Here is a 57671-nt window from a genome sequence, read left to right on the forward strand (position 1 = left end):
GCATGAGATGAGCATGATTTAACATAGTCAAAATATAAGGTGTACCATCCAACCATTTTAAAAAGGATCTTTATGACGGATCCATTATAAGTTATGTTCTGGGACACTCTAATCATAATCACCTTGTATTCTCAAGCCACAGTACTATTGAATGGCGAACCCCGTCGGCAGCCTTTGCCGACGGGGTTTTTATGTTTGAGGATCGAAATAAATGAAGAATGGTTTGCCAATTTAAAAGCGTTTTAAAAACAAAGACAACCTCGTAATCTAATAGACCCTCATTCTCGTTATATTCCCCTCCTTAAAGCTGGTCGCGATCTGCATACCTGACCACTTTTATATCGTTTGACATGATCACAAACTTGAAACACCCAGACTTTTATCTCAACTTGTATGAACGCTATTCAAATCTGTCCGTACAACCGTTATACTCTTTGTGACTTCACAAAAAAGGAGGGCTGATCAAAGACCTTATCTAACATATCATCGTCATGTTGCAAGACCTTCAATCTTATTTCTACTAATGAGGAGGAACACAAATGAAGAAAATCATTGGTATCATTTTGATCACGATCCTTAGTTTTAGCGCATCTTTAACAGCGACTATATCTTCCAAAGCTGCAGCACTCGCTGATTTTCGCCTAGCCGGTTTTGCATCTTTAAATGGCGGCACTACCGGAGGTGAAGGCGGAAAGACCATAACTGTAAGTACAGGAGATCAACTAATTAAAGCATTAAAGAACAAAAATTCAAACCACCCTTTAAAAATTTATGTTGCTGGGACAATTACAACTTCTAACACATCAGATTCTAAAATTAATTTAAAAGACGTTGAAAATGTATCAATTGTTGGTGTAGGAACAAGAGGTGAACTAAAAGGCATTGGTATTAAAGTTTGGCGCTCCAACAATATTGTCATTCGCAATTTGAAAATTCATGAAGTCGCTTCAGGTGATAAAGACGCAATCAGCATTGAAGGTCCTGCTAAAAACATCTGGGTGGATCATAATGAACTGTATCACAGCCTAAAAGTTGATAAAGACCATTATGATGGATTATTCGATGTCAAAAAAAATGCCAAGAACATTACATTCTCTTGGAACTATGTTCATGATGCATGGAAATCAATGTTGATGGGATTCTCAGACCGTGATCATCAAAATCGGACCATTACATTCCATCATAATTATTTTGAAAACTTGAACTCCCGTGTTCCTGCATTCAGGTTTGGTGAAGGACACCTTTACAATAATTACTTTAAAAACATTCACTCAACTGGCATCAACTCAAGAATGGGTGCTCGTCTTCTAATTGAAAACAACTGGTTTGAACATGTAAACAATCCAATTGTCACTTGGTATAGCAAATCACCAGGCTACCTGAATATATCCAATAATAAATTTGTTCATTCTACAGGCAGTATACCGACTACTTCAACAACAACATATCAACCGCCTTACAAATACTCACTTGACAACGTAAATCACGTCAAATCGATCGTTGTCCAAAACGCTGGAGTCGGTAAGATCAATCCTTAAAACAAGTATCCACCGGATCTACCGGTGGATACTTACTAGACTTCTCAATGAGCATTGGAATCTCATCACTTTCAAATATAGTTCAAGACCTCGGACGCCGTCTGAATCGATCTGGGAAATCAGCATGCCCATAGGGTGCTAATATTTAGGACACAAACATAAGAAAGATCCATTAGAGATTCGCTACTTTTTTTCCTTTATCATGATAGCTATGATGATAATTAACATTAAACCTATCAATGGAAGTGTGATATAACCAATGGAACGAGATGGATCAATAAATATTGTATAGGGAGACTAGTTAACATAACTAACAAAGAAATGAATAATAGAGAAATTTTTAACAGTTTCATCAATATTCCTCCGCTTTAAAAATTTCTTGTGTTGTTATCTAATAAGAGTACATTTTACAGTTTATCAGCATTATATCTCCGTTCCCTTGTCATTTCGCCTATCCATATACTGGCTACCGATTTCTGCAGCTCCCCTGGGCAATAGTGAACAAGACTTGATACAAGGATGCCAATAAGCTCTGATCTCAAACGCATTGTTCGCCACTCATCTTCCTCGATTCTCACCAGATCGTCGTCCCTGCGTCCCCAAGGTTCAGTTCTTTATCTTGCAAATACCTACAAGCCATTTGGGACTGTTTATTTCCTTCTCCTTGACACAGTTCCACAATGCAGAAACCACAAGGATAAGATATAACACAATAAAAGGGGTAATGAGTGCCCAAGGTATTTCAGATCCCACCATTATTTCGTCCTCCTTTTCTTGAGAAAGGGCCTAACGACAAATACATAGTAAAATAATAGCGGGGTTGGTGTTTGAATAAGGCCCCAAATTCCCCAAAACCAAGCGTTGCTCCCCTTTTTCTTGGCATCAAGAAAGAGCAAAATACTTTGTGTAAATAAAAGTGGTGAAAGCAACAACAGGGCCAACAACGCATCTTGATTGAAGTCAAGATTCATCTAATCACCCTCCATCTCTATCTTCTTGTACCATTTCTTTTTAAGCAGGAGCAGTACCGGAAGAAGGATAAATGCTACCCCTTGCACCGTCAAAAATATGACGGGTACACGAATCGAAATTGCGATGTAAACGGACAAAATCACGAATGCCGACATAATAAAGCAAAGCAACTCCTTTTGCACTGCCCGTTTACGCTCCTTTTTAAATAGAGCTAAACGGTGGTCCAGCTCAAATTGAGGGGGACTTACAGGTTCAAAGATGTCATCTATTTTTTTTAGTTCCTGTTTCAAATAAGAGATTGTCTCTTTTTCATCGCGTTCCTTCACTAATCCCACTCCTTTCGAATTTTCTTTAAACCATTGTGAACACGGGATTTGACAGTACCTTCTTTTATTTTTAAGATTTTAGCTACTTCAGAATATGTGTACCCATAATAATGCCTTAGTAAGATTGGCATTTTAAACTCCGGTTCAAGTGTGGCGAACAGCTCCAAATATTCGCTCCATTCATGTCCATGAAGCGACACTTCCCATTTCATTTTCCGCAAAGCTTCCTCTCCAGCTTCCTGTATCTTGCGGTTTTCTCGTATTTTCTGTCGCTGATAATCGATAAACAGTCGGGAAGCAATCGAAATCAACCATGTCGAAAATTTGGCATTTCCCTGAAACTGCTGAAGGTTGATATAGGCTTTCAACATCGTTTCTTGAACTAAGTCCTCTGTCAAATCAGCATTGAAAGTTAACTTCAATAAATATTGGTATAAAAAGGAGTGGTTTAGCTGAAACAGTTTTGTAAAGGCAATATCCTTTCCGTTTTTTGCTTGTATGATAAGTTCTTTTTCATCTAGCTGATCCACAAAAACGCCAAACCTCCTTCCTTTTGTCTCTAATGATTAGACGATAGCCACTTACAAACCGTTCAATCCTTATTTCAATAAAATCATTAAAAGGAGGTTAAAAAAGGGGCAATAAAAAGATTCACTGTTCTCGTTTATGCCAATTTCTTTCTCTGCCGACATAACAAACAAAATAAAGATCACCTTAACATTAAAAAACGTCCGGACAGAAAACCGGACGTTTTTGATGTTACACTTCATACGTTTTCCATACGAAAGGTAGCAAACTCGAAATCTCATGAGCAAGCAATGTATGCGGTGAACGGGTTTCACTCCATTGATCAGCACAGGCACCATGAAGGTGAACAGCATTCAAAACAGCCTCTTTCCAATTTTCGTGACAACACAGCATTCCCAAAAGTATCCCAGTCAATGTATCACCAGTGCCTCCCTTTGCTAAAGCACTATTGCCTGTTTGATTGATCCAACACTCTCCATCAGGAAAAGCAATCACGGTTTGTTTTCCTTTTAAAACGATTGTCACTCCGAGTGTTCTCGCTTGTTCTTTCGCAACAAAACCACGTTTTTTCTGCACCTCTGGAATCGAAGTATTTGTCATTCGCGAAATTTCACCAGGATGAGGTGTCAAAATAATAGGTGCTTCCCGAGCAGGGTATGTTCTGATTGATAAAGCACCAGCATCAAATACAGCAGGGATTTGTTTGTCTAATATTTGCTCAACAGCACATTCTACTGTTTGTGAAGGAGGAATGCCGGGTCCAATTGCAACTGCTCGGTAATCTTCTTCAATCCCTTCTTCGGCTAGCTTTTCCAAGCCATTTCGCAGATAGGTAGCTTCAGGCAGACTGGGTACGATCATCGGTATAACACTCTCAGATGTAGCGATCACAAGTTTACCGATTCCACTTCGCATTGCACCAAGTCCAGCAAGCAGTGCAGCTCCAGGCATCTCAGGACTTCCGGCAAATAAAAGCCCAGTACCGTACGTCCCTTTATGGCTGGCAAAGCCTCGTTTTGGTAAGGTTGATTGTACATGTTTCTTCGTCCAAATCGGTATATCTTCAGCAAACATCTCTGCTAACCCCCTTTTAAACAAACGTTTATTTAACTACTTTGACAGATTGGACTTCCTCATAATAGAGGGTACTTTAAGATACGTACCCAACCGCCACAGCCATTCAAACGGTCCCATTTGAAACCGTTTCGTCCACCAAAAGCTAGCAACGATCTGACAGAGGAAAAACAAGAAAGCAAGACCGATGCCAACCCACACACCGAGCTTTCCGTACAACCCTAAACCATAACCGTAAAAGATCGTCGTCATCATAATGCTTTGAAATAAGTAGTTCGTTAGCGATAACTTTCCAACTATACCAAACGGTTTTAAAACTTGCTGTCCCCGTCTCGTTTCCATCAACAGGATGATTCCCGATATATAACAAAATGTTAAAGCCAGCGGTCCTACACCATCACTGAGAATAAAAATAAATGGATTGTCCCAGAAAATAGGTAATGCTTTTAACGGAATACTAAGGACCAAGCTGACCAAGAAAACTTTCCGGATTCCCCGAATATGATGCTGAGGTTCATGAAGCCACCTCTTTTTTGCTACATACATACCAAATAGAAATGGTGAAAGAACAAAAACAGGGATGATCACTACAACAAGAAGGAGGATGGATAACCCTAATGACGCCCAACTTGGCAATAAATCATCCCAATGAAATAAAGCAGCTCCATTTATCCGATAAGACACATTTTCCCAATAGCTACCATTTTGCATGACCTCAGCTGTCTGACGATGAGACTCAACCAATTGATCAGGCGCTGCCAATCTCAGTCCAAAAATCACAAAGATATGCGTCACAAACAATATGATCGCCCAAATAAGAATGGTTTTCGGTTTCCGGTTGATAAACAGAAACACTAATCCTATCCCGATGATTCCGTAAATGCGGAGAATGTCTCCATCCCAAACGAAAAAACAATGCAATAAACCTAGACCTATCAAAATCAAAAAACGTCGAACAAAGACAAGCCGGTATGCACCAAGACCTTTTTGATCAAACCTGTCTTTCATCAGAACTATGCCATAGCTAAATAAAAAAGCAAATAACGGCATAAAGCTATCAACAACAAAAATCCGAATCAACTCGTAGGCCCAATAATCATATGTTTCTAATGTTTTAACAGATAAATTTCCCCACATCCCATACTGAAACAACAGCATATTCGCAAGTAAAATCCCAAGTAGCGCAATCCCTCGTGCTTGATCGATCCAAATAATTCTTTTTCCCTGTGATGGATACTGATCCATTCTTTTCACTCCCCACCCCTGTGATGAATCCATTTTATCAGCTTTCGTTTAATCCCAGTTTATAACAGTCTTAAATCTTGCTAAATTTAGACCTGAGACTTAGTCCATCTCTGTCTTTGGTTCATCGTTTAACAATGGTATCTCTCATATAATAAAGATCGGAATCACCATTATTGTTAGGGGGCGTTCTGATTGGGTAAAAACAAAAGGCGATTACGCCTGTTTTGGTTGTTTTTGTTCGCCTGTCTCATTATTTTTACCATCACCGCTTATCACATAAATTTCGCAAACCATGATAAACTGATCAACATAATGTTCATTTTCATCAAACCGCTCATTTGGCTATTGTCTACTGTTTAACAAAAAACAGCTCCAGATTAACATCTGAAGCTGCTGTATGTCTGTCTCTAGACCCGCAAAATTGGCGCATCCAATTGATAAAGTCGCTGGTAACGAGGATTTTCTTCCAGCAGTTTTTGATGGCTTCCTTCCATTTTGATACTCCCATGATCAAGGAAAAGAATGCGATCAGCTGCTTCTACCCCAACTAAATGATGGGTAATCCAAAGAACAGTCTTCCCATCAAGTACTTCAAACATCGTCATTAACAGTTCCCTTTCCGTTTTCGGATCAAGTCCAACGGTCGGTTCGTCTAAAACAACGATTGGTGCACCCTGCAACAGAATCCGTGCTAATGCAATCCGCTGCCGCTCACCACCGGAAAAACGGCTACCTGTTTCCTGTACAGATGTGTGATAACCATTAGGCAATGATTCTATATAGTCATGAAGCTTCACCTGGCGTGCTGCCCAGTATACCTCTTCATCACTTGCTTCAGGATGACCAAGCCGAATATTATTTAAGATTGTTGTATCAAATAAATGCGGCTTTTGATTCAAAACAGCGACAACATGAGAAATATCTCCACGAAGCGATTCCGCCTTCATTCCATTAAACGTAACCTGCCCTGAAGTCGGTGACAACGCACCTTCTATCAATGTTAAAATCGTTGACTTTCCTGCACCACTCGGTCCAAGCAAGGCGATTTTTTCACCCTGTTTCAATGTAAAAGAAACGCCATCTAAGACAGGCTGTTGTTTTTCATAAAAAAACGAAACATGATGAAAACAAAGGGTCACATCACTTAAACGAACTTCTTCAGCATTTACAGGCGGTACAACTTGATCTTCTGCTTCTTCTTTTGACTGCAATCTTTCAATCCGAAGCAAGGAATCCTGATACTCAGGAATGGACCCGATTGAATCAGAAAGCGGAAAAAATGCTTCTGTCAACGGGAAAACAACCAACACAAACGCAGCAATAAAAGTATGGTGTAGTGAGCCTGCGGCACTCTGTCCCCCGGCCCAGACAAGCATGATCAAGACCAGACCGGCCACAAGACATTGCACAGCAAAATCTCTCCAGCGAGTAAAGCGCTGACGCTTCTGTTCAATCTCATACCACTTCTTCTCTGCATCTTCATAAGCGCTAATAAAATCTGCTTGTCGACCGCTAAATACCCAATCACTCACACCCATCACAGCATCTGTTAATTGGCGGTACAATTTACTACGCCCTTGTTTTAACATTGTATTTTTCGCTCTTGTCACAAGCAATGAAACGAGTGGAACAAGAAATACTAGGACAGCCGCATAAATTGCAACAAGACCAGCAAAAATCCAAGAGAAGAAGCCGAGAGCAATGATGAACACGACATACAAAAGCAAAGCCGCTATACCGGGAATGACGGTTTTTAAATACATGTTCTGCAAATGTTCAATATCATCCGCCAAAATCCCAAGCATATCACCTGTACGAAAACGTGATCGCAATTTCAGTGCCTGCGGCTCAAGAATTTTATATAAACGCACTCGCATATCAGATAGGATATTTAAAATCATATGGTGGCTTGTCAGCCGTTCTACATATCGTGATACAGCACGTAAAATTCCAAAAGTCCGAACTGCCACAATCGGTACATAAATCATTAAAACATTTTCCGGTCGGGTCGCTGCTTTAGAGATCAAATAACCTGATGTATACATCAAACTAGCAGCGGAACAAACGGTCAGTCCACCTAACAAAATGACGATCATAAACAATTTGATATTTTTTTTCACGTATGGCAAAATCCACTGGTCTTTCTTCATGATGCTCCCCCAAACAACTGCGCCTGAACGAGATCGTAATACACACCACGTTTTTCGATTAATTCTTGATGTGTTCCGGTTTCCGCCACTTTCCCGTCTTGCAGCACGATGATTTCATCCATATCTAGCATCCAATGCAACCGGTGTGTCGCCATAAAGACAAGCTTATCTTCAAATAATTTGAGCATCGTTTCTTTGATTGCATATTCTGTTTCAATATCCAAATGGGCTGTCGGTTCATCTAAAAGAAGAAGCGGACGATTTCCGAGAAAAGCCCGTGCAACAGCTATCCGCTGTGCCTGACCACCACTCAATGCCCTCCCGCCTTCACCAATTTGTTCCTCAAGCCCTGCTGGAAGCTGGTTGATTAGTTCTGTAAGTCCAGCGGCCTTTGCGGCCTGTGCAACTTCTTCATTTGAAGCTTCTGGGTAATAGAAACGAATGTTGGCAGAAAGCGTATCTGGAAATATATATGGATGCTGTGGGATATATAGAAGCTGACGCTGCCAGCTTTCAGTCTGTAAATGTGTTCTCTCTTGATCGCCAACCTCAATGACACCGCTATTTGTTGCTAAAAAACCACCTAGAACATCAATGAGTGTTGATTTTCCAGCACCGCTTTCTCCAATAATCCCAATTTTTTTCTTTCCTTTTAAACATAGGGATATATCACTTAACGAGCTGCTTTCTTCTTCGCCATGCTGCACTGAGATATTTTTTAAGACAAGTTGAGATTCATCAGCCCATTCAGCAAGTTCAATAGGTTCCTCCTCTTTAAAAGCAGGCATATCTAAAATTTTCTTGATGGATTTCCCTGCTTCCTGGCCATTTAATGTAGCGTGATAGTCATTACCGACTTCACGAACTGGCAGAAAAAATTCTGGCGCCAAAATTAGAATGGTCAGCGCAGGACCGAGATGAATATGCCCTTCTACAAGACCGAGCCCTAGAAAAACAGCCACAGTTGCCACAGATAGCATTGTAAAAAAATCAAGAGCAAACGATGATAGAAAAGCGATTCTAAGTGTGCTCATCGTGGCTTTTCGATAACGTTCACTCACCTTAAAGATATTTTTCGTGTGTGAGCGGCTCAAACCTAGAAACTTTAATGTCTCTAGTCCTCGGAGCGAGTCTGTAAAATGGTTTGAAAGTGTCTCATAGGTTTTCCACTGGCTGTCAGCTTTCCTTTTTGCGGCGTACCCCAGCAATATCATAAACGCAATTAAAATAGGCATTGTCACAATTAAAATCAATGCAGATGACCTGTCTTTAAAAAAGCAATAAACAACGATTACAACTGGAATAACCGCCATACTGATCATCTTTGGGAGAAACAATTCCAAGTAGCGGCGAAACTGGGTGATCCCTTCAAGGGCAAGTGTCACCACCTGCCCTGTTCCTGCTTTTTTTGTGAGCCGCGGTCCTGACTGAAAAAGTTTTTCGAGAAAAGCCTTTCTCATCTGGGCCCCGGTCTCAGCGGCATAATGATAAACGATCCGCTGTTTGACAAGTGTCACAGCATGTCGAAGCAGAAAAGCCACAATAAAGAGAATCATCAGTAGATTGATCGCCCTGACTTGTTCTCCATTAAAAAGGCGAGTAACTGCCTCTGCCAACCATTCAGCCTGCATAATGATTGTGACACTTTGAATCAAAGTTAGTCCGGTCAGAACCGCGAGGATACGTTTTATTCCTTTATATTGAAAGAGATCTTTTCCCATTAATAGATCATAGGCTCCTTATGACTAACGCGTTTCCGGAATACATAATAACTCCAAATTTGATAGCCCAGTACAAATGGAAGTAATGTCAATGCCACAATCGTCATGACTTTTAACGAATAATCGCCTGAAGAAGCATTATAGACAGTTAAATCATACGCACTTTTTATTGAACTAATCATCACGCGTGGAAAGAGCGCCGTAAAAATTGTCCCCACTGTAAGTGCGATTCCTGCACCAGTCATGACAAATGACCAACCATCACGTTTTTGTTTCATAAACATAATCGCCATGACGTAGCAGGCAACAATCAAAGCTGCAAGCGGAATCGTGATATGGCCCCGGCCTGTGAATAGATCGGTTTGAAAGATTGACAAAGCAACAAAAACAACAAGTGCTGCCAAGACAGCGAAAACAATTTTTTGAGCTAATTGTCTTGCACGGTCTCGTAAATCAGCTTCTGTTCTAAGCGTAATAAAGATCAAACCGTGCAGAAGACAAAGCAGTGTGACAGTGACTCCGCCAGTGACGGAATAAACATTCACATAATCAGTAAAACCAGCATGTAAATTCATATTAGCGTCTATTGGCATTCCCCGTAAAATACTGGTGAATAAAACACCGAACAAAAACGGTGGCAAAAGACTGCCAAAGAACACGACCCAATCCCACGTTTTCGTCCACTTAGCCGTTTCCACTTTTCCTCTAAACTCAAATGCAACACCACGTCCGATTAAAGCGAGCAAGACAAACACAAATGGAATATAATAACCGCTGAACATTGTCGCATACCAGTGTGGAAAAGCTGCGAAAATCGCACCTCCACCTGTCAGCAACCAAACTTCATTCGCATCCCAGAATGGTCCGATCGTATTGATCATCACCCGACGTTCAAGTTCATTACGGCCGAGAAACCGGGTTGCCATACCGACACCAAAATCGAAACCTTCCAAAAAGAAAAATCCGATAAAAAGAATAGCAACTAGTATAAACCAGAGTTCATTAAGAGATACCATGATAAACCTCCTGATCAAACGGGTCTGTTGACACATGGCCATCTTGGTGATGGTCATGGTGTTCAGCACCCTTTTTAATCTCACGGATAAACAAGTATACAAGAACAATTGCTAAAATGAGATAAATCGCTGTAAAGGCAATGACCGAGAATAAAAGCATACCGGCAGAGACGTTAGGTGAAACCGATTGTGCAGTCGTTAAAATTCCTGTTACGGTCCATGGCTGACGTCCGATTTCTGTCATGATCCACCCTGCAGTGTTCGCTATAAATGGGAAAGCGATGAGAGCGACCATACCCCGTAAAAACCATTTGCTTGTCTCAAGCTTTTTGCGAAAGCTGAGGATCAAACCTGTTAAAGCAGCTAAAACCATTAAACCACCAGCTCCAGCCATAATCCGAAAACTCCAAAAAGTCGTTTTGACTGGCGGAATATAGTTTCCTTCTCCATATTTTTCTTCATATTGCTTTTGTAATGTTTTCATTCCTGGAACATCACCGCTGAACTGTTTATATGCTAAGTAGCTCAGTGCATACGGTATGCTGATTTCTGAATGGTTTTTTTGGTTTTCTGAATCAATATTAGCAACCATCGTCCATGCAGCTGGGTCTCCACTGTCATCCCAAAGTGCTTCACTTGCCGCCATTTTCATCGGCTGGCTTTTCATAAGATGCTGCGCTTGTTCATGTCCGCTAAAAGCGACACCTAAACCAGATATAAGCGCAATCACCATCGCAATTTGAAAAGATTGTTTAAAAAAGACGACCTCTTGTTTTTTCAATATTTTATACGCACTTACACCAGCGATAAAAAATGCTCCTGTAGCAAGTGCACCGAAAATGACATGAGGGAACTCCACCCACAATTGCGGATTTTTAATAATTGCAAAGAAATCTGTCATTTCCGCTCTACCATTTTTAATGGCAAACCCGACTGGTTCCTGCATAAATGAGTTTGCCGCCAAAATCCAAAATGCTGACAGCATTGTTCCGAGTGAAACAAGCCAGATCGAAAGGAGGTGTACCTTCTTCGGCAGACGATCCCAGCCGAAGATCCATAAACCAATAAACGTTGACTCCATAAAGAAAGCTAAAAGAGCTTCAACTGCAAGCGGAGCGCCAAACACATCACCAACAAAACGGGAATACTCTGACCAGTTCATCCCAAACTGAAACTCTTGTAAGATTCCTGTGACAACCCCAACTGCAAAGTTAATTAAAAATAAATGCCCCCAAAATTTTGCCATCGTTCGGTAAATATCTTTTTTCTTGGCAACATACAGGGTTTCCATTAAGGCGACCATAAACACAAGTCCGATTGACATCGGAACAAAAATAAAGTGAAAAATCGTCGTTGAAGCAAACTGAAATCGCGCTAAGATTAGTTCATCCATCCCTTGCTTCCTCCATTTCCTTTGTTCATTAAAAATTCTGAATCATATTTGTTCAATATTTCACAAACTTAAAATGAATAGTGAGCTTGATCATTTCTCAAAATACAATAGAAAGAAAAGTTCAAGTAACCATTCCCAAAATACTCCTATTGACTTATAAATCAATCTTACATATGTAATTTACACCTATTGATTACATAAAAAAAGACCTGATTACCTAAATAATGGTTAATTTTGTGGCTAAATATTGAATAAAAATCAAACTTTTTTTGTCATTGAATAGTAATTTTTTACCTTGAAAATTCATGAAAGCTTTGCCCGCAAGGGTTTAACGTCTATTTTGACAAGTGGCAACTGTCACAAAATCGTGAATGTTTTTACCACCTCATAACGGAAATGAGTTTGAAACAATAAATTGTTCATAAGGAGAAGTTACAGAAGAAAAAACTAGGAAAACCCATTCTACCTCAGGAAGCATTTTTTACATATTCCTACATGCATTGAAACGTAAGTGTTTTCAAGCATAACAATTCAAGTTTATTAGCTATTTACCAACAGGATTGTCACATTAATTTCATAAAAAATGTGAAGCCATTCACAATATCCTGATATACTTGTTTAGGTAATCGAAGATACTTCACTGAATTAAACATTTGATGGTGGTGTAAAACATGGAAACAAAGTCACTTATTCTGGTAGAGGAGCTCGCATTAAAAAAATTAGGCATTTATCAACAAAGCCTGCTTCGCTACCTTTTACGTGCAATGATGGCAAGTATGTTTATTGGGTTTGGCGTAGTTGTCGCCTTTAAATCAGGAAATTTATTTTTCGCCGAACACTCTCCGGTAGCATATCCACTCGCTGCACTTACTTTTGGAGGAGCTATTATACTTATTGCTTATGGCGGAGGAGATTTATTCACCGGGAATACTTTTTACTTTACATTAGCTGGTCTTCGTAAAAAGGTACGTTGGCCTCATGTTATTAAGCTCTTATGCTTCAGCTATATCGGCAACATTATGGGCGCGGTCTTTTTTGCAGGAATCGTCTTTGCATCTGGCCTATTTAAAGATCCGTCTTCTACAAACTTTTTAATGAGTATAGCCGATCATAAAATGAATACACCGACAATTGAATTGTTTTTTAAAGCAATTCTTTGTAACTGGCTCGTGTGTCTCGCCTTTTTTATTCCAATGGCTCAAAAGGGAGACGGAGCAAAAATGTTCTCCATGATGTTGTTTGTATTCACATTCTTCATCTCTGGGTATGAACATAGTATCGCCAATATGTCTGTTTTTGCGATTTCTTTAGTAAGCCCACACCCAGATACAGTTTCTCTAGCAGGTGCGATTCACAATCTAATCCCTGTAACATTAGGGAACTTAGTTGGTGGAGCGGTCATGATGGGTCTTTTATATCATTATGCAAACAAACCAGGTGGCGAAGAAGTCATCAAATAAGTAAAAAACAGCTACTACTTATCATAACCGATAAGACAGTAGCTGTTTTTTATGTATTGAAAGGCTAACACATCATGTGTTAGCCTGTTTTTTTGAGTCTGTGTACCAAATATATTTCCCTGTATATCCATACAGGATTGCAATCCCAATTGAAACAAAGCTCAGCCACATAAACGGTAAATAAGCTAATGTTGAAACACCAAGAATTCCAGCCATATATATTCCATTATCTGACCACGGGACCATTCCTGATGTCATCGTCCCACCGACCTCGGCATTTCTGGACAACACTCTTCGGTCAATTCGCAGATCATCATAGCTTTTTTCCATAATTTTCGGTGTTAAAATCAGCGATACATACATTGCGCAACCAAAAAAGTTTGCCAAGAAAGCGACAATGAGCGTAGATAATGTTACATTTCCTGCAGAAGTCAGTTTTCGTTGAAACTTGGAGACAATGACCTTAAGTACACCCAAATGTTCAAGCAAGCCACCGAATCCTAATCCTAAGATAATCACAACGACAGAATCGAGCATTCCTTTAATTCCACCACGGTTCAACAACTTATCCATAAAATCAATTCCGGTATCAATCACATAACCGTTATATGCTGTTTTAATTGCATGAGCAAAGTTCATGTCTTGGAAAACCGCAGCCCAGATAGCACCCAACAGTGCACCAATGGCTAGTGTTGGCAGAGATGGTTTTCCCATCGCCAGAAGGACGATGACAATGATTGCCGGAGCTAACATCCAAATATGGATATCGAACGTGTTCTGTAGTGCGTTTTTCAGAAACTCAACTTTTTCTAAATCAACATTTTTAGTTCCGTAAATGAAGCCGACAACTGTAAATAAAACCGCAGTAATTAAATACGCGGGAACAGATAAATACAACATTGCTTTTACATGTGTGATCACTTCAACTTTTGATAAAGAAGAAGCTAACACCGTGCTATCTGACAGCGGTGATAATTTGTCACCAAAATAGGCTCCAGATAAAACAGCACCTGCCACAAGCGGAAGAGGCATTCCAAGCCCTTCTCCAATCGCCATCATCGCAATTCCTGCTGTTCCCACAGTTCCCCACGATGTTCCCGTAGCAATGGATGTAATCGAACAAATCACAAGAGTTGCAAGTAGGAAAATACTTGGGTGAATAAATTCCAGACCATAATAAATCAATGTCGGTACAACCCCACCGGCTAACCAAGTGCCAATTAGAGCACCGACGGCAACCAAGATTAATATGGCTTCAAGGCCATTGGAAATTCCAGTTGTAATCGACTGTTGCAAATCTTGATAGCGATGACCGAGCCGCAGCCCAAGCATAATCACCAAAAACCATGAAATAAACAGTGCAAGCTGTATCGGCAAATCAAACTTAACTGTAAATAAACCAACGATAGCTAAAAAAGAGCCTAATACAACAATGATTTCTAACATTGATGGCAGCCGTGTGTTCTTCAACATTTGTCCCCCTCATGCATGAAACGCTTACAAAATGCGTTGAATCATCATTTTCCGATATTATTTAAAATTTAACTATATTACATTAAAGCATTATATCATGAAAAAGGGTTTGATGGTATGACAAATAGAAGGAAACACTCGACAAGGCTTAAAAGTGTTTCCACTCGATTTCCATTAATCTCGATTTAACAGCTCAGCCCCGGCAATACCAGGGTTTGTCATTTCAAATGGATTTAATATAAGATCAAGCTCTGCTTCTGTTAAGACATCGTATTGAAGGCATAATTCACGTACCGATTGCCCAGTTAAGATCGCTTCCCTGGCAATTCTAGCTGCTGTTTCATAGCCTAGATGCGGATTAACAGCTGTAATCACACCAGCACTTTTTTCAACATATGCTTGTAAGCGTTTCTCATTGGCTTCAATACCTGTTACACAATGTTCGGTAAAAGATCGGAAGCCATTGTTCATTATACTGATTGATTGTAGCAAATTAAAAACGAGGATCGGTTCCATCACATTCAGTTCGAGCTGTCCTGCTTCAGATGCCAGACAAATGGTATGATCATTTCCGATCACTTGGAAAGCGATCTGATTGATCAGCTCAGCCATCACCGGATTCACTTTCCCAGGCATAATAGATGAACCTGGCTGTCTTGCCGGCAAAGCAATTTCCGCTAATCCTGCACGAGGACCGGAAGCCATCAGTCTGAGATCGTTTGCGATCTTTGACATATTCATCATACAGACTTTTAAAGCGGCAGACACTTCTGTGTAGGCATCCGTATTTTGTGTCGCATCAACTAGATGCTCAGCACCCACAAGTGGAAGGTCACTAATCTCTGCCAAATGCTTGACAACCGCTTTAATATAGCGAGGGTCAGCATTTAAACCTGTCCCTACTGCTGTGGCGCCCATATTAACTTCGTACAAATGCTGGCGTGATTGTTTAATCCGTTTAATATCACGTTCGATGACACGGCTGTAAGCTTCAAATTCTTGACCGAGACGAATCGGAACAGCATCCTGTAGGTGAGTGCGCCCCATTTTGATGACATGATCAAAATCGCTTGCTTTTTTCTTAAATGCAGAAAGCATGTATGCCATCGTATCAAGTAGTTTCTCCAACAACTTAAGTGTTGAAATATGAATAGCTGTCGGAAACACATCATTTGTAGATTGTGACATATTGACGTGTGTATTCGGACTTAAATGAATGTATTCACCTTTACGATGACCAAGCAATTCAAGTGCACGATTCCCAATGACTTCATTCGCATTCATGTTCATTGAAGTTCCTGCGCCACCTTGAATCGGATCAACGATAAATTGATCAACCAGTTGCCCTGAAATGATCTCATCAGCGGCCTTGACGATTACTTCACCAAGCCCTTTATAAAGACGTTTCGTCTCCATGTTGGCTAATGCAGCAGCTTTTTTCACCATCGCTAAAGCCTTGATCATTTCCTCATGAATCTTATATCCGGTAATTGGAAAATTCTCGGCTGCACGTAATGTTTGAATACCGTAGTAAACATCTGCTGGAATATGTTTTTCTCCAAGAAAATCTTTTTCCGTCCGGTAAGGCACCTCATTCATTTCATAACCCTGCTTTCTATTAAATAATGTCGTCTGCAATCGGTGTTTCCATGATTTGTTTAACCTCTGCCAGATCTTCGGTTTTCCCTAATGCCCACATTAGCTTTGGAACAATCGCCTCGGTGTTCATATTTCTTGAGCGGATAATAGCATGATGATTGATTTTCCGTCCGACTTCATAAATGCTCAAATCCTCTCCTTCTTCAAGACATTGTGTAGTAATGACAACAACCATTTCTAATTCGATTAATTCGTTTACTTTATTTAATAGGCTTCTTTCCTCAAAAGGGATTCCACCGCTACCATAACTTTCAATGACAACACCTTTATATGAACCTTTTAGACAGTCCAAAAACTCCGGTTTCATTCCAGGATGTAGTTTCAACAGGCAAACATCTGTGTTTAAGGACGCTTCAAGCTGCAATTTTTTATGCTTGATCACAGGAACTTGCTTATTATACTCGATGTTCTCATCATGAATAAATGCAATATAAGGGTAGTTGATACTTTCAAAAGCATCATAGCTTTTTGTTCTTAATTTGATAGCCCGTGTACCTAAAATGACGCGGCTATCAAAGACAACATACACTCCGCCAATACCGTCACAGGCAAAACGAATCGCATCTTTTATATTTTTTTTAGCATCTGTTTTCTTAAATGTAATCGGCACCTGTGAACCCGTGATGACAACAGGTTTATTTATATTTTGGAGCATATATGAAAGCGCAGCTGATGTGTATGCCATTGTATCCGTTCCATGTGTAATGACAAAACCATCATAATGCTCATCATTTTGATATACTGCCTGAGCCATTTGGACCCAATGTTCTGGCTGCATATTTGTACTATCTATATCCATTAAAGATTGTGAATCTATCGTATATTTTGATCGATCAATTGATAAGTAACGGAGAAGCTCTTCCGCCTTCATTCCCGGAGTAAGTCCATTTTCTCCTTCTACTGAAGCAATAGTCCCACCAGTCGTTAACAGCAGTATCTTTTTCTTCATGTATTCCACCTCATTAAGAAGTCGTTTTATACCGTATAAAGCGGCTATGAAGGCTACAACAAGGCAGTAAATACGCTCAATGCGTACCTCCACATGCAATTATAGTCTTCAAATGTGAAATGATCAAGAAACGTTATTCATTTCGCGTACAACCTTATAGATCATATGCTATAATCACTTTGAAGCAAAAGGAGCGTAAATATGAATTTAGATCGATTAACTACACTGAGGAAAAATAAAAATTGGTCATTACAATACACAGCAGACCGCCTTGGCATTGCGAAAAGTACCTATGCTGGTTATGAATCGGGTTATCGCCGACCTTCATTAGAGGCGCTTAGCGATATTGCCGATTTATTTGCTACTTCAACCGATTATTTGCTGAGCAGAGTTGACGATCCTAAGGCTATCAAAAACAACAACTGCAATGAACCGATAGAACTGACAAACTGGGGAGAACAGAAACTATCAGTTGATGGGGCGCTTCTGTCCGAAGAGGAAATGAAACAGATGGTTGCATTTATAAGAGTGAAGAAAATTCTTGACCAACAATAACATCTATAAAAAAACTTGATCGGCCAAAAGACCAATCAAGTTTTTCCTGTTATCCATGTAAAAATTTCACACAGACTGCCTCTGGCGCAGGCACATCAGACTGTAAAAGGGTCAATTTCCCTGTTAGTGGATCCCGTTCAAACAGTGTTAATGTCCCTGTTTCCTGATTGGAAGCAATCAAGAATTGCTCTGTAGGATCAAATGCAAAATCACGCGGCCATTTTCCTTCAGTTGAAACATGTTCAACCAATGAGAGTTTGCCGGACCCCTGCTGAACACTGAACACCGTAATACTATCATGTCCTCGATTTGAAACGTATACAAATTTCCCGTCTTTTGTGACATGGATTGCGCCGCCTTGGCTTGCCCCCGCAAAACCTTCAGGCAGTGCAGAAATGGTTTGCAATTCTTGCAATTCACCAGTCGTCGCTTGATAATCCAAAACGATGATTTCATTACTAAGCTCTGTCATCACATAGGCGTACTTTTCATTCGGATGAAACTCAATATGCCTCGGTCCTGAACCAGGAGCAGTATTGAAACTCTTCACTTTTTCAAGTTTGTCTTTCAACAGTTGATAAGTGATCACCTGATCACTCCCTAAATCAACAGCTATCACATATTTTTCATCAGGTGTAAAACCCGAATAATGAGTATGTGCCTTTTCCTGTCTCTCATGCGGTCCTGATCCATCATGTTTTACTTGTGAAACCGAAGCAAGCAACCCGCGTTTTTCGTCTAAAGGATAAGCTGTGACTGTTCCATTATGATAATTTGCGGAAAGAACATGGTGATCTCGATGATCTACACTAACATGACAAGGTGATGGTCCATCTGCCGTTTGCTTATTCATGAAGGACAAATTCCCTGTAAGTCCATCAATTTCGTATGCAGCTACCCCACCTTGATTCCCATCATTGATTACAGCATAAAGCATATGATTGTCTGCAGAAATGGTAAGATATGTAGGGCTGCCAAGCTTTGCCACTGGTAATGGTGTCGTTAATTTTTTTTCTTTCGTATCAAGTTCAAACGTATAAATGCCTTCACTATCTACTTTTGTATAAGATCCGATATAACCTCTGTACTTTGTCATTTGCTTCTCTCCTTTTCATCCGGTTATTGTTATTTTAACATCAATCAGCGAGAAGTCATCCACCTCTACAAGTCTTGGAATCAACAGAAGGCGTATCCTTTCTGCTTTTTTATGGTGGAATTTTCATCATAGAAGTACTCAGTCATTTCATAATCCGCCGACAGGTCTTCCGAAAAGTTTATTGGAGTAAATTTGCTGAATAATGACGAGAGCAAATCCTTTTGTGAACCCCATAAAAGAGATTCAAATATTCCGTTACATAAATTTAACATTTTTCTACAATAAAGGACGTTTTTTCATTTTTTTGATGTTATTATAGATTTATCCTACTTGGACAACAAATAGGATAAATTTAAAAAGCGGGGGAGTGTTGTAAATGTTTAAAACAAAGTTCAAAAAAACAGTTGGGATGGTGATTATCACAGTAGCTTGTTTTATTTTTGCATTACCAGCAAGTGCTTACACCAAGTATGTATGGATTAGAGAAGTTAAAGAATTTAAAGATGCCTATCAGTTTGAATACAATTCAGCTACACAAGAAGTTAGTGTATACTGGAAAAACGCGGATGGTACAACTCGCGGACCACAAATTGTTAAATGTGATAAAGTTCAAGATGGAAAATGTTATTTAGCAATTGAGGTAAACTAAAAAAATACAAGCTCCATGCCTAGGGTTGGATTTTTTTAGTCCGACCTATTTTTTCGATGAAATGGGCTAGTAGCGAAAAACAAGCATCCCCTCATGGACTTCCCCGTAAGGTTGGCTAGAGCAGCTAAATCTGCAAAAGTCCGTTCAATTGTTTCTTTATAACCCGTCTATTACACCACTTGATTACGCTTTTATTATTTAATGAATGACTGCAAGAGAAAATTTTGTCATATCAAAAAGTTTTTTCCAAATCTTTTTGAATCCAATATTCGTATAAAAAGATAAAAGGAGGGTTTTTCATATGATCATAGTAGCTATTGGAATTATTTTCTTACTGTTATTTCTGTTCAATAAAACATATGCTAACGCAAATCAAGATAGCGGTTTTTTCCCTGTTTCCCATAACCATAATGATACATACTCTGACCTTTCCGATTCAAGCGAGGATGGCGGCGGAATGTAGTCGTAGAAAGCGAAAAAGCAGCTTTCTCAAAAGCTGCTTCCCCGATCACTTGTTTTGCTCTATCATTCTCGCAAATGCTTCAGTTGACAATCCTGGTGAGATACGAACACGGTGGAGCGCCTGCATGCCTTGTTCCCTTGATGCTGTCCCTGGTTCTGTTGTGACAGCCATTTGATAGCCCGCTTCTTTCGCCAGTCTTAACGTATCTGAATTATAACGTCCGACCGGGTAACAAAGCATGACGGTGTTTTGGTTGAACATCCCATCAAACAGTTTCTTTGACCGTGTCATTTCGTTTTTCTGCTGGTCTACCGTTAGTCTGCTCAGCTCGACATGGTTTATCGTATGGCTCTCAATTGAAACCCCATGTCGACTCATTTCTTTCATTTGCTTTGTTGTTAAATGATTTTTCGCGCCAATCGATTTGCCGATCATAAAAATGGTCGCTTTCATTCCGTATTCTTTCAAAATCGGATACGCTTTCGTATAGTTATCCGTATATCCATCATCAAAAGTAATAAACACACATTTTTTTCGCGGTTTTTTATCTTGTGTTAAGACAATGTAGGCTTCTTCCGGTGTCAGCGTATAGTATCCATTTTTCTTTAACCATTTCATCTGTTTGCGAAATTGCGCTTCCGGTACACGGAGACTGTTTCCAGAAGAGATGCTATGATACATCAAAATCGGAATTCGAGCAGGGCTGTCTACCTTTATCCAATTTTCAGAATGGGCCATCTCTTTTTTAGGTGTTACTTTCTCTCGATGAGCCGGTGCTTTTGATTCTGTCCGTTCTTCCCCACTCGCTTCATGGCTTGAACAACCGTATAGAGTGAGTACCGCCACAAATAATAGAAAAAGCATTTTCATGTTTTTCATCTTGTATCCTTCTTTCTTCTCTATGTCACCTCTATGATTTTACCATTTTTTCATCTTCCTGAGTCTATGAAACATGAAGAAAGACCCGAATTGTTTTCGGGTCTCACTTTATATCATGCTGGTTTCTCATTGGGTTGTTCATCTAGAAATTTTAATCCCGCTGTATAACGTTTTCTCTTTCTCTTCGTCCAACAAACAAGTGCCAATCTCTGTCCGAGGTTTTGATCATCAAAGGTAATCCAAACGTTCCCATCCATTTCAAGCGGTACATTTGTTTCAATTTGACAGCCCGACGGACTAATGTCTTTGATCGCAATCTCGCTCAAGGAATCTTCACCTGAAATCGACAGTGTTCCCTTTCCTTCGAACGCTTCACGAATATACTTTCTTTTAAAAGCTTCAGGGTTTTTTTCTGTTTTCATCAAAAAGCGCATAACGGTTGAAAATGTATTAGCTCGTTTTTCCCGATCAGCTTTTTTGGCATTTTGTTCAGTAAACATATAGCCAATTAAATTAACATATGATTCCGAATCCAATTCTTTAAATCGCAAACCGATTTCGATATCATCTCCATCTTTCGTTGTCCAAATTACCTGCACTGGCAGTTTTCCGACTTGATCAATGATGAGGTTGTCCACTTGATAATACTCAGCTGCTTCAGCTGTATATGGCAGTCTGACACGGGCTCCTGTATCACTCAAATCTTCCAGTTCACATTGATGCTCTTGATCTGTCTGACTTGTCGAGAAAGCCGCTGGTTTGTTCATCATAAAGCGTTCAGAGCTACGAAATCTCGGTCTGTCAAAGGCAACAAGCATTGCAAGTAAAAGACCTATTGCATTATACAGAACCCAAAACAGGTTGTATGACGTAATATTGATATCAAACGTACCTAGGACTAAATAGTCATAAAGAGTTTTACCAAGGGCAGCAATTGTCAAAGCGAACAAAATAGCGCACGGATAAGCCGTAGTATACCTGAATTTACGTTGATCAGTATGAACTCCCTTAGGTGTTACTTTAAAGTCAAACCGCTTCTTAAAAATAAATTCAGATAAAGCAGACATCGCCAAATGCGGCGCCATGGACGTATCATAAATATGGCTCCAGCTCATACTTCGTTGCTTGTCAGAAACAGATTTAAAAGAAAGATAAGAGCTCAAAAACGCCGGTAGCCAAAACATCGTGATTTCAAAAACATTCGTCTTCAAACTGTGAATACCAAATAACAAAAACAACAATGGCGCTAAAATATATACCATTTTAAAGACACCGAAAAACCAAAACAGAATACCATCAAAATAAAGAATCCGTTGCATCGGTGTCAGCCCTTTTAATAACAGAGGATTCCACTTTTTACCACACTGAATATTTCCACGACACCAGCGGTCACGCTGTTTTAGCAAATCGGTCCAAGTTTCAGGGGCCAGACCCACCGCGAGTACTTCACCGACAAATGCAGCTTCATATTTTGTTTGCAACAGCATTCCCGTTGCCATATCCTCCGTTATGACTCCAGTAGCAAATCCACCAATTTCATCTAAAGCCGTTCTTCTAAACACAGTATTACTACCGACATACATCACAGCATTAAAACGGTCTTTCCCAGCCTGTAGTCTCCGCATGAAAAAGTCCTGTTCATTCGGAATATTAGTTCCTGAGAACAAATTATACTGATATGGATCTTCATTATAGAAAGCTTGTGGTGTTTGAACAAAAGCCACCTTTTCTTCTTTAAAATAACCAACCGTTTTCTTTAAAAAAGACGGCAGTGGTACCATATCGGCATCTAATGTAACAATCAACTCACCCGTTGTACAACTCATGGCATGATTTAAGTTACCTGCTTTTGCATGTTCATTCGTTTTTCTTGTTAAATAATGAACGCCAAATTTCTCAGCTAATTTTTTAATATCTTTACGTTTTCCATCATCACAAAGATAAATGTTAACAAGCTCTTTCGGGTAATCAAGCTTTAGACAACCTGCGACTGATTTCTTCAACACATTTCGGTCCTCATTGTAAGTGGCAATAAAAATATCAACACTTGGCCAATGATCTTTCTCACCCAACAGAATAGGCGTTCTCTTCCTCTCTTTCCAAATAAGTGTATAAAAGACGAGCAGCTGCAAAAATCCGATCAGTTCGGTAACAACCAAGATAATTCCCATCGTCACATCTGCAGGACTTGCAGTTGGCAAAGTAAACCCAAACCGCCAAACAATGTAAACACCATTTGTAATAAGACAAATGATGATTAACATCTTTTTGAAGCGAGAGCTTATTTTAATGCCGAAAAAACTAACAAAAGTTAGCAGAATCATCGCAATTGGGTAATAATTCAAAAAATATTCCATCTATTTTTTCTCCTATATGAATAAAATCGACTACTGTCATGGAAGATCATAACTTTATGTACTGATGCAAGTTATAATTTTCCAATTCAATAATGAAGCAGAAACGTCTCCAGAACACCTTTTTTAGTTGGCCAGAATTAATTTTACATTACTTTAGACTCTTTTTCAATGAGGTTTTGTATGTCAATCTATAAATAAATGAAAAAAGTCCTGTATTTTAATAGAGCAACTAAAAAAAACAGCCTTGGTGGCTGGCATGATTATGATTTGATATTTTGTTGCTCTCCTACTTTTTTAAAAATGGAGTCAATTTCATAAGCTAATTCCTTCGGATGGATGCAAGAAAAATCTTCATCGGGCTGTTCCCAATTACCTTTATATATCAGTTTGACGGCATAATGACCGGACGGATCACTTGCAGGAATCCACTTCACATCTAATATCAAATCATCATGCTGCAATTGCATTAGCTCTTGTTTAAATTCAGACTTCCAAACCTCACTATCAAGGTCTATCTCAAGTGGGTTAGTATCTGTTAATCTATGGTATAACACCGTCCAACCCTCTGGAATTCTTAGTCTTAGCAAATGAGTAAGGCTTTTTGCTTGACCACCTTCTTTCCATATCACTTCTTCTAGTCTTTCGGCTAACTGATCATAATGGATTCCAGTCATTTGATTGACAAGCTTTTGGTCAGCATTTAATGTCTTCATCACATAAACCTGCTCTTTAGCAGACTCAACCTCTACGATTTTCCCATTTTTTCCATTCTCTAATATGAGTAACTTATGATGATAACCTCGAATCGGTTTTTGATAGAGATGATTTTTTTTCACCGTCCAACCTTCTGGAATCTTTAAAGGATGTAGTTTAAAAAAATAATCAAACACCGTCAACTTTCTCACTCCCATCATTTCTTTATCTTGTCCAATCACATTTACCTCTTATATATCAACCTATCCTGACATTTATGCTTTTAGAACCACATGTTGTTAAACATAAAAAAAGCGTGTGTCCACAATTGGACACACGCTCTTTCATTTACTCATTGCCTTTCTCTTTCCCATAAAAATATTTAGATGGATCAACCGGATTGAAATCCTTTAGTTTATGGAAACGCAATAAATCTTTATAAAGAACTTGGTCAGACAGGTCTAGCTGTTCTGACACCTGTGTTTTTAACTTCTCTGTTTCTTTGTTTGGTTTTATCTCTTTTCCTGTTTTTGTGTCATATACGGTTGTATCAATCAGCGTATATTTCGGAGTCACATAGTTACCATTCCTAAAAGGAACTGTTTCATCATGTTCTTTGGAAAAGAGGTCTGTTCCAAAGTTGACATAGTTTTTATTGTCAATCCCCTGTAAATGAAGGAGTGTCGGCATGACATCAACCTCTCCGCCGTACGTGTGATTCACTCCACCTTTTTGGCCAGGAATATGAATCATTAGCGGTACACGCTGATTCATCACATTTTGATATGGTGTAATCTCTTTACCTAATACTTCTTCCATCGCCCGGTTGTGGTTTTCCGAAATTCCATTATGATCCCCGTAGATCACAATGACAGAGTCATCATATAGGCCGGATTTCTTTAAATCTTTAAAGAACTGTTCCAATGATTCATCAAGATAACGGGCTGTTTGGAAATACCCATCTACAGTGCTATCGCCTGTTGTTCCTTTTTCAAGGGTTGCATCTTTCTCATCCAAAATAAACGGATAATGATGTGTTAGTGTCATTAAATGAGCATAAAACGGCTTTTTCAGCGATTTTAGCATTGGAATGGATTCTTTAAAGAATGGCTTATCTTTTAGACCAAGGTTGACAAGGTGTTCTTCTGACATGTCATACGAACTAGCATCAAAAAACTTGTCATAGCCAATTTGTTTGTATACTTGATCACGATTCCAGAATGACTTATAGTCTCCGTGCAACACAGCACTTGTATAGCCTTCTTTTTGATTTAAAATAGCTGGCAAGGACTGATACGTATTTTGTCCTTTTGTTACAAAAGCCGTTCCTTCTGGTAGACCAAACAAGCTATTATCCATCATCAGTTCAGCATCTGCCGTTTTACCTTGTCCTGTTTGATGGAAAAAATTATCGAAATACATCATGTCATGGCTTCCATGTGCCAATTTATTTAAAAATGGCGTCACTTCTTTTCCATGTAGTTTATAATCAATCAAAAACGTCTGGAAACTTTCTAAATGAATTTTAATAATGTTTTTGTCTTTAGCAATACCAAAATACTTTTTATCCGGTTTAGCATAGTGTGAGTTTGTAAAGTTGACAACACTTGTCAAATCATCACTGCTTGCATACGCTTTTTGGCTTGCTGTCTGCGCAGCTTGAATCCCATCATAAATCGTATAATTATATGGTCCTAAATATTTAACAATGTAATTTCGGTCAAATGTTCTTGTGAGAAGTTCAGGACGATCTTTTTCGGCAACTGCAAGGTTAATATAGAATAAAAGAACACCAGCAAGTACAAGCGTAGCAGCCCATCTTTTTTTCAGTTGTGAAGCCTTCAGTTGAGGTCTCTTCACACATAACGCAATTAATATCACCAAATCAAGGAAATAGATGATGTCATGGGCAGCCATGATACTGAAAACACCGTCAGACATATTTCCTAAATTTCCTGCTTGCTTAAGATTTGCAAACGTCAAGAAATCGTCAAAAAAGCGATAAAACATAATGTTTGCGTACAAAACAAATGTCATCACAGCATCTATGATGATAATCCATACGGCGGAACGACGTCCTTTTAAAAATAGACCCAAACCCAATAAAACAATGGTAAAGCTGAATGGATTAATAAATAAAAGAATTTGCTGTGTGAGGCCTTTTACGCCCAAATTAAATTCTAATAAGTAAGAAGCATAGGTTTTAGCCCATACAAGAACAACAGCTAACAAAAAAAAGCTTAGCTTATGAGATATTATTTTTTTCATTATAACCTCTACCTTTTTATCCTATTTTGTCGGTGTCTGCTCATGACAGCAATGTCAGAAGCAACATTTCTCCAAAAACTCAATGCAATAATCAACTGTATTATAGCAAACTCACTATATCGCTTCTACTAAGACGAATGGATACCTTAAAAAGTTTCACAGTCTATCTTATTTTAGCTGACATTTAACTCTTCTAACAGTAGTAATGGAACAAATGAGTATAACGACCTATTTAAACCCCCAGTCATATTAACTAACATAAAACAGTAAAAATTTTTTTGAAAAACTTGGAGGACTTAATCTATGAAAAAGTTATTATTGGTATCGACTTTAACATCTCTTGGCCTGCTTCTCGGAGCTTGCGGTCAATCCAACAGCAGTACAAATGCTGAAAGTAAACATCAACATAAAACTGAAGAAGTTAAAGAAATTAAAGAAGTTAAAGAAGTTAAAAAAGAAAAGAAAGAGCAAAAGAAAACTTATAAATTAGGTGAAAAGGCTGTTTGTAGCTATATTGAAAATACTTTTATCGTGACAAACGTAGAAAAAGTAATAAGTGACGCCCAATATATTGACCCTAATTCCACTCCTTCGTTCAAAAATTTTGATGATTCACTGTTGAAACTAAAAAAAGATGAACAGTATGTTCTTGTTGACATCACACAAGAAAACAATTCCAAGAAAAAACTTCAGGTTGCTCCAGGATATTTCAAATTAAAAGGTGGGAGTAACAAACTTTACGAGACAGTAACAGGTTATAAATTATTACCAGACAACAAAAGGTTTTCAGTTAACTATTTATCACCTGGCAGAAAAACTAAAGGCAAAGTCATTTTTGTGACAAAAATGACTGAGAAAAACTTCAAACTGATTTATACACCGTCCAGTGGCAGTAAAGAAAATGAAGTTACCATAGATTTAACGAAATAAAAATTGAAAAGGGTGTCCAATAAGTCAATTCTTTGACCATTGGACACCCTTTTCACATTGACAAACGCTGAGGTATCAGCAATTTCGAATTTAACATGATATGCTCTTTTCAAGTATTCTGATGAAACTTCTCTAAATACGCTTTTCTCTGCACTTCTGTAAACTGACTAATCCAATCCTCTCGAGCCTCTTCAGTCAAATACGGAAAAATATGCAATTCTACCGCTTTGTAAAACTCCGGTTCTGGAAGGATGTTGTATGTTGGAATCCGTACCACTTTGTTCTCATGTGTCTCGATCAGTATATCCATCAAGAAAATCCCTTTAAAACTGTAACGATGCCGTCCCATTCTGATCCTTTTAATATCTTTTATATCAACATACTTTTTTCCTGAAAACAGACGACCATCTTTTCCTTCTATAATATTGAAGATGACATCGCCTTTTTTAGTAAAGGCAGGGCAAAATATAAGAAATGTAATTAAACCATAGACGATACCCAATAATCCGCCGCCAAGATAAAAAATCGAGTATTTCGATTCAAATTTTAATGCTTCAATCAAAAGCCATAACCCGACTAAACCGATACCCGCTGAGCCTAAAAATCCCCATATCCTAAAAAGCATCCGGCTTTTAATTTTTATCGGTTGTATATTCGTTTGTTCCAAAAGCGATAGCCTCCTTTATTTTGGAAAATGACTTTTTCTATTAATCATATGACGAAGCTTCTCTTTTTCAGCATTCATAATCGAAAACTCATTTCTTGCACTCCCCATAGCTAGCCATGTATGATCAGATCCAGGGACTACAAACAATATATTTTTTACATCTGGAGTATTATTGCGGTCATATTCAATCAGCATGATGCTATCCATTTTTCCTTGACGTGAAACAAGGTCTTGAAATAGACGCGCAGCGTGAGGATTTTTGTTCTCCCATTTCACAATACCGCCATCCACTTGTTCTTCACTGGCTTCTTTTAATAATTGTTCAAATTGATCCTGTTGTAAAGTAAAGGTAGCTTGTTCGGACTTCTCTTTTATATTTAAAAATTGAACAATGAGATCCATCACTTCTTCTCTCGATTGCAGAAAGCTGATCTGATGAACCTGCTGATTATAGGACAATGAGTGAGCAAAAATCCCACTAGAGGCCATGTGATAAGAAATGCTTTCTTCTCCTTCATCGGTAAACTTTGCTACTTTCACGGTATAATCGGCATGATTCATCACTTGGATAAATGGTTTGAACATTTCTCTTAAACGATACTGATGATTTTTATATTCCAGTACATCTTTTGCCAAGAGTGAGCGGCAAGAAATCTCAAACACAGATTCAAGCTGATCTTCAGTCATCTCGGGAAAATATGCTTGTTTCAGCGATATTCCTTGCTCAAATAAACCTTCACTATAAAAACAAAAAATGAGTTCTTCAATACTTAATTTTAATGTCTTCATCTCTATTCTCCTTAACCGAACGACAGCTTACTTGTAAAGAAGTTTTTTGCACTAGATACAAGAGAACCGGCCGTTTCTTTTGCCTGCTTAAAACCTTTACGAATACCTTCATTAACGGTATCCACACCTTTATTAAAAGCCTGAACACCTTTGCCTACCAGTTCAAACTCTTTTTTTGCTTTATCCAGTCCAGCTTGAATCGGTTCTTTAAACAGCAAGGCTGTTTTTTCAGCGAAACCAGCTGTAAGTTTTGCAGCTTTTTCTCCGATAAAGCCTCCTACTGCAGAGCCAATGGCCCCTACTACAACAGTCCCCACAGGTCCTGCTAAACTTCCAACCGCCCCACCTATAACCGCTCCGGCGACAGAACCGCCTGTAATCCAAACTGTATTATTGACGGCATTTCCGACTGCTTTTGCATTTTCTCTTTTTAATACTTCAGGGTTATCCCCATATTTATTGTAATTCTCCGAAATTTTCAGACCCATTCCAACAGTTTCCGTTGCTCCTGTTATCAAGGCAGCCGTAATCGCATTTCCTTTAGCAAACTTGCCTCCGGCTTTCAGAACGCTTTTAAATGTTGTTGCTTTTCCAGCATCATCTATCATTCCGGTTGCAAAACTTTTGAGTTTATTTGCATAATCGGCTGCATCTTGAGGAAAGTATTTTGTAAATCTTTTATGTACCAAATCAGCAAATGGGAGATCTGAATGTTTAAATAAATACTTTGGACTTAAAAAAACACGTGCAACTCTGCTGTACTTTGACTCATCAATCAGTTTGGAAAGGTCCATTAACAACTTGGTATGGCTAACGGAATACAACCCAGAACTGTCTATCACAAACTTTGTAAACCCGAGTCCATAATATTTAAGCTGTTTAAGAGCAACACCGGTCATAGCCGTCAATGTACCATAATTATCATATAAGTTATATAACTTTTTCAAAATATTGTCCTGCTCTGCGAACTGATCAGCTGTATGGCGTATATAACGTTCATGATCATCAAGTTTGCTAACAAGGTTATGTCCGCTGCTCCATGCATCCCCTACTTCTGAAAAACAAGTGATGTAACGGGGATCACAACTAATCTTCATCATACTTAATTTAAGATTAAGATCACGATGCAATTTTTCCATGTCCGTCAGCTCTGCAACAAAATCATTAGCCAAACTTTCAAGCTTTTCCGGTTCAACTAGAATTTCCTTACCCATCAGATCGTTCCTTCCTTATTCATTATCTCTTCTTCTCTTCTTCAAGCTTTTCGATTCTCAGTATTTCAGCTTTTGTTTGTTCAATTTTCGTTGCCGCTTTCATCAACTCATTGCTAATTTCAATCAGATCAGCTTCAAATTGCTGATATGCGGACCTTGACTGTTCAAAGTCACTGTCAAATTGCTCCCGCGTCTTTCCTTTCCAAGAAGCAGCATTCGCTGATAAGCGGTTTAATAGATGCAATTCGGATTTTTTCACTTCATCAGCGGCAGATTTATATTCTTGTGCTAAAGCGATCACACGATTTGAATCCAACTATTTTCACCTCTTTTTACAGGCCTTTTCGTTTAATTATAATGAAGTTATACTTTTATCAAATCGTACTAAAGTATTGTTTATCTTTTTTATCTTAAAATTGTTAGAAACAGCTGATCTGAAAGCTTTGATATTATCGCCGTGTATAGAAGAAGGGGTATAAAGACTCTGTTATGGAATAGATCAAAAGACCCCTTAAACAATAAATAGTATCGTGGATATGAAAAAATCAATGTATGACAAATATTATTTGATTTATTGTAAAATAGCGTCTATGTATCTATTACGGATTTGCATATAATAAAGATAGACGTGCTTATTAAAGGGAGGCTCCCTAATGAAAAAACAGGAACGCCAATGGATCATTAAACAAACGATTCTTGAACATCCCGTTGAAACTCAGGAACAGCTAGTTGAGCTTTTGAGAAGCCGTGGTGTGACAGCCTCACAGTCTACCATTTCAAGGGATATGAAAGAGATGTATTTAGTGAAGAAACTAAATGAACATGGAAAACTAGTCTATCATACAAATGTTTCTTTACCACTTAATCCTTCAAAAATTCTAAAAGATAGAATTTCAGATGTTGTCTTACAAGTGACAAGGACAGAAAACTTAGTCGTTATCAAAACAATGCCGGGAAATGCCCATGCGATTGGTGTTCTTCTAGATAAACTAGATCAACCTGAAATGCTTGGCTGTATATGCGGAAATGATACATGCCTTGTCATCTCCCCAACACCAGAAATGGCGCAAACATTCTATGAACACTTATGCTGACCTTGAAAAGCTGAACTATTCATTTGCTCAGCTTTTTTTGTTTGCCTATTTTCTTCTTTATTCTCCTAAAAAAATTTCAAAAAAACTTTCGCTGAAAAATATACATACTTTATACGTTTACAACCTTGGTCTAATAGGGAATCATGTCGATAGAGTCATATTTATTCACTTTTATTTTTACTCTATCAAATAATATGTGAAATATATCACATTATTACTGTTAGCGCTTTCACAACTTAGAAAGTCTGACTATATTAATCTATACATGTAAACAAAAAGAGCTTTTTAGGAGGCGGAATGATCATGGCAACACCGATTAACGTTTATTCAGAAATCGGCACTTTGAAAACAGTCATGTTAAAGCGGCCAGGACGTGAATTAGAAAACCTCACACCTGAATATCTAGAACGCCTGCTTTTTGATGATATTCCATTTTTACCAGCCGTTCAAAAAGAACATGATGAATTTGCAAAAGCCCTTGAAAATGAAGGAGTAGAAGTTCTCTATTTAGAGCAACTGACAACAGAAGCTTTACATGATGCGTCTATTCGCGAACAATTTATTAACGAACTCTTAACAGAAAGCAAAGCCGACTTAAACGGCGCTTATCAAAGATTAAAAGACTATTTACTTTCTTTTGATACCGAATCAATGGTCGAACGTGTCATGAGCGGTATCCGCAAAAACGAATTGGAACGGGGAACACGCACTCACTTACATGAGTTAATGGAAGATCATTATCCATTTTATCTAGATCCAATGCCAAACCTATACTTCACAAGAGACCCAGCAGCTGCAATTGGACATGGACTTAGTATTAACAAAATGAAAGAACCCGCTCGTCGGAGAGAGTCTTTATTTATGCAGTATATTATTCAACACCATCCAAGGTTTAAAGATCACGATATCCCTGTCTGGCTCGATCGCGACTTCAGATTCAATATTGAAGGCGGAGACGAACTAGTTATAAGCCATGACACAATTGCGATTGGAGTTTCTGAACGTACTTCTGCTCAAGCAATTGAACGGATCGCACGCAATCTATTTAAACGCCAAGATCAAATCAAACGAGTACTTGCCGTCGAAATTCCAAAAAGCAGAGCTTTTATGCATCTAGACACTGTATTTACAATGGTTGATCACGATCAATTTACAATACATCCAGCGATTCTGGGACCTGATGGCAACATGCGGATTTTTGTTCTTGAACGTGGAAAAACCGATGATGACATTCAAATTACTGAAGAAAACAACCTTCCTGCTGTACTGAAGAAAACACTTGGTCTTTCAGATGTGAATTTAATCCTCTGTGGTGGCGGAGATGAAATTGCTTCAGCTCGTGAACAATGGAACGACGGCTCAAATACACTTGCCATTGCTCCTGGAGTTGTCGTCACTTATGACCGAAACTACATTTCTAATGAATGCCTAAGAGAGCAAGGAATTAAAGTCATTGAAGTTCCTAGCGGTGAACTTTCAAGGGGTCGTGGGGGCCCACGCTGCATGAGCATGCCTATTTACCGTGAAGATTTACGCTAACCCACTATTTCGAAATGAAGGAGAGATATATCGATGGAAAAATCAATGAATTTAAAAGGTAGAAGTTATTTAGCTGAAAAAGACTATACAGAAGAAGAAATTCTTTATTTACTCAATCTTGCCCAAGATTTAAAAGAAAAGAAAGCACAAGGCATTAAACACCGTTATTTAGAAGGAAAAAACATTGCATTATTATTCGAAAAACCATCAACAAGAACACGTTGTGCATTTACAACAGCTTGTATCGACCTTGGTGCTCACCCAGAATATCTCGGAAAAGACGATATTCAGCTTGGTAAAAAAGAATCGATTGAAGATACTGCAAAAGTTCTTGGAAGAATGTTTGATGGCATTGAGTTCCGCGGTTTTGAACATGAAAAGGTTGAAGCACTTGCAGAACATTCAGGTGTACCTGTCTGGAACGGGTTAACTGATATGTGGCACCCAACACAAATGCTTGCTGACTTTATGACTGTTAAAGAACACCTCGGACATGTAAAAGGCATCAAACTGACTTACATCGGAGACGGACGGAACAACGTTGCCAACAGCTTGCTCATCGGTGGAGCAAAAGTCGGAATGGACGTGAGAATCTGTTCACCTGAAAGTCTTTTCCCTGACCAAGAAATCGTTGAAATGGCAAAAACATTTGCAAAAGAATCCGGTGGAAAAATTACAGTTACAAGCAATCCAGATGAAGCCGTTGCCGAAGCAGATGTGCTCTACACAGATGTCTGGGTCTCCATGGGTGAAGAAGACAAATTTGCTGAAAGAATTAATTTACTAAAACCTTACCAAGTCAACATGGAACTTGTGAAGAAAACTGGAAATGACAATGTCATCTTCCTTCACTGTCTACCAGCTTTTCACGACCTTAATACAAAATATGGACAAAATGTCTATGAAGAATACGGTCTTAAAGAGATGGAAGTAACAGATGAAGTGTTCCGCAGCAAACATTCTAAAGTATTTGATGAAGCGGAAAACCGCATGCATACAATCAAAGCTGTCATGGCTGCAACTCTTGGCGATCTTTGCTAATCGGAAAAGGGAAATACTCCCTTTTCCACCCTTAACCCAAATGAGGTGAATAAAATGGCGGAAGAAAATAAACTGGGTCTGTTCGCATTAATCGCGCTTGTTATTGGATCAATGATCGGTGGAGGAGCCTTTAACCTCGCAAGTGACATGGCCTCTCAAGCAGGAGCAGGAGCGATTCTTATCGGATGGATCATTACAGGAATCGGCATGATTGCTCTAGCCCTCTCATTCCAAAATCTTACGACAAAAAGGGCTGACTTAGACGGTGGAATCTTTACTTATGCACGGGAAGGATTCGGTCGTTACATGGGATTTAACAGTGCCTGGGGATATTGGTTCTCAGCCCTGCTTGGCAATGTTGCATATGGAACACTACTATTCAGTTCAATCGGCTATTTCTTTCCAACGTTTGGAGATGGTCAGAATTTAGCTTCAATTATCGGTGCGAGTATTATTTTATGGGGCGTACACTTTTTGATTCTTCGCGGTGTGCAATCTGCTGCCATGATTAATTTAATTACAACCATCTCAAAACTTGTTCCAATTTTCGCATTCATCATTGCCATTATCTTTGTTTTTAATCTTGACTTATTCACTCAAGATTTCTGGGGTAAAGGATTGAACCTCGGTTCAATCGGTTCACAAGTGAAAAGCACAATGCTAGTCACTGTTTGGGTATTTATAGGTGTTGAAGGAGCCGTCCTTTTTTCAAGCCGGGCCAAAAAATCTAGTGATGTCGGAAAAGCGACTGTTATTGGCTTAATTAGTGTTCTAGCCGTATACATCATGATTACAATGCTATCTCTCGGTGTCATGAATCAACAGGATTTATCCGGTCTTTCTAACCCTTCAATGGCTGGAATCATGGAACATATCGTTGGTAAGTGGGGAGCAGCCTTCATCAACATCGGCTTAATTATTTCTGTATTAGGTGCTTGGTTAGCTTGGACACTTTTCGCCGGAGAGCTACCACTGATTGCTGCCAGGGAAGGTGACTTTCCGAAATGGTTTGGCAAAGTCAATAAAAATGGTGCTCCTTCCAATGCACTGACACTAACAAATGGAATCATTCAACTGTTCTTGCTGACATTTCTCATTTCAGATGCTGCTTACCAGTTTGCTTTTTCCTTAGCAACGTCAGCTATATTAATCCCGTACTTATTCTCTGGACTGTATCAGCTTAAATACAGCTGGATCAATAAAGAACCTGACCGAGTCAAAAACACGGTCGTCGGGGTAATTGCTAGTGTTTACGGAGTTTGGCTCATCTATGCGGCAGGGCTTGAATTCTTGCTTTTAACAATGATCTTATACGCACCAGGTATCTTAGTATTCAGAGCCGTTCGTAAAGATAAAGAAGGTCCATTATTTAACAAGGCTGAATTAATCGTTGCGATCGTCATTTTCGTCTTAGCTATCATCGCAATCGTAGAACTAGCAACGGGAGGCATTACAATTTAACATAACTTCAGAAGTAGAGGTGTTCAAACATGAAAAAGAGAAAAATTGTTGTCGCATTAGGCGGAAATGCTATACAAACGGGCGATGCTAGTGCTGAAGCACAGCAACAGGCCTTAGATGAAACAGCCAACTATATAGCTGAGATGATTGACAGTGGTGCCGAATTAATTATTACACATGGAAACGGCCCGCAAGTCGGCAACTTGATGATTCAGCAAAAAGAAGCCGATTCACCGAAAACACCAGCGATGCCGCTGGAAACTTGCGTATCGATGACACAAGGAATGATCGGCTACTGGATGCAAAACGCCCTTGATAAAGCACTTAAAGCAAAAGGGATCAACAAGCATGCAGCAACTGTCATTACCCGTGTTGCTGTCCACAGCGATGATGAGGCGTTCCGCAATCCGACAAAACCGATTGGACCTTTCTACAGTGAAGATGAAGCAAAAGAACTGATGAACAGTCAAAATGGCGATATCGTCTTTAAAGAGGATGCTGGAAGAGGTTGGCGTCGTGTCGTACCATCACCTATTCCGGTCTCCATTCTCGAATATGACATTATTAATCAGTTAGTTGAAAATGGTCATATCGTAATTGCAGCAGGAGGCGGTGGTGTCCCTGTCCTCGAAGAAGATCACACAATCTGCGGTGTTGACGCTGTTATCGATAAAGACTTTGCCGCTTGCAAATTAGCAGAGCTTGTTCAAGCAGACGAACTCATTATTTTAACAGGTGTCGATTATGTGGCAGTCGACTATTTAAAACCGACTGAAAAGCAGCTTAAACATGTAACAACTGAAGAATTAAAAGGGTATATACAAGAAAAACAATTTGCTGAAGGAAGTATGCTACCTAAAGTAAAAGCAGCACTACAATTTGCCGAAATAAAAAGAGGAAACAAAACAATTATTACCTCCCTGCAACAGGCCAAAGAAGCGCTTAAAGGCAACGCTGGTACCGTTGTTGAACAAGCTTAAGTATTAAAAAGGAAGACCCTTTAAAGGGTTCTTCCTTTTGCCTGTCGTTAAAACATAGTAATATTAATTTGTATACGATTATCATATGAAATGAATAAGGGTGATTAGTTTAATATGAAGAACAAAGACATCGTACATCATCTGAAGAAATTTTCTTTATTCGCTTCCTTGAGTGATAAAGAGTTGGAAGATATGAAACAATTTATTTATTGGCGTACCTATCATAAAGGCCAGATCTTATTTATGGAAGAAGACCCCCGGGAACGGATGTATCTTCTCCTTGATGGATTTATTAAACTAGAAAATACAAATGATACCGGATCGATGTTTTACATCGACTACATACGCCCTCATACGCTCTTTCCATTCGGAGGCTTATTTCGTGATGAACACTATCATTATGCCGCTGAAGCCTTAACAGATATTGAACTCTACTATATTCCCATGAACATTTTCGAGGATCTTATACGAGACAATCCAACACTGCTCTTTGATGCTCTCAATCAATTATCAGATATTCTGGCTCTTCACGAAGAACGACTGAAGCGAATCACACTTTCCCATGCACATGATCGAGTCATCCAAGGCCTTTATTATCTTACCGAAAACCTTGGTCAAAAAGAAAAAGACACAATCATTGTCAGTTGTCCGATCACCGCAACAGAAATCGCCAAAATTTCGGGTACCTCCCGTGAAACGGTAAGCGTCGTCTTGAAAAAACTCCGTAGTGAAGGTGTGATCAGTCAGAACAACAAACAGATTATCATTCATAAACCGGATTATTTCAAGTGAAACGGCACAACAAGGATCTCACTATATGTTAGATCCTTGTTATTTTTCTGTATACGATATCCCATCGTAAAAAAAACTTACTAGAAGTGTCCAAGGATAGAAGACAATCTAAAACCATTGTATTCTATCTGATGATGATCAAATAACAGGAGGCAGGTAATCTATCTCATTGTTGAGGCTGTCTAAAAAATCCCTTACAACATGGATCATGGGGGAGTTGCGAGACTCCTGTGGGAACAGCGAGCCAGGCGAAGACCCCGCAGGAGCAAGGAACGAGCTTTGCTTTGAGGAGGCTCGCAGAAAGCGATTTTCATTCATGCAAACCATTTTCAGCACACCCCTTTTTCATCTCCAACTCACTAACCCACTCATTTTCTTATTAATACAATATTTTGTTCCTCGCCCTCATGCATCCTAAACTATTTCTGAAACAAGACCTAAATAAACAGAACAGAAAAAGTGTTGTCACTTTTGTTTAAGCTTCACACACTTTTAACATTAAATGGAATTTAATGGGTAGAAAGTGGAGTAATAGCTTGTCCTCTGCAAAGGATCATCAGATCTTTAAATAGCCAGATTATGACTTTTTAACCCCTTTCAAAAGTAAGAATTTTAAGAAAACTAAACATCCTATTAATTTATTGCCTCAATTCTTTCTTTACATACTCATTCATGTAAAAATGAAAGCGTAATATTAATGGAGGTCATAAAATGGATCATTCTCTTGGACAATTTAAAGTTTTAATCGTTGATGATGACGAATCTATTTTAGATCTATTAAATGTTGTGTTTGAAAATGAGGGCTTCTCTGGTGTTTTAAATGCAAAAACCGGAGAGGAAGCACTTTTGCTGTTAAAAAAGCAGCAACCAGATATCGTGTTGCTTGATGTCATGCTTCCTGACTCAGACGGATTCACCATTTGCAATCAGCTTCGCCAATTTACCAATATTCCTGTTCTGTTTCTTACCGCCAAAACATCTGCTGTAGATAAACTGCAAGGGTTTAGCTATGGTGGCGACGATTACATTACCAAACCTTTTAATCCCCTTGAAGTTGTGGCTCGTGTAAAAGTCCAGTTGAAGCGATTGAAAAAGTTTACACCTCCACCATTGAAATCTTCTTATCATTTTGGAGATTTTCAAATTGATGAAACATCAGGAAAACTCATCGTTGATGGAATAAGGATTGAGTGTCCGGCACAGGAGTTTAAACTATTACTATATTTTTGTCACCATCCCAATCAATTATTAAGCAAACAAAAGATATATCAGGATGTTTGGGGAGAAATTTATAATGGTGACAGTACGGTTATGGTTCATGTGCGCCGGCTTCGGGAAAAAATCGAAAAAGACCCAAGCCATCCAAAATGGATTAAAACAGTCAGAGGGCATGGCTATATTTTTGAAGACCCTCCAACAGGTGAAAAGCAATGAAGTTAAAACAACGAGTTGCTTTTCACTTTAACCCCCGAAAGAGATTCTACTGATTCTTAAAAGAATAAAAATCCGCCTCGTACACCATCTTTACCAAGTGTCATTCGCAAACAGCTGTAAAAAATGACTCACCACTGCTTTAGGCAATTAAAGAAATATCAGATTTTCCGGGAAATTCTTGCTGAAGAGGGACATGCGCTGTATTCCTAGAACAATAACTCATTTTAGATTTTGATCGCTCTCCGCTAAACATGACTTCTATCTTTCAACATGGTTTGACATTGACATCGATATGTCTTGATGGAAAAACAGCTCGGTACGCCTTCGTTTATATCGTGTCATGGAATGAAAAACCTCTCAAAAACCACTAGGTTGCACCACTTATTTGAAAAAAGCTTAAAAGTGCAAGACTTAAAAAACACCGCTGCTATTATTACACGAATGGAAAGGGTAGTGAGTTTGCAGAATGATGGGCATAGACACAGAGTGTTGAGGAACAAAACGATGGGCTCTCCAAAAAAGTTCGTTTTAGAGGCCCATCACTTGTTATTTTGTTAATTTTACTTTCACCGGCTTTAGCGGAACATTCGGAATATAGCCGCTTAAATAACCAAATTGAACATATAACGAATTTTGGTCGAGACTGAAATTCTCACCGTCTATCGTAAAGACGGATTGAAAACGAAGCTTCTTCTTATCGAGTACTTTTGTAACATTACCTTTTACGCTATGTCCATTAGGTGCTTCTTCATAGGTTTGATAAGCCGAATCAATTAGTGACATCGTATCTAAAAATTCTTTCATACTATCAATATCTATTATTGATCGATTCATATCTTTTAAATGGTAATCGACAACTAATTTGTTTCCGTTTTTCTTTATTTGATCAACGGCAATTTTAAAGTCATGGTGATCTGCGCTCAAAACGGCAGGCGTTTTTTGAAGAGGTAAGGTTTTATCAGAGTCACCTTTATGAGTGTCCGCTTTAATATTTAAATATTTTGTATCTTTGTCTACCTTTCCTAAGATCACCCGCATCTCTTGCTGAACACTGTTTCCTACTCTTTTTGGCTCTTTAAGTTTTTGATTACCCATAAAATAGGGAATTTCCCGCCCTTTATCATCTGTCACTTCATCAATTCTTACACCCTCGTATGGAGATTTGGTCACCACGTAGTCGATAACAGTCGATTCTTTACCAATAACCACTCTTTTAGGCTTAATTTGATCACTAGTATTGTTTTGCTTAAATTTCACAGTGCGATATGGCAACTTTTTAGCTGGAATATTAAATATCCACTTCCCCCTAATTCCATTAATGCTTGTTATTGTGACTGGCACTGTCAATTGATCAGGGATTTCTTTATCAGGATAACCGATTTGAATGTAGCCGATATAGCCATCATCTGTTTTTTTCATATCTGACACAGAAGCTATTTCCCATTTACGTCCACCGTTAAATACTGTGGATTCAAGACTCAGTCGTTCATCATCCAAATCTTTTCTTGTATCACTTTTAACCTTAAATGTCATGCCAATAACACCACCGTCGAAATAAACACTTGTCGCTGTCACATCAATGTTATTGCATGACGCTTTTTGATTCAGCTCCGTAACTTGCTGAGCTTGCACTAAATTTTGCCCAATAAAATCATGAAATTTTTGATATGATTTCCCGAACAATGGAACATCGGCCAACACATTTTGTATAGTAGGAGAAATAAAACCGCTTCCGAGAAGAAGGATAGCTGCAGCTCCAGAAATGAAAATATTACGCTTAATACGGTTTGGGCGCCGCGTTTTTTCCTGGTTTGCTCTTTTTATACCTGCTGATATCGATTCAGAAATCTCTTTTTCTGGAATATGAATCTGGTTTACTTCGTTTTTGAATCGATTTTTGTCCATTCGGCTTCTCCTCCTGTCAATAATTGTTTTAATTCAAGTTTCGCTCTTTTCAAATAGGTTTTGATGGTCCCTTCTGGCGCACTCATCACCTCAGCAATTTGATAAATCGGCAGATCATGATAATAAAAAAGAATAATAGCTGTTTGATATTCTTGGCGTAAATGTCGAACAGCTTCAAGTAGGCCCATTCTGTCATCTACAGGCATTTCTTGATCTTGTCCAAGGTCTCTTACAGGTGAATCAATCAAGACAACTTTCTTTTTCTTTTTCAACAAGGCATATGCTTGATGTATCAAAATTTTTGTCACCCATGTCAAAAAATATTCGGGGTGTCTTAGCTGAGAAATCGAGATAAAAGCTTGATATGCGGTCTCTTGTAAAATGTCGAGTGCATCTTCTTTATGATTTACATACAAATAAGCTGTCCGATAAAGTTGGTTACTGTGCATTTGGAAAAGCGTTTCAAACGCTTGTGAATGCCCTGCGACTGCTTTTTTTACGAGTTTCATCTGTTTCACTGCTGCTCCTCCTTCAATCATTAGAGAGGTGAGAGTTGAGAAAAGTTTCAAAACAGCAGATTTCCCTCGCAGTGCATGATAAGATAAACATGAAAACCAACAAATGGAGATGAAGGAAACATGAAGAACAAATTGATTGAACGGTTGATTTCATATGCAAAAGTTGACACTCAGTCAGATGAAAACATTGAGACATGCCCTTCGACACCCGGTCAGCTGACACTCGCCAAGATGCTTGTTGAAGAGCTAAAGAAAATTGGGATGGAGGACATCACGATTGATGAAAATGGTTATGTCATGGCAACACTTCCCGCTAATACAGACAAGTCTGTACCAACAATCGGGTTTTTGGCTCATGTCGATACTGCGACAGATTTTACCGGAAAAAATGTCAATCCACAGATCATCGAACAGTACGATGGAAAAGATATTGTTCTCAATGAAGCACTAGGTGTCACACTCTCTCCTCAAGATTTCCCTGATCTCGCTCATTATAAAGGTCAGACACTGATCACAACAGACGGAACGACACTGCTCGGCGCCGATGACAAAGCCGGCGTTGCTGAAATCATGACAGCGATGGAATATTTACTTGAACATCCTGAAATCAAACACGGCAACATCAGAGTTGCATTCACACCTGACGAAGAGATTGGCAGAGGTCCGCACAAATTCGATGTCACAGCATTTCATGCCAAATACGCTTATACAGTTGATGGCGGCGCCCTTGGTGAATTACAATATGAAAGCTTTAACGCTGCTTCAGCGAAAATCACCTGCAAAGGAAGAAGCATTCATCCAGGAACAGCAAAAGGCAAGATGGTGAATGCCGCCAAAATCGCCATGGAGTTTCACGCGCAGCTCCCAGAAAAAGAAACGCCTGAATTGACGGAAGGTTATGAAGGTTTTTATCATCTGCTGTCAATCAATGGTGATGTCTCAGAAGCAAAGCTTCACTATATTATTAGAGACTTTGACAAAGATGCTTTTAACGAAAGAAAAGCAACCATAGAAAAAATTGCTGAAAACCTAAGAGCACAATACGGAAAAGACAACATTATCGTTGAGATGAATGACCAATATTACAACATGAGGGAAAAAATTGAACCGGTTAAAGAAATTATCGAAATTGCCGAACAAGCAATGAAAAATCTGAATATCAAACCTGTCATCGAACCGATCCGCGGCGGAACAGACGGCTCCCAACTTTCATATATGGGTCTGCCTTGCCCGAACATTTTTACAGGGGGGCGGAATTTCCATGGAAAATATGAATACATTTCTGTTGATCATATGGTGAAAGCTGTTCATGTTGTTGTGGAAATTGCGAAGTTGTTTGAGGAAAAAGCAAGATAAAGTAGGCAGTCCGCTCTGTAGCGGACTGCTACTTAACGATAAACAGATTTTGGAACATGGACAACCGGATTTCCAACAGCATACGGTGCTACATCATACTGTTGAAACACGATGGCAATCCCGGTTTTTGTATAATAAAATGCCGTTCCTTTATTTAAAATGATATCTTTCTTTCTCACATCCGGAAAGAAAATCTCGTGATGTTTTTGAATATAGTTGAAAATATAATCCTTCGTTTTTTCTACTTTTGAAGCTGTATTCAACAGATCTGTCAGATAGACACGCTTTTGTAATTGAAGGTCATAGTTAAACGAACGAACCGCTGTTAAACCATGTGCCCCTCCTGAAAAAACATAATTCTCCGTTAAAATACTTAAACGTTGGTCAGTCACATATTTCACATGAAAAGAGGTTTGATAATCCGTTTTATAGCCGTGCTTTTCACCGTCTTGTTTATTTTTCAAATCATCTTGGTATGACAGTTCAATATAATTTTTAAAATCTTGATTCATCATCGTTTGCAAAGATGTGTTGCCGATGTTTTTCACTTGGGGATATTTCAACTTCTGCACGTTTTGATATATATGACTTGTCACAATCGGTTTATTGTTATTTTCCGCTTGAGCTGAAAGAGGTGCCATCCCAGCAAACATCATGAAACACAAAACCCCAATCACCAAAAGACTTAAACACGATTTTTTACTCATAACAAAACCCTCCTTAAATGTGTCATTCATTATCCTTCCCGCTTCGTGAAGCGAGTACACTTGTTTAGACTGATCATTGCGGTTAATGGTTGCTATTTTTAGTTAAAAAATGAAAAAATGTGTATCTTATTTAATGTTTGTGAGACGAGAATACATCTTGAGCGAGTCACCACAAAAACGAGCATTCAGAAAGTTTTATAACAAAATCTATTGACATTTTTACAAAAAGTATTAATATTAAAACAATTAAAAAAATACATAAAAAAGTTTTCCTTATCAAGAGTGGTGGAGGGACTGGCCCTGTGAAACCCGGCAACCGCTGTCTGAGACAGAATGGTGCTAAATCCTGATAGGAGCGTTTATTGCGTTTCTTGGAGATGAGGGAGAGATTGCCGGTCAAGCTCTTCCTTATCAGGAAGGGCTTTTTATGTCAAACAGAAAGAGGGATAACAAATGAAACAAGGACCATACCGAGCCGATCAAGTCGGAAGCCTATTAAGATCTGAACGTATTAAAAAAGCTCGTCTGCAAAAAGAAGCAGGTGTGATCAGTGCCGAACAATTACGAGACATCGAAAATGAAGAGATTAAACGTATTGTCAAAAAACAACAAGAAATCGGACTAAAAGCAGTAACTGATGGGGAATTTCGCAGGGCTTGGTGGCACTTTGATTTTCTTGAAGGACTTGATGGTGTGGAAGGCTATCAAACAGAAAGCGGAATTCAATTTCATCATATCCAAACAAAAGCGCATGGGATCAAAGTGAATGGCAAGCTTGATTTTACAAATCATCCAATGATTGATGATTATCGCTTTCTCCAACGTATTGTTGGATCGCATACTGCAAAAATGACAATTCCAAGTCCAAATATGCTATTTTTCAGAGGGAAACTTGAAGAAAGTGTCTATCAAGATTTAGATGAATTTCACCACGATGTCGCACAGGCTTATAAAAAAGCTATCCAAGCATTTTATGATGCTGGTTGCCGCTATTTACAACTTGATGATACAGCATGGTCCGTCTTTTTCTCAGCACAGGGTCATGAGCAAATCAAAGCCTTCGGTCAAGAGCCTGGCGAATTGCGGCAATCGTTCGCTGACACGCTCAATCAAGCACTTGACGGTCGACCTGAAGATTTGACAGTGACCATGCATATTTGCCGAGGAAACTTTAAGTCAACATGGGTGGCCTCAGGCGGATATGAAGCCGCCGCAGAAACCATTTTCGATGGATTAAATCTTGACGGCCTTTTTCTAGAATTTGATGATGAACGCTCTGGCAGCTTTGAGCCGCTTCGTTATGTCAAACGGAAGGACTTGCAAATTGTCCTTGGTCTGATCACCTCTAAGTTTGCTGAACTCGAAAAACCGGACGAAATCAAACGGCGAATTGAAGAGGCTTCCCGTTATGTCGACTTGAACCAATTATGTCTAAGCCCACAATGTGGATTTGCCTCAACTGAAGAAGGTAACTTGCTGACAGAAGAAGAGCAGTGGGCAAAATTGCGCCATGTGGTCGAGATTGCTGAGGATATTTGGAATTAAACAATGCCTATTAGGCTTTGATGGTTGCTAAGCATAAAAAAATACTGCTTCCAATGTTAGACACAGGAAGCAGTCTGCTAACCGTCCTTATTTGTCTCTACAGTTTTATCTTACCCACAATTGATCAGTGCCAGAAAACAATGCATCTTCTATGCCTAAGTCAGCAAAATATACAGTCGGCTGTTTTTTGCTTTTTTGTAAGTCAATGAGGACGTTAGCAGACCCTGCTGTCCCGACTATCATGCCACTATATAAAACATCTAAAACGATATAATCCTCTTTAAAATAAAGGATTTCAATAAAACTAGCACCGCTTGATTTATAGTGCAACTTATCGGCAATATGTTTGAAATTTATCTTAAATTCAGCCACATATTGATCATCCCCTTTTAGATAATGATCCACTGTTTGAATTTGGACATCCTCAGGAAATTTTTTATTTTTACCTCCATTAAGAAAAACATACTTTCCGTCTGCACTTAAATAGTCTTGATCTTTGATTGCTTTTACTTTGTTTGTCTTCTTTTCCAAAATATTTTTGCCTAACAACTTAAGATATGATCCATCCTCCGTCACTTCCGGAAACACTGATAAGTGATCGTTTAATTTTCCAGACTCAATCGTGGCATTTAATTCTTGACCTTTGACGATTTGATATTTTGATAAATCTTGTTTTAAAAACAGGTAATACGTATCTGAAGCTTTGCCAGGTCTATAACCACTTATTTCTATCAGCATATTTTCTTTATTCATAGCGAGGAGATCGAGAGAAACTTCATGTGAATCTGCTGATAACGGTATTTTTATGTTTTTTTGACCTAATCTTGTTTTCACGTTCAACAAATTCTTTTTCCCGATTTTGATATCAGGCAAATTTTCACTTACTTTATCATGAATGATTGTTCCTTGTTTGAAAAAGTCAACGCTGTATTCTAAGTCATAAAAATTCTTTTCAAAGTTTTTTTGAATAGAAAAAACCGGTTTGCAACTATTCTGCAACTGTTTATCTGTAAATTTGTAAAAGCGTAGTCCACCTAGACCACTGCGTACCATTGTATAAGTATGATCTTGGTACCTTAAAGTCACATCTTTCGACGATCCAAGGTCATTTCTTAGGAACTCTTTAAATGCTGGACTATCTTCATTTGGTAAACCTTTTTTATAAATGACTTCTTCATATGGATCTTTTTCATTATTTACTATAAAGACCCATACACTTCCTATTAACAATAATATGATGAATAATATTTTTTTAATCATTAATCTACTTCCTCTACGTTTTGTTACCGATACCGTATGAAAAAACGCCTGACAGCCGGATTTTTATCAATCAATCCGCACATGAACAACACTGCTGCCTGCCCCATCCGGTACTATAAGAAACGTAAATCAGCATCATTTTCATTAACATACTAAAAATGTGCCAATCTTACAGTGATTTTTATCATTTAAATGATGTTCCACATCTTCAGTATATCTTAAAAAATCCCCAAATCAACCATATATGCAGTTGTTTGTTTTGATTTTTCTGTAAATCGATCAGGACATTAACGTCGTCTCTTGCTATACCTATGCTTCCATAGTATGAAACACTTTCTGTTAAACATCACTTTCATATTTTCACTGGATGACTTGAGGTTCAAACGATCCATTGCGATCGTGAGGCACTGCAATTTCACGGAGTCGTACCTAAGATGGTTATTATTCTCTTTTCATGTATTTTGCATGCATATACTCATAGTTTAACAATAAAGAAAACTAAACTGCGAAGCAAGAGCTGTACGCTTTCTCTTACTTACACAGTTTAGTTTATATTCCCGTTGATTGTGAGGTATTTCACTCGTCATCCTTTATTTTTTATAGATCGATCATGGAGTCGAAGGCACATCCCATTCATCTAAGAAATCGCCAGTCAAATATGCAGTTGGTTGTTTTTTGCTTTGTTGTAAATCAATATCGGCACTTGCTCTTCCTCCTGATCCAGCTAGAAACCCCTCGTATTCCATGTCTAAGACAACGTAATTTTCATTAAAATAGCCAATTTCAGCAGATTCTACATCGTTTGAACCACAATCCGCCTTATCACCGATCTTTTCGAAGTCAATTCTGAACTGAGCTACATACTGGTGATCCCCTTTTAGATAATGATCGACTGCTTGAATTTGTTGAACACCATTGCGAAGTGGGCTGATTTCCCCGTTTAGATAAACATACTTACCATCTCTGCTTAAATGATCTGCTTTTTTAATTTTCCTGACTTTGTTTGCCTGTTTATCATAAATGTATTTGTCATATAACTTCAGATATGATCCTTCCTTCGTCACTTTTGGAAAAAGTGCTAGGTAATCTTTTAACTTTCCAGATTCAATTGTTGCATTTAACTCATCTTTTTTGACTATTCGATATGTTGAAAGATCTTGTTTCAAAAACAACAGATATGTCCTCGGGTCATTACCGTTAAATTCTGAATAATCTTCTATCTCTATCAACATACTTTCTTTATTAACCGCCGCAAGGCCAACAGACGGTTTTGTGTTTGTTGGTACTGGTAACTTCAACTTTGTTTCTCCAGATGTTGTTTTCACTTTCAGAATACTTTTGTTTCCTACCACAATATCCGGCAGATGATATTTTTTCTGATCACGGACAATTGTCCCTTCTTCTAACCAATCAATATCATATAAATCAATCTTTTCATAAGGATGAGAAAATTGCTCCTCATATAATCGTTGCAGATGTTCATCTGTATATTTATAATACTTTACTTTGCTTTTATCACTTCGCATCATGATATATGCATGATCTTGAAATGTTAGAGTGGTATCTTCAGCTTCGTTCGTTCCAATTCGACTCCTCATATATTCTTTAAATGCCGGACTATCTTCTTGTGGCAAGCCTAATTTATAGATGACTTCTTCATATTTGCTTTTTTCACCACTCGTAAGAGCCAGCATGAAAGCTATGACCAGAAGTAATCTTCTTATGAAACTTTTTTTATCCATTGATCTGCTTCCTCTTATTCACTTCTATCATCATTAAATAAATAGTTGGTTTGTTTTTCTGTAAAACAATTAGGCATTAACGGAAACTCGTCAGACTGTTAAAAGTTACGAATATGTGATTACCTTACACTGCCTTCACCAAAATCTTAAGTATTTCTAGGATATTCCTAAATCAACCAAGTAAGCAGTCGGCTGGTTTTTGTTTTTGTGCAAATCAATTAATACATTAACAGCGCCTGCTGTCCCAACAAACATTCCATTATATTTGACACGTAAGACAACAAAATTCTCATTAAAATAACTGATATGAGCTAAACCCGCAACATCTGATTTAATATCCACTTCGTCCGCAATATTTTCGTAATCTATTTTGAATTGTGCTTCATACTTATCGGTTCCTTTAAAATAGTTATCCACTGTTTGAATTTTTTGAACACCGTCTGGCATTACATCTTTTTCTTGTTCTTTTCGCCCATTAATGTAAACATATTTTCCGTCTACGCTTAAATAATCAGATTTTTTAATTTTCCTAACTTTGTTTGTTTTCTTTTCTAAAATACAATTATCAAATAACTTAAGGTATGATCCATTCTCTGCAACCTTTGGAAATACAGATAGATAATCGTTTAACTTTCCAGACTCGATTGTGGTATTTAAGTTTTCTTCTTCGACAATTTGATGTTTTGAGAAATCTTGTTTTAAAAACAGATAATATATTTGCACATCTCCATCTTCCTGCTTTTCATGTACTATTACTTGTATCAACATATCTTCTTTATTAATCGCTTCGGGTTCAAAAGAATATATTTCTTTCTCCTTTGCAAATGGTAATTTAAACTTTTTTGCTCCATTTGCTGTTTTCACTTTCAATACATTATGTTTGTCTGACGTTACATCCGGGAGATTTTTGCCTAGTTTATCATGCATAACTGTTCCTTTTTTGGAAAGGTCAACTTGTTTTAGATCGTGTAACTTTCCGGAATCAGAAAAGATAGGCTTGTAAATATTCTGAAGTTGTTTATCTGTAATTTTATAGTAAAAAAATTTGTCTGGATCACCCCGCATCATCAAGTAACTATGTCCTTGATGACTCAAAGTTTTATCAAAGGAAGATCTGAGCTCATGTATCATAAATTCTTTAAATGCCGGGCTGTCTTTTGGTATGCCTTTTTCATATGTGACTTCTTTTCCGCAGCCGGTTATAAACAGTGAGCATACTAATACAATACTTAGACCTATCAATAGTTTCTTTAACACTAATCAGCGTCCTCTTTTTTTGTGTTTTCTCTTTAAAATTGTGATTCTCAAAATGTTCTAGACTTGATCGATCGTTCCTTTTAATACACCTTTGTTGATAATACCCCTAAATCAACCAGATATGCAGTTGGTTGTTTTTTATTAGTTAAATCAACGAGGACATTGACTGCCCCTGCTGTCCCAACGATTATCCCATTGTATGAAACACGTAGGACAACATAGTTTTTATTAAAATAGCAAGTTTGAGCAATGCTTACACCACTTGATTTAAAATCCATTTCGTCCGCAATGTTCTCGAAATCAAGTTTGAATTCAGCTTCATACTTATCATTTCCTTTTAGATAATTATCTACTGTTTGGATTTGTTGGATACCGTCAGAAATTTTTTCTTTAGCCCCGTTAAGATAAACATACTTCCCGTCTACACTTAAATAATCAGAGTTCTTAACTTCCCGGACTTTGTTTGTCTTCTTTTCTAAAATATAATTGTCAAACAACTTAAGATATGATCCATCCTCTGACACCTTTGGAAACACAGACAGATAATCGTTTAACTTGCCAGACTCGATTGTGGGATATAATTTTTCTTTTTTAACAACTTGATGTTTTGAAAAATCTTGTTTTAAAAACAGATAATATTCGTTTCCTTTTCCTAAGTCACCATTTTTTAATTTTTCGTACACCTCTGTTTGTATTAACATATTTTCTTTGTTAATACCTAAAAGTGAGAGATATATTTTTTTTCCTTTCGCTGACGGCAACTCGAATTTTTTTTCTCCAGTTGTTGTTTTCACTGTTAGAACATTTTTTTGATCTAACACCAAATCCGGAAGATTTTCTCTTAATTTATTTTGTATATTTCTTCTTTCCAAAAAATTGAATAGAGTTAAATCATGCAGTTTTTTGAGCGGATTTTTTTTCTCTGAAAAAATAGGCTTATAAAACTTCTGTAGTTCTTTATCTGAATATTGATAATAACGAAGCCCATCTGTATCACTGCGCATAATTTTATAAATATTGTCTTTGTAGCTCAAAGTCACATCTCTGGCTAAAGTTCATGTCTCATAAATTCTTTAAATGCCGTACTGTCTTCTGGTAAGCCTTTTTTATATGTGACTTCTTCAAACTTATCTTTTCCGCAAGCAGTGATAAATAGTGTGATACCAATAATAGATTTAAGCTTATCAATTGTTTTTTTAACACTAATGAACGTCCTTTTCTTAAAAATTCTAGACTTCAATGTTGTGTTTAATACACCTTTCTTGAGGATATTCCCAAATCAACCAAATAAGCAGTCTGCTTTTTTTTATTTTTTTTCAAATCAATTAGTACATTAACATCGCCTGCAGCTACAACTCCCATTGTTCCGTAGTATGCAAGATTTAATACTATATAATCTTCATTAAAATAACAGATAGTAGCCATTCTTATATCTCCTGCTGTAAAGTCCATCTCTTCTGCAATGTTTTCAAAATCAAGTTTAAACTGAGCTATATACTTTTGGTTTCCTTTAAAATAATTATCCACTGTTTGTATTTTTTGAACACCGTCTTGAATTTTTTCTTTATCACCGTTTAGATAAACGTATTTTCCGTCTTCGCTTAAATAGTCACCATTTTTGATCTCTTTTAACTGATTCGTTTTACTATCCACAATGAAAAGATTAGAGAAAAATACATATATCCCTGATTTGTCTATTGGGAATAAACCATAATAGTCTTTTAGTTTCCCTTTCGATAATGTTTCTTGTAGTTTTTCTATGTTTAACATTGTTGTCTCTATATTTTTTAAATCTTGGGTCATGAAAAGTTCTATTGTATGATTTCTACTTCCCTCATAATTGAGGTTTTGAATAACGAGAGAAAAACATTTAGAATTTACCGCTTTTAAATAGATCTCCAATTCATCAGACCTTTTTATTCCATATTTTTTTAATAGCTCCGGCAAATCTAATACTTTTATCTTTCTCTTTGTTTTCACCTCTAGTCGGTTGTTTGACATTATTTTTATAGCAGGAAGATGGTGTTTTTCTTTGTTTTTAATAGAATGATACAAAGACTTTTCATAGCGATTGCTTTCGTCTAATTTATCTAAAGTATCTTTCGGGTCTTGCGCTGTCAGTATAGGCTTATAATATTGCTTTAACTGATCTTCTGTATACTTAAAATATTGAATATCTTTTCGTTGATTACCTAGGGTTGAAAACAAAATGATTCCGTCTTTTCTTATTATTTCTTGATCTGTACTTTCTTCAGATAAATAATGTTTCATGAGTTCAGTTAGACCACGGCTATCTTCCTTTGGGAAACCTTTTTTATATGTGACTTCTTCAATCTTCTCTTTTCCACATCCAGCTATAAATAATGAGCCTATCAGTATTAGACTTAAGCTAATCAATCTTTTTTTAAACATTCATCTTCTCCTATTCTGCTTCTTTTTTATTAACCTTTTTAATCAAGTCGACAAATTCATCATCCTCAGTTTCATAAATATGAGCAGGTCTAGTAATTCCATTACCTTTTACATCAATCTCTAGTTTTTTGTCAATGAGTTCCCCTAATATATCACCGTGTTGACTTTTCACTGAAACCACCTCATCACTATTTTTTTTATATTTTGGTGATGTTCTTGTATCTGAAGGGTGGGCATTTACATATTCCTCTTCTACATTTCCAGCTACAGCCGTAATATTTATATCTTTTAACTTCTGGTAAACTTCTGGGTTGGCAGATTTCAAATGATTAATGTCTTCTGTCATAGCCTCACAATCTAGATCAGTATAAGCATTACTGTAGTCTTTCCCATCGATATTTTTCCGGTTGTCTTTATTAAAATCTAAATAATTACTCGTATCAGTCGTATTCCTTTTAGCAAAAGTGTCTGCCACTGAACGTGCATTGTTAGCCACCTTGGCTAAGTCATTTTTGTCATATGGTGTTCCAACTGTTGTGATACTTCTTACTTTTTCAGGGTAATCCATAGCAAATTGTAGCGATCTTCTCCCACCATAACTATGACCAAACATATCGATCTTTGCCTTCCCATTCATCAGACCCATCTTATTAAGCTCTTCAGCCAAATCATCACTTGTTGATTGACGATGTTCATTCATCACTTTTGGCTCATAAATAATATGCAGCCTTTCTTTTTTTTCACGATATACTTTAGTATCTTTTAATTCTTTAAAAGATACTTTTTTAAGTTCCTTTTCTCCTTTTTCATTAATTTCAACAATATAGTATTCTTTATTTTCCTTACTTTTCTTAGAGTCTCTTTTTATAATTACAACAATTTCACCTTTATTTGCAGCTTTCAATGCACTATTTTTAAAACCCTTTCTGGTATCTTCAATCCCATGTATATAAACAGACACATTCTTAAAATCAGAAAAGTCCCCTTCCACATGATTGACTGAATTATACAAAATTGATAGATCTGTTAAAGCTTCACGCATTGGGGCGTGATGAATACGAACAGCATTTTTAAAGTCTTCTTTTACAATTTTAATGTCAGCTTTTAAACTTCGATATATACCCTTTAAAGTGATTACATCATTCGTAATATTGTTATATTTTGTTTGGTGAAGATTATAAGGGTCTTCGGTGGCTTTCAAGTTATTTTTTATATTTTCTTCAACCTCTACGCACTTGTCCAGTTCATTTATCCAATCGTCAATTTCATTATTTATAGCTGTGGAGTCAAACGTCATCACATTGCTATTTACAGATGTCGTAATCTCTCCACAACCAACAGATACCCATTGTTTTTTAAAAACTTCTAGAATACGATTGGATTGAACTTGTTTTAATAGTTGATTAGCTTTTCTTTCGTGTGTTTTGAGAATTTCTGTGATCTCTTTTTCTCTATAATAATATAACATGCTTAATTCCTTTCTATCACTTAGCGTTTGCTAGTTGTTTGGAAATTAAGTTATCTACTCGACTTAATTCCTTTACGATATTTTTGGCGTTTACTGCAAGCTCTTGTACTCTATTCTTAATCTCTGTTATGATGGAATTAATCTGTGATTTTGCATCTGACCATACTTTACTGACATCTTCCCAGGGAAACTCTGTTTCATTCATCATTTTTCTTAGAGCATTATCAAAATAATGTAGGACTCTATCAAGACTTGACAGGTTTGATCCGAAACTTCCTATTGCATGATTTAATGACTCAGAATTCACCTTAATTTCATCTTCAACTCTTCCAGCCGAAAATGTATGTTTTCTTTCTGATCGTGATACTGGTGTAACGTTTACCAGTTCTTCGGATGCATCAGTCAGTTCAACTGCCTTTGCAAAACATTGCATAGAGTCTGCAAAATATAATAAACAGCAGCTTGCTTTACTAAAAAAACTAATGTGACCACTCATTTTTTTCTGAAGTGCTTTTGCAGCTTTTCCATTATGTTTTTCTAACTCTTCACTAAAATAAACCATATTTTCAAATACTTCACTGAAGGCATCTTCCAAGTCACTGATTGTTGTCCTTACCTCTTCTGAAAGGTCCTTATTGAATCGAATATTTTCTATCTCTTTTCCCATCTCTATTTCTCCTTCATTATGTTTCTTTCTTCTGCATCTGTTAATAACTCATCTAATAGCAGCTCTCTTTGATCGACGTATCCGTAATGATAGACGAGTTCTATATCATCTTTATCAAACAGAACAAGTTGTTCTTTCGGGTCTGTAAAGCCGTTTGGATATTCGACTGCGGCATAATCTCTGATGACATTGTTGGTTTCTGAAAACATTTGCCTTCCTATGACGAGCAAACGTCTCGAATCGTTATTCAGACCGACAACACTGCCGACCGATAGATAATTTTTGTTAAAAAGCATATATATCCCTCTTTTTTCATAAATTATGTATAAAATCATAAGTAAAAAACATAGGTAAATCATAGCAAAAAGGCTATGCCTTATTCAATGAACTAAAGTACCACGAAATAAGACCTAACCGTATAAGGAGACTTTTGATTTAAAATAATGACGATTAGGGGGAGTTTTGAAGTAGAGAAAATGTGCATTTCAATAGAAGGGAAACTTATTCCCCTTCTATCCTTTCTTGCGTATGTTCGATCGTTCCTTTTAACCGTTTGCGAAAAGTGTTTGTCCAATTTCCGGAGAGCTGTTCAACTTCGAGAATTCTTTTCAGGGCTTCGATGTTTTTTTTATCATGATGCATGATCTGATTGGCAAATTCGATTGTTACTTGTTTGGCGTTTGTTTCAAGCCGGTTGATGTTGGACTCTGGGGTGACCCAGCCTTCCTCAAGCACTCGAAAATAAAAACCGGTATAGCCGTTGTTTTGCATGCGAATTGGGAAGTCTTTCAGGTCATACCTTTTGGCGAGTTTAAAGCACGGTTGTCTTGGCTGGGTTACTTGAACGATGGCTTCTCCGACTTGAAAGATATCACCAATGTGGATATTGGTCTCAAGCATGCCTGTTACCGTCAAGTTTTCACCAAACGCTCCATATTCCAGTTTTCTGTTTAGCTCATTTTCCCAATATTGATAGTGTTCAAAGGGATACACGCATACCGCTTTATCAACCCCGCCATGGTGAACTAAATCTGCCTGTCCATCACCTTTAAAATTTAATTTTCCTAAATAAATGGGCTTTTTGATTTGTGTTTTATAAATACCTGTTTGAATTTCTTTTCCGTTCACATCAATGGTAATGGGCTTGCCTATGTTAATAGAGATGATTTTCATACTCATTCCTCCTTATGCTAAGTGTAGCGATTGATGTGGTGATTGTTCAATCTCATAATCTATATGATAATAATAGGAATAGCCTATCATTTATGGGATGTGAAAGAAAGTGGAGTTCAGACAATTAGAATGTTTTATGGCTGTCTGTAAAGAGTTGCATTTTACGAGAGCAGCAGAAAATTTGAATATGTCACAGCCTTCTTTAAGCCAACAGATTAAAAACTTGGAATCTAAAGTCGGTGTTCCATTATTTGATCGAATCGGCAAGAAAACGGCATTAACTGAAGCAGGCAAAGTTTTGTTGGTCCATAGTCAACGTATTTTTCATGAAATTGAACAAGCGGAAGCTGCACTTAGCGATTTAAATGGACTGCGAAGAGGACGACTGAGCATCGGATCTTTGTTAACATGTATCAGCTATTTGCTCCCTGCGGCGATTTTTAAATTTAAAGATTTATATCCTCAAATTGAGCTTTCTGTTTTGGGGTTAAGAACTGGAGACATTCGAACAGGCTTGTTAGAAAATAACCTTGATTTAGGTATTGCATTTCTGCCAGTGGATGATGAAGAACTTGAAACGATTCCATTGTTTACGGAAGAACTTTCATTAGCTGTTCCATTAGGCCACCCCTTTTCAAAACTGAAAGAAGTCGATATGAAGCTCCTGAAGGATATCCCGATCGTCTTGCTTCCTAAAAACTACTTCCTTCGAAAACTAATCGATGAGTACTGTTCAGAAATTGGGATCACACTAAAACCTACCATAGAAATCACGATGGAATCTTTGATACAGATGGTGTCTGAAGGGATAGGGGCCACCATCCTCCCCATCCGATATCTTACCTATTTAAAAAACGAACAAATTGCAACGGTTCAATTGATCAATCCAACACCTCAAAGAGAAATTGGCATCATTTATCGAAAAGATAAATACATGTGTACAGCAACTAAAGCTTTTATTGACCAGTTAACAGAGACAACTAGTTAGAGCAGAGGTTCATGCCTGTCTTTCTTTGTCAGCCATGTAATGAACAAAGCCGCCTTATGATGAGGCGGCTTTGTTCATCTATTAATGTTGAAACTGCTCAGTTTCTGTTGAACCTTTTAGCGCTGTTGTTGATGAAGTCCCACCTGCAACAACTTGTGCAACTTCATCAAAATAACTTGTTCCGACTTCACGCTGGTGTCTTGTTGCTGTGTAACCATGAACTTCACTAGCAAACTCTGCTTGCTGAAGGTCAGAGTATGCCGCCATTCCGCGTGTTTTATATTGGCGCGCTAGCTCAAACATACCGTGATTTAACGCATGGAAACCAGCTAGTGTAACAAACTGGAATTTATATCCCATTTGACTGAGTTCTTTTTGGAAATTTAAAATGCTATCATCATTAAGTTTTGCTTTCCAATTAAATGAAGGAGAGCAATTATAGGCAAGCAGTTTGCCCGGGAATTTCTCATGAATAGCTTGGGCGAAGCGACGAGCCTCATCAATGTTCGGTTCTGAAGTTTCACACCAGATGAGATCAGCGTAAGGCGCATATGCTAAACCTCTGGCAATCGCTTGCTCAAGTCCGGCTTTCGTTTTGAAAAACCCTTCAGTTGTCCGTTCTCCTGTTAAGAAAGGTGCATCATACCCGTCAACATCACTTGTGATGAGGTCGGCCGCATTTGCATCTGTCCGAGCGATCAAAATGGTCGGCACTCCCATGACATCTGCGGCAAGGCGCGCAGCAATTAAATTGCGGACAGCCGTCTGTGTCGGCAAGAGGACTTTACCGCCTAAATGTCCGCATTTTTTCTCAGATGAAAGCTGATCTTCAAAATGAACACCTGCTGCTCCCGCTTCAATCATGTTTTTCATCAGTTCAAAAACGTTCAGCTGGCCACCGAAGCCTGCTTCAGCGTCAGCTACAATCGGTGCGAACCAATCGATGTCCTCTTTTCCTTCCAGATAGTGAATTTGATCAGCACGCTGGAGCGCACGATTAATTTTTTTGACGACCTCTGGCACACTGTTTGCTGGATACAGACTTTGATCAGGATACATGCTTCCTGATAAATTCGCATCTGCCGCCACTTGCCAGCCGCTTAAATAGATAGCTTTTAATCCGGCTTTCACTTGCTGCATCGCTTGGTTGCCGGTCAAAGCACCGAGGGCAGGAATGAAATCTTCCGTATGAAGAAGCTTCCACAGTTTTTCGGAACCGCGCCTTGCCAGTGTATATTCGATTTCAAGTGATCCCCTTAAACGAACGACATCTTCAGCCTGATATGGTCTTGTAATTCCCTTCCATCTCTCATCCTGCTTCCAGTTTTCCTTTATTTGACTCACCATTTCTCTCCCCATGTTACTCATTCCTCCCCTTTACAATTTGTCATATGCAGATATTGTTAAGAAGTCTGCAAATTGATTGGTAAACACAAGTTGTTCCAATAGTTCTCTAGCTTCTTCAAAGCGACCACTCTGAAATTGTGTTGCTCCAATTTCATTAGTGATTTTCTTCATTTCTTCATCGATCATTGTCTTGATCATCTCTGCTGTTACTTCACGACCATCATTGAGAATGGCTTTAGAGTGACGCACCCATTGCCATAGCTGGGCTCTGGAAATTTCCGCTGTTGCGGCATCTTCCATTAAATGATCGATCGGTGCCGCGCCTCTGCCTGATAACCAAGAAGCCAGATAGCGAATGCTCGCACTGATGTTTGTGCGGACACCGCCTTCTGTGATTTCGCCTTTTGGCACTTCAAGCAAATCTTTTCCCTCAATTTTGACATCTTCTCTTTTTCTATGAATCTGGTTGTCAGTCGGCATATACTCATTAAAGACATCAAGAGCTGTCTGAATCATTCCCGGATGAGCAATCCATGTTCCATCATGCCCATCTTTTGCTTCACGCTCCTTATCTTCACGAATTTTCGTAAATGCTGCTTCATTGATCTCAGGGTTATTTTTGGCGGGAATTTGCGCTGCCATCCCTCCGATCGCATGAGCATTTCGTTTATGGCATGTTTGAATGGCCAAAAGTGAATAAGCTCTCATATTCGGAACCGTCATGGTGACAGCTGAACGATCAGGGAGGATCACTTCATCCCGATTGCGGAATTTCTTAATAAAACTAAAAATATAATCCCAGCGTCCACAATTCAGACCTGCCGAATGTTCCTTCAGTTCATACAAAATTTCATCCATCTCAAAAGCCGCCAAAATCGTTTCGATGAGGACTGTAGCTCTAATCGTTCCTTGAGGAATACG

At 38.2% G+C, this 57671-nt stretch carries 53 protein-coding genes and 1 riboswitch (1 of these 54 cut by a window edge); of the genes, 16 read left to right on the top strand and 37 right to left on the bottom strand.

Annotated features, from left to right (window positions below; all coding sequences use genetic code 11):
* Positions 1-539: 539 nt before the first annotated feature.
* Positions 540-1538: a pectate lyase family protein gene (locus PDT38_RS10695; RefSeq protein WP_270801289.1), complete on the top strand. Its 999-nt coding sequence runs from the start codon at positions 540-542 to the stop codon at positions 1536-1538.
* Positions 1539-1945: 407 nt separating this feature from the next.
* Here the strand turns inward: PDT38_RS10695 and PDT38_RS10700 are convergent, their stop codons facing one another.
* From PDT38_RS10700 to PDT38_RS10745, 10 genes are all read right to left on the bottom strand, one after another.
* The gene (locus PDT38_RS10700; protein ID WP_270801291.1) at positions 1946-2116 is read right to left on the bottom strand and encodes a hypothetical protein; all 171 of its coding nucleotides are present in this window, start codon (positions 2114-2116) and stop codon (positions 1946-1948) included.
* A gap of 177 nt (positions 2117-2293) precedes the next feature.
* The gene (locus tag PDT38_RS10705; protein WP_270801292.1) at positions 2294-2509 is read right to left on the bottom strand and encodes a transcriptional regulator; all 216 of its coding nucleotides are present in this window, start codon (positions 2507-2509) and stop codon (positions 2294-2296) included.
* Entirely contained in the window at positions 2510-2836 is a 327-nt protein-coding gene (locus PDT38_RS10710) for a YxlC family protein (protein WP_270801294.1), read from the bottom strand. It lies immediately after the preceding gene.
* A complete protein-coding gene (gene sigY / locus PDT38_RS10715; RefSeq protein WP_270801297.1) occupies positions 2836-3366 on the bottom strand; it encodes an RNA polymerase sigma factor SigY in 531 nt (176 codons plus the stop codon). The genes PDT38_RS10710 and sigY overlap by 1 nt, the downstream gene beginning before the upstream one ends.
* A gap of 229 nt (positions 3367-3595) precedes the next feature.
* Positions 3596-4438, bottom strand: a complete 843-nt coding sequence (locus tag PDT38_RS10720; RefSeq protein ID WP_270801299.1) for an NAD(P)H-hydrate dehydratase — start codon at positions 4436-4438, stop codon at positions 3596-3598.
* Positions 4439-4474: 36 nt separating this feature from the next.
* Complete coding sequence (locus PDT38_RS10725; protein ID WP_270801302.1) at positions 4475-5683, bottom strand: DUF418 domain-containing protein; 1209 nt, start codon at positions 5681-5683, stop codon at positions 4475-4477.
* A gap of 407 nt (positions 5684-6090) precedes the next feature.
* Entirely contained in the window at positions 6091-7833 is a 1743-nt protein-coding gene (cydC, locus tag PDT38_RS10730) for a thiol reductant ABC exporter subunit CydC (RefSeq protein WP_270801303.1), read from the bottom strand.
* A complete protein-coding gene (cydD, locus tag PDT38_RS10735; RefSeq protein WP_270801305.1) occupies positions 7830-9554 on the bottom strand; it encodes a thiol reductant ABC exporter subunit CydD in 1725 nt (574 codons plus the stop codon). The genes cydC and cydD overlap by 4 nt, the downstream gene beginning before the upstream one ends.
* Entirely contained in the window at positions 9554-10570 is a 1017-nt protein-coding gene (gene cydB, locus PDT38_RS10740; protein WP_270801307.1) for a cytochrome d ubiquinol oxidase subunit II, read from the bottom strand. The genes cydD and cydB overlap by 1 nt, the downstream gene beginning before the upstream one ends.
* Positions 10557-11963 carry a cytochrome ubiquinol oxidase subunit I gene (locus tag PDT38_RS10745; RefSeq protein WP_270801308.1) on the bottom strand — a complete coding sequence of 469 codons (1407 nt, stop codon included), beginning with the start codon at positions 11961-11963 and terminating at the stop codon, positions 10557-10559. Before PDT38_RS10745 ends, cydB begins: the two co-directional genes overlap by 14 nt.
* A gap of 671 nt (positions 11964-12634) precedes the next feature.
* Here PDT38_RS10745 and PDT38_RS10750 point away from each other — a divergent pair.
* Positions 12635-13423, top strand: a complete 789-nt coding sequence (locus tag PDT38_RS10750; protein ID WP_270801309.1) for a formate/nitrite transporter family protein — start codon at positions 12635-12637, stop codon at positions 13421-13423.
* Between the two features lie 72 nt (positions 13424-13495).
* Here PDT38_RS10750 and nhaC read toward each other — a convergent pair whose 3' ends face one another.
* The 3 genes from nhaC to PDT38_RS10765 form a co-directional block, all read right to left on the bottom strand.
* Positions 13496-14893, bottom strand: a complete 1398-nt coding sequence (gene nhaC / locus PDT38_RS10755) for a Na+/H+ antiporter NhaC (RefSeq protein ID WP_270801739.1) — start codon at positions 14891-14893, stop codon at positions 13496-13498.
* Positions 14894-15070: 177 nt separating this feature from the next.
* Complete coding sequence (gene aspA, locus PDT38_RS10760) at positions 15071-16495, bottom strand: aspartate ammonia-lyase (protein ID WP_270801310.1); 1425 nt, start codon at positions 16493-16495, stop codon at positions 15071-15073.
* A 19-nt stretch (positions 16496-16514) separates the two neighbouring features.
* On the bottom strand, positions 16515-17504 hold the full coding sequence (locus PDT38_RS10765; protein WP_270801312.1) for an asparaginase: 990 nt from the start codon (positions 17502-17504) through the stop codon (positions 16515-16517).
* Between the two features lie 201 nt (positions 17505-17705).
* Here PDT38_RS10765 and PDT38_RS10770 point away from each other — a divergent pair, with 201 nt between their 5' ends.
* Positions 17706-18059 (top strand): helix-turn-helix domain-containing protein, encoded by a 354-nt coding sequence (locus PDT38_RS10770; RefSeq protein WP_270801313.1) that lies wholly within the window; start codon positions 17706-17708, stop codon positions 18057-18059.
* A 49-nt stretch (positions 18060-18108) separates the two neighbouring features.
* On the opposite strand, the gene PDT38_RS10775 is transcribed toward PDT38_RS10770, so the two are convergent.
* The gene (locus PDT38_RS10775) at positions 18109-19155 is read right to left on the bottom strand and encodes a lactonase family protein (protein ID WP_270801316.1); all 1047 of its coding nucleotides are present in this window, start codon (positions 19153-19155) and stop codon (positions 18109-18111) included.
* Between the two features lie 376 nt (positions 19156-19531).
* Between PDT38_RS10775 and PDT38_RS10780 the strand changes: the two genes are divergently transcribed.
* Both PDT38_RS10780 and PDT38_RS10785 read left to right on the top strand, forming a co-directional pair.
* Positions 19532-19804 carry a hypothetical protein gene (locus PDT38_RS10780; RefSeq protein ID WP_270801319.1) on the top strand — a complete coding sequence of 91 codons (273 nt, stop codon included), beginning with the start codon at positions 19532-19534 and terminating at the stop codon, positions 19802-19804.
* A 301-nt stretch (positions 19805-20105) separates the two neighbouring features.
* Positions 20106-20267, top strand: coding sequence for a hypothetical protein (locus tag PDT38_RS10785; protein ID WP_270801321.1), 162 nt, complete (start codon positions 20106-20108; stop codon positions 20265-20267).
* A gap of 45 nt (positions 20268-20312) precedes the next feature.
* Here PDT38_RS10785 and PDT38_RS10790 read toward each other — a convergent pair whose 3' ends face one another.
* The 4 genes from PDT38_RS10790 to PDT38_RS10805 all read right to left on the bottom strand — a co-directional run bounded on the left by PDT38_RS10790 (position 20313) and on the right by PDT38_RS10805 (position 26464).
* Positions 20313-21137 carry a polysaccharide deacetylase family protein gene (locus tag PDT38_RS10790; RefSeq protein ID WP_394356264.1) on the bottom strand — a complete coding sequence of 275 codons (825 nt, stop codon included), beginning with the start codon at positions 21135-21137 and terminating at the stop codon, positions 20313-20315.
* 122 nt (positions 21138-21259) lie between these two features.
* Positions 21260-23503 carry a glycosyltransferase gene (locus tag PDT38_RS10795; RefSeq protein WP_270801324.1) on the bottom strand — a complete coding sequence of 748 codons (2244 nt, stop codon included), beginning with the start codon at positions 23501-23503 and terminating at the stop codon, positions 21260-21262.
* 260 nt (positions 23504-23763) lie between these two features.
* Positions 23764-24438: a hypothetical protein gene (locus PDT38_RS10800; protein WP_270801326.1), complete on the bottom strand. Its 675-nt coding sequence runs from the start codon at positions 24436-24438 to the stop codon at positions 23764-23766.
* Between the two features lie 106 nt (positions 24439-24544).
* Positions 24545-26464: an LTA synthase family protein gene (locus PDT38_RS10805; RefSeq protein WP_270801328.1), complete on the bottom strand. Its 1920-nt coding sequence runs from the start codon at positions 26462-26464 to the stop codon at positions 24545-24547.
* Positions 26465-26767: 303 nt separating this feature from the next.
* Here PDT38_RS10805 and PDT38_RS10810 point away from each other — a divergent pair, with 303 nt between their 5' ends.
* Positions 26768-27394 (top strand): DUF4352 domain-containing protein, encoded by a 627-nt coding sequence (locus PDT38_RS10810; protein ID WP_270801330.1) that lies wholly within the window; start codon positions 26768-26770, stop codon positions 27392-27394.
* Positions 27395-27503: 109 nt separating this feature from the next.
* Here PDT38_RS10810 and PDT38_RS10815 read toward each other — a convergent pair whose 3' ends face one another.
* Genes PDT38_RS10815 through PDT38_RS10830 form a run of 4 tightly spaced genes read right to left on the bottom strand, consistent with a single transcriptional unit; the run spans position 27504 to position 30380 of the window.
* Complete coding sequence (locus PDT38_RS10815; protein WP_270801333.1) at positions 27504-28061, bottom strand: YfjD family protein; 558 nt, start codon at positions 28059-28061, stop codon at positions 27504-27506.
* 15 nt (positions 28062-28076) lie between these two features.
* Positions 28077-28850: a hypothetical protein gene (locus PDT38_RS10820; RefSeq protein ID WP_270801336.1), complete on the bottom strand. Its 774-nt coding sequence runs from the start codon at positions 28848-28850 to the stop codon at positions 28077-28079.
* Positions 28851-28861: 11 nt separating this feature from the next.
* On the bottom strand, positions 28862-30064 hold the full coding sequence (locus PDT38_RS10825) for a hypothetical protein (RefSeq protein ID WP_270801339.1): 1203 nt from the start codon (positions 30062-30064) through the stop codon (positions 28862-28864).
* 22 nt (positions 30065-30086) lie between these two features.
* A complete protein-coding gene (locus PDT38_RS10830) occupies positions 30087-30380 on the bottom strand; it encodes a WXG100 family type VII secretion target (RefSeq protein ID WP_270801343.1) in 294 nt (97 codons plus the stop codon).
* A gap of 337 nt (positions 30381-30717) precedes the next feature.
* Between PDT38_RS10830 and PDT38_RS10835 the strand changes: the two genes are divergently transcribed.
* The 7 genes from PDT38_RS10835 to PDT38_RS10865 all read left to right on the top strand — a co-directional run bounded on the left by PDT38_RS10835 (position 30718) and on the right by PDT38_RS10865 (position 38405).
* Positions 30718-31158, top strand: a complete 441-nt coding sequence (locus PDT38_RS10835) for an arginine repressor (RefSeq protein WP_270801345.1) — start codon at positions 30718-30720, stop codon at positions 31156-31158.
* A 303-nt stretch (positions 31159-31461) separates the two neighbouring features.
* Entirely contained in the window at positions 31462-32697 is a 1236-nt protein-coding gene (arcA, locus tag PDT38_RS10840; protein ID WP_270801347.1) for an arginine deiminase, read from the top strand.
* 33 nt (positions 32698-32730) lie between these two features.
* Complete coding sequence (gene argF / locus PDT38_RS10845; RefSeq protein WP_270801349.1) at positions 32731-33738, top strand: ornithine carbamoyltransferase; 1008 nt, start codon at positions 32731-32733, stop codon at positions 33736-33738.
* A gap of 54 nt (positions 33739-33792) precedes the next feature.
* Positions 33793-35199, top strand: coding sequence for an arginine-ornithine antiporter (gene arcD, locus PDT38_RS10850; RefSeq protein WP_270801350.1), 1407 nt, complete (start codon positions 33793-33795; stop codon positions 35197-35199).
* A gap of 29 nt (positions 35200-35228) precedes the next feature.
* Positions 35229-36179: a carbamate kinase gene (arcC, locus tag PDT38_RS10855; RefSeq protein ID WP_270801352.1), complete on the top strand. Its 951-nt coding sequence runs from the start codon at positions 35229-35231 to the stop codon at positions 36177-36179.
* A gap of 114 nt (positions 36180-36293) precedes the next feature.
* On the top strand, positions 36294-36971 hold the full coding sequence (locus tag PDT38_RS10860; RefSeq protein ID WP_270801355.1) for a Crp/Fnr family transcriptional regulator: 678 nt from the start codon (positions 36294-36296) through the stop codon (positions 36969-36971).
* Positions 36972-37682: 711 nt separating this feature from the next.
* Positions 37683-38405, top strand: a complete 723-nt coding sequence (locus PDT38_RS10865; RefSeq protein WP_270801357.1) for a response regulator transcription factor — start codon at positions 37683-37685, stop codon at positions 38403-38405.
* A gap of 546 nt (positions 38406-38951) precedes the next feature.
* Here the strand turns inward: PDT38_RS10865 and PDT38_RS10870 are convergent.
* A complete protein-coding gene (locus PDT38_RS10870; RefSeq protein WP_270801359.1) occupies positions 38952-40310 on the bottom strand; it encodes a DUF4179 domain-containing protein in 1359 nt (452 codons plus the stop codon).
* Positions 40280-40849 (bottom strand): sigma-70 family RNA polymerase sigma factor, encoded by a 570-nt coding sequence (locus PDT38_RS10875; RefSeq protein ID WP_270801742.1) that lies wholly within the window; start codon positions 40847-40849, stop codon positions 40280-40282. Before PDT38_RS10875 ends, PDT38_RS10870 begins: the two co-directional genes overlap by 31 nt.
* Positions 40850-40948: 99 nt before the next feature.
* Here PDT38_RS10875 and pepT point away from each other — a divergent pair, with 99 nt between their 5' ends.
* Positions 40949-42184, top strand: a complete 1236-nt coding sequence (gene pepT, locus PDT38_RS10880) for a peptidase T (protein ID WP_270801362.1) — start codon at positions 40949-40951, stop codon at positions 42182-42184.
* A gap of 32 nt (positions 42185-42216) precedes the next feature.
* Here pepT and PDT38_RS10885 read toward each other — a convergent pair whose 3' ends face one another.
* Positions 42217-42891 carry a DUF3298 and DUF4163 domain-containing protein gene (locus tag PDT38_RS10885; RefSeq protein ID WP_270801363.1) on the bottom strand — a complete coding sequence of 225 codons (675 nt, stop codon included), beginning with the start codon at positions 42889-42891 and terminating at the stop codon, positions 42217-42219.
* A gap of 270 nt (positions 42892-43161) precedes the next feature.
* A riboswitch (SAM riboswitch) is annotated at positions 43162-43275 on the top strand.
* A 69-nt stretch (positions 43276-43344) separates the two neighbouring features.
* Here PDT38_RS10885 and PDT38_RS10890 point away from each other — a divergent pair.
* Complete coding sequence (locus tag PDT38_RS10890) at positions 43345-44436, top strand: 5-methyltetrahydropteroyltriglutamate--homocysteine S-methyltransferase (RefSeq protein ID WP_270801365.1); 1092 nt, start codon at positions 43345-43347, stop codon at positions 44434-44436.
* A gap of 105 nt (positions 44437-44541) precedes the next feature.
* Here PDT38_RS10890 and PDT38_RS10895 read toward each other — a convergent pair whose 3' ends face one another.
* From PDT38_RS10895 to PDT38_RS10940, 10 genes are all read right to left on the bottom strand, one after another.
* Positions 44542-45696, bottom strand: coding sequence for a hypothetical protein (locus PDT38_RS10895; protein ID WP_270801368.1), 1155 nt, complete (start codon positions 45694-45696; stop codon positions 44542-44544).
* Between the two features lie 608 nt (positions 45697-46304).
* Positions 46305-47438, bottom strand: coding sequence for a hypothetical protein (locus PDT38_RS10900; protein ID WP_270801370.1), 1134 nt, complete (start codon positions 47436-47438; stop codon positions 46305-46307).
* A 156-nt stretch (positions 47439-47594) separates the two neighbouring features.
* A complete protein-coding gene (locus tag PDT38_RS10905) occupies positions 47595-48695 on the bottom strand; it encodes a hypothetical protein (RefSeq protein ID WP_270801372.1) in 1101 nt (366 codons plus the stop codon).
* A gap of 80 nt (positions 48696-48775) precedes the next feature.
* Positions 48776-49729 (bottom strand): hypothetical protein, encoded by a 954-nt coding sequence (locus PDT38_RS10910; RefSeq protein WP_270801373.1) that lies wholly within the window; start codon positions 49727-49729, stop codon positions 48776-48778.
* Between the two features lie 14 nt (positions 49730-49743).
* Positions 49744-49935, bottom strand: coding sequence for a hypothetical protein (locus PDT38_RS10915; RefSeq protein WP_270801374.1), 192 nt, complete (start codon positions 49933-49935; stop codon positions 49744-49746).
* Between the two features lie 8 nt (positions 49936-49943).
* On the bottom strand, positions 49944-51107 hold the full coding sequence (locus PDT38_RS10920; RefSeq protein WP_270801375.1) for a hypothetical protein: 1164 nt from the start codon (positions 51105-51107) through the stop codon (positions 49944-49946).
* Between the two features lie 10 nt (positions 51108-51117).
* Positions 51118-52575, bottom strand: coding sequence for an alpha/beta fold hydrolase (locus PDT38_RS10925; protein ID WP_270801376.1), 1458 nt, complete (start codon positions 52573-52575; stop codon positions 51118-51120).
* Positions 52576-52591: 16 nt separating this feature from the next.
* Positions 52592-53242 (bottom strand): hypothetical protein, encoded by a 651-nt coding sequence (locus PDT38_RS10930; RefSeq protein ID WP_270801377.1) that lies wholly within the window; start codon positions 53240-53242, stop codon positions 52592-52594.
* 2 nt (positions 53243-53244) lie between these two features.
* On the bottom strand, positions 53245-53538 hold the full coding sequence (locus PDT38_RS10935; protein WP_270801379.1) for a DUF4176 domain-containing protein: 294 nt from the start codon (positions 53536-53538) through the stop codon (positions 53245-53247).
* A gap of 205 nt (positions 53539-53743) precedes the next feature.
* Entirely contained in the window at positions 53744-54421 is a 678-nt protein-coding gene (locus PDT38_RS10940; RefSeq protein WP_270801382.1) for an MOSC domain-containing protein, read from the bottom strand.
* A gap of 103 nt (positions 54422-54524) precedes the next feature.
* Between PDT38_RS10940 and PDT38_RS10945 the strand changes: the two genes are divergently transcribed.
* Complete coding sequence (locus PDT38_RS10945; RefSeq protein ID WP_270801385.1) at positions 54525-55403, top strand: LysR family transcriptional regulator; 879 nt, start codon at positions 54525-54527, stop codon at positions 55401-55403.
* An 81-nt stretch (positions 55404-55484) separates the two neighbouring features.
* On the opposite strand, the gene aceA is transcribed toward PDT38_RS10945, so the two are convergent.
* Together aceA and aceB are read right to left on the bottom strand one after the other, a co-directional pair.
* Entirely contained in the window at positions 55485-56762 is a 1278-nt protein-coding gene (aceA, locus tag PDT38_RS10950) for an isocitrate lyase (protein ID WP_270801386.1), read from the bottom strand.
* Positions 56763-56780: 18 nt separating this feature from the next.
* A protein-coding gene (gene aceB, locus PDT38_RS10955; RefSeq protein WP_270801388.1) for a malate synthase A crosses the window boundary here: on the bottom strand, positions 56781-57671 show its 3' portion. The gene runs 699 nt beyond the window's last position; the window shows 891 of its 1590 coding nt (coding positions 700-1590); its start codon lies beyond the right edge, outside the window; the stop codon is at positions 56781-56783.

It is taken from the genome of Bacillus changyiensis (assembly GCF_027706145.1).
GTDB classification, from domain to species: Bacteria; Bacillota; Bacilli; order Bacillales; family Bacillaceae; genus Bacillus; species Bacillus changyiensis.

What these genes read in the sequence shown, in the direction of transcription:
- PDT38_RS10695 (WP_270801289.1), top strand. Translation starts at nt 540, where the DNA reads ATGAAGAAAATCATTGGTATCATTTTGATCACGATCCTTAGTTTTAGC.
- PDT38_RS10705 (WP_270801292.1), bottom strand. Translation starts at nt 2,509, where the DNA reads ATGAATCTTGACTTCAATCAAGATGCGTTGTTGGCCCTGTTGTTGCTT.
- PDT38_RS10720 (WP_270801299.1), bottom strand. Translation starts at nt 4,438, where the DNA reads ATGTTTGCTGAAGATATACCGATTTGGACGAAGAAACATGTACAATCA.
- PDT38_RS10725 (WP_270801302.1), bottom strand. Translation starts at nt 5,683, where the DNA reads ATGGATCAGTATCCATCACAGGGAAAAAGAATTATTTGGATCGATCAA.
- cydC (WP_270801303.1), bottom strand. Translation starts at nt 7,833, where the DNA reads ATGAAGAAAGACCAGTGGATTTTGCCATACGTGAAAAAAAATATCAAA.
- cydD (WP_270801305.1), bottom strand. Translation starts at nt 9,554, where the DNA reads ATGGGAAAAGATCTCTTTCAATATAAAGGAATAAAACGTATCCTCGCG.
- cydB (WP_270801307.1), bottom strand. Translation starts at nt 10,570, where the DNA reads ATGGTATCTCTTAATGAACTCTGGTTTATACTAGTTGCTATTCTTTTT.
- PDT38_RS10745 (WP_270801308.1), bottom strand. Translation starts at nt 11,963, where the DNA reads ATGGATGAACTAATCTTAGCGCGATTTCAGTTTGCTTCAACGACGATT.
- PDT38_RS10750 (WP_270801309.1), top strand. Translation starts at nt 12,635, where the DNA reads ATGGAAACAAAGTCACTTATTCTGGTAGAGGAGCTCGCATTAAAAAAA.
- aspA (WP_270801310.1), bottom strand. Translation starts at nt 16,495, where the DNA reads ATGAATGAGGTGCCTTACCGGACGGAAAAAGATTTTCTTGGAGAAAAA.
- PDT38_RS10765 (WP_270801312.1), bottom strand. Translation starts at nt 17,504, where the DNA reads ATGAAGAAAAAGATACTGCTGTTAACGACTGGTGGGACTATTGCTTCA.
- PDT38_RS10770 (WP_270801313.1), top strand. Translation starts at nt 17,706, where the DNA reads ATGAATTTAGATCGATTAACTACACTGAGGAAAAATAAAAATTGGTCA.
- PDT38_RS10775 (WP_270801316.1), bottom strand. Translation starts at nt 19,155, where the DNA reads ATGACAAAGTACAGAGGTTATATCGGATCTTATACAAAAGTAGATAGT.
- PDT38_RS10780 (WP_270801319.1), top strand. Translation starts at nt 19,532, where the DNA reads ATGTTTAAAACAAAGTTCAAAAAAACAGTTGGGATGGTGATTATCACA.
- PDT38_RS10785 (WP_270801321.1), top strand. Translation starts at nt 20,106, where the DNA reads ATGATCATAGTAGCTATTGGAATTATTTTCTTACTGTTATTTCTGTTC.
- PDT38_RS10790 (WP_394356264.1), bottom strand. Translation starts at nt 21,137, where the DNA reads ATGAAAATGCTTTTTCTATTATTTGTGGCGGTACTCACTCTATACGGT.
- PDT38_RS10795 (WP_270801324.1), bottom strand. Translation starts at nt 23,503, where the DNA reads ATGGAATATTTTTTGAATTATTACCCAATTGCGATGATTCTGCTAACT.
- PDT38_RS10805 (WP_270801328.1), bottom strand. Translation starts at nt 26,464, where the DNA reads ATGAAAAAAATAATATCTCATAAGCTAAGCTTTTTTTTGTTAGCTGTT.
- PDT38_RS10810 (WP_270801330.1), top strand. Translation starts at nt 26,768, where the DNA reads ATGAAAAAGTTATTATTGGTATCGACTTTAACATCTCTTGGCCTGCTT.
- PDT38_RS10820 (WP_270801336.1), bottom strand. Translation starts at nt 28,850, where the DNA reads ATGAAGACATTAAAATTAAGTATTGAAGAACTCATTTTTTGTTTTTAT.
- PDT38_RS10825 (WP_270801339.1), bottom strand. Translation starts at nt 30,064, where the DNA reads ATGGGTAAGGAAATTCTAGTTGAACCGGAAAAGCTTGAAAGTTTGGCT.
- PDT38_RS10835 (WP_270801345.1), top strand. Translation starts at nt 30,718, where the DNA reads ATGAAAAAACAGGAACGCCAATGGATCATTAAACAAACGATTCTTGAA.
- arcA (WP_270801347.1), top strand. Translation starts at nt 31,462, where the DNA reads ATGGCAACACCGATTAACGTTTATTCAGAAATCGGCACTTTGAAAACA.
- argF (WP_270801349.1), top strand. Translation starts at nt 32,731, where the DNA reads ATGGAAAAATCAATGAATTTAAAAGGTAGAAGTTATTTAGCTGAAAAA.
- arcD (WP_270801350.1), top strand. Translation starts at nt 33,793, where the DNA reads ATGGCGGAAGAAAATAAACTGGGTCTGTTCGCATTAATCGCGCTTGTT.
- arcC (WP_270801352.1), top strand. Translation starts at nt 35,229, where the DNA reads ATGAAAAAGAGAAAAATTGTTGTCGCATTAGGCGGAAATGCTATACAA.
- PDT38_RS10860 (WP_270801355.1), top strand. Translation starts at nt 36,294, where the DNA reads ATGAAGAACAAAGACATCGTACATCATCTGAAGAAATTTTCTTTATTC.
- PDT38_RS10865 (WP_270801357.1), top strand. Translation starts at nt 37,683, where the DNA reads ATGGATCATTCTCTTGGACAATTTAAAGTTTTAATCGTTGATGATGAC.
- PDT38_RS10870 (WP_270801359.1), bottom strand. Translation starts at nt 40,310, where the DNA reads ATGGACAAAAATCGATTCAAAAACGAAGTAAACCAGATTCATATTCCA.
- PDT38_RS10875 (WP_270801742.1), bottom strand. Translation starts at nt 40,849, where the DNA reads ATGATTGAAGGAGGAGCAGCAGTGAAACAGATGAAACTCGTAAAAAAA.
- pepT (WP_270801362.1), top strand. Translation starts at nt 40,949, where the DNA reads ATGAAGAACAAATTGATTGAACGGTTGATTTCATATGCAAAAGTTGAC.
- PDT38_RS10885 (WP_270801363.1), bottom strand. Translation starts at nt 42,891, where the DNA reads ATGAGTAAAAAATCGTGTTTAAGTCTTTTGGTGATTGGGGTTTTGTGT.
- PDT38_RS10890 (WP_270801365.1), top strand. Translation starts at nt 43,345, where the DNA reads ATGAAACAAGGACCATACCGAGCCGATCAAGTCGGAAGCCTATTAAGA.
- PDT38_RS10895 (WP_270801368.1), bottom strand. Translation starts at nt 45,696, where the DNA reads ATGATTAAAAAAATATTATTCATCATATTATTGTTAATAGGAAGTGTA.
- PDT38_RS10900 (WP_270801370.1), bottom strand. Translation starts at nt 47,438, where the DNA reads ATGGATAAAAAAAGTTTCATAAGAAGATTACTTCTGGTCATAGCTTTC.
- PDT38_RS10920 (WP_270801375.1), bottom strand. Translation starts at nt 51,107, where the DNA reads ATGTTTAAAAAAAGATTGATTAGCTTAAGTCTAATACTGATAGGCTCA.
- PDT38_RS10925 (WP_270801376.1), bottom strand. Translation starts at nt 52,575, where the DNA reads ATGTTATATTATTATAGAGAAAAAGAGATCACAGAAATTCTCAAAACA.
- PDT38_RS10930 (WP_270801377.1), bottom strand. Translation starts at nt 53,242, where the DNA reads ATGGGAAAAGAGATAGAAAATATTCGATTCAATAAGGACCTTTCAGAA.
- PDT38_RS10935 (WP_270801379.1), bottom strand. Translation starts at nt 53,538, where the DNA reads ATGCTTTTTAACAAAAATTATCTATCGGTCGGCAGTGTTGTCGGTCTG.
- PDT38_RS10940 (WP_270801382.1), bottom strand. Translation starts at nt 54,421, where the DNA reads ATGAGTATGAAAATCATCTCTATTAACATAGGCAAGCCCATTACCATT.
- aceA (WP_270801386.1), bottom strand. Translation starts at nt 56,762, where the DNA reads ATGGGGAGAGAAATGGTGAGTCAAATAAAGGAAAACTGGAAGCAGGAT.